The sequence below is a fragment of the Staphylococcus sp. EG-SA-10 genome, assembly GCF_017151945.1.
Lineage (GTDB): Bacteria > Bacillota > Bacilli > Staphylococcales > Staphylococcaceae > Staphylococcus > Staphylococcus aureus.
Genome location: NZ_JACVZJ010000005.1, coordinates 115,343 through 163,914, shown reverse-complemented (window position 1 = coordinate 163,914; position 48,572 = coordinate 115,343). Strand labels below are relative to the sequence as shown.

50 protein-coding genes, 1 other RNA gene, 1 pseudogene and 1 riboswitch are annotated in these 48,572 nt (G+C 32.6%); of the genes and pseudogenes, 12 read left to right on the top strand and 40 right to left on the bottom strand.

The window, feature by feature from the left end:
- Positions 1-259: 259 nt before the first annotated feature.
- From sufB to sufC, 5 genes are all read right to left on the bottom strand, one after another.
- A complete protein-coding gene (gene sufB, locus IDG45_RS06430; RefSeq protein WP_001074405.1) occupies positions 260-1,657 on the bottom strand; it encodes a Fe-S cluster assembly protein SufB in 1,398 nt (465 codons plus the stop codon).
- Positions 1,658-1,807: 150 nt separating this feature from the next.
- Entirely contained in the window at positions 1,808-2,272 is a 465-nt protein-coding gene (sufU, locus tag IDG45_RS06425; RefSeq protein ID WP_001010508.1) for a Fe-S cluster assembly sulfur transfer protein SufU, read from the bottom strand.
- Positions 2,262-3,512: a cysteine desulfurase gene (locus IDG45_RS06420; protein ID WP_001006454.1), complete on the bottom strand. Its 1,251-nt coding sequence runs from the start codon at positions 3,510-3,512 to the stop codon at positions 2,262-2,264. Before IDG45_RS06420 ends, sufU begins: the two co-directional genes overlap by 11 nt.
- 105 nt (positions 3,513-3,617) lie before the next feature.
- The gene (gene sufD / locus IDG45_RS06415; RefSeq protein WP_042908155.1) at positions 3,618-4,925 is read right to left on the bottom strand and encodes a Fe-S cluster assembly protein SufD; all 1,308 of its coding nucleotides are present in this window, start codon (positions 4,923-4,925) and stop codon (positions 3,618-3,620) included.
- Positions 4,926-5,022: 97 nt separating this feature from the next.
- On the bottom strand, positions 5,023-5,784 hold the full coding sequence (gene sufC, locus IDG45_RS06410) for a Fe-S cluster assembly ATPase SufC (protein ID WP_000168845.1): 762 nt from the start codon (positions 5,782-5,784) through the stop codon (positions 5,023-5,025).
- Between the two features lie 327 nt (positions 5,785-6,111).
- On the opposite strand from sufC, the gene popT reads away from it, so the two are divergent.
- Positions 6,112-6,963: a polyprenyl-phosphate transporter PopT gene (gene popT / locus IDG45_RS06405; protein ID WP_001183850.1), complete on the top strand. Its 852-nt coding sequence runs from the start codon at positions 6,112-6,114 to the stop codon at positions 6,961-6,963.
- Between the two features lie 233 nt (positions 6,964-7,196).
- Here the strand turns inward: popT and IDG45_RS06400 are convergent, their stop codons facing one another.
- From IDG45_RS06400 to IDG45_RS06360, 9 genes are all read right to left on the bottom strand, one after another.
- Complete coding sequence (locus IDG45_RS06400; RefSeq protein WP_000752917.1) at positions 7,197-7,391, bottom strand: CsbD family protein; 195 nt, start codon at positions 7,389-7,391, stop codon at positions 7,197-7,199.
- A 761-nt stretch (positions 7,392-8,152) separates the two neighbouring features.
- Entirely contained in the window at positions 8,153-8,974 is an 822-nt protein-coding gene (locus IDG45_RS06395) for a MetQ/NlpA family ABC transporter substrate-binding protein (RefSeq protein WP_000732334.1), read from the bottom strand.
- A 17-nt stretch (positions 8,975-8,991) separates the two neighbouring features.
- Entirely contained in the window at positions 8,992-9,687 is a 696-nt protein-coding gene (locus tag IDG45_RS06390; protein WP_000520233.1) for a methionine ABC transporter permease, read from the bottom strand.
- Positions 9,680-10,705 carry a methionine ABC transporter ATP-binding protein gene (locus IDG45_RS06385; RefSeq protein WP_000571211.1) on the bottom strand — a complete coding sequence of 342 codons (1,026 nt, stop codon included), beginning with the start codon at positions 10,703-10,705 and terminating at the stop codon, positions 9,680-9,682. The genes IDG45_RS06390 and IDG45_RS06385 overlap by 8 nt, the downstream gene beginning before the upstream one ends.
- An 88-nt stretch (positions 10,706-10,793) precedes the next feature.
- Positions 10,794-10,897, bottom strand: a riboswitch (SAM riboswitch).
- A 57-nt stretch (positions 10,898-10,954) separates the two neighbouring features.
- Positions 10,955-11,251 carry a thioredoxin family protein gene (locus IDG45_RS06380; RefSeq protein ID WP_001065801.1) on the bottom strand — a complete coding sequence of 99 codons (297 nt, stop codon included), beginning with the start codon at positions 11,249-11,251 and terminating at the stop codon, positions 10,955-10,957.
- Complete coding sequence (locus tag IDG45_RS06375) at positions 11,244-11,630, bottom strand: toprim domain-containing protein (RefSeq protein WP_001018959.1); 387 nt, start codon at positions 11,628-11,630, stop codon at positions 11,244-11,246. Before IDG45_RS06375 ends, IDG45_RS06380 begins: the two co-directional genes overlap by 8 nt.
- Before the next feature lie 589 nt (positions 11,631-12,219).
- Entirely contained in the window at positions 12,220-13,098 is an 879-nt protein-coding gene (locus IDG45_RS06370) for a YwqG family protein (RefSeq protein ID WP_000932224.1), read from the bottom strand.
- A 178-nt stretch (positions 13,099-13,276) separates the two neighbouring features.
- Positions 13,277-13,657, bottom strand: a complete 381-nt coding sequence (gene gcvH, locus IDG45_RS06365) for a glycine cleavage system protein GcvH (RefSeq protein ID WP_000290491.1) — start codon at positions 13,655-13,657, stop codon at positions 13,277-13,279.
- Positions 13,658-13,814: 157 nt separating this feature from the next.
- Positions 13,815-14,171, bottom strand: a complete 357-nt coding sequence (locus IDG45_RS06360; RefSeq protein WP_000589549.1) for an arsenate reductase family protein — start codon at positions 14,169-14,171, stop codon at positions 13,815-13,817.
- Between the two features lie 143 nt (positions 14,172-14,314).
- On the opposite strand from IDG45_RS06360, the gene IDG45_RS06355 reads away from it, so the two are divergent.
- Entirely contained in the window at positions 14,315-14,635 is a 321-nt protein-coding gene (locus IDG45_RS06355) for a thioredoxin family protein (protein WP_001147955.1), read from the top strand.
- Positions 14,636-14,784: 149 nt separating this feature from the next.
- Here IDG45_RS06355 and IDG45_RS06350 read toward each other — a convergent pair whose 3' ends face one another.
- Positions 14,785-15,324 (bottom strand): nitroreductase family protein, encoded by a 540-nt coding sequence (locus IDG45_RS06350; RefSeq protein WP_000422908.1) that lies wholly within the window; start codon positions 15,322-15,324, stop codon positions 14,785-14,787.
- Positions 15,325-15,406: 82 nt separating this feature from the next.
- Positions 15,407-16,123, bottom strand: coding sequence for a type I 3-dehydroquinate dehydratase (aroD, locus tag IDG45_RS06345; protein ID WP_031927536.1), 717 nt, complete (start codon positions 16,121-16,123; stop codon positions 15,407-15,409).
- A 147-nt stretch (positions 16,124-16,270) separates the two neighbouring features.
- Between aroD and IDG45_RS06340 the strand changes: the two genes are divergently transcribed.
- The 3 genes from IDG45_RS06340 (at position 16,271) to IDG45_RS06330 (ending at position 18,360) form a co-directional block, all read left to right on the top strand.
- Positions 16,271-16,693, top strand: coding sequence for an organic hydroperoxide resistance protein (locus IDG45_RS06340; RefSeq protein ID WP_031927537.1), 423 nt, complete (start codon positions 16,271-16,273; stop codon positions 16,691-16,693).
- A 398-nt stretch (positions 16,694-17,091) separates the two neighbouring features.
- Entirely contained in the window at positions 17,092-17,586 is a 495-nt protein-coding gene (locus IDG45_RS06335; RefSeq protein ID WP_000569881.1) for a GNAT family N-acetyltransferase, read from the top strand.
- A 156-nt stretch (positions 17,587-17,742) separates the two neighbouring features.
- Positions 17,743-18,360, top strand: coding sequence for a LysE/ArgO family amino acid transporter (locus IDG45_RS06330; RefSeq protein WP_000954354.1), 618 nt, complete (start codon positions 17,743-17,745; stop codon positions 18,358-18,360).
- Positions 18,361-18,432: 72 nt separating this feature from the next.
- On the opposite strand, the gene IDG45_RS06325 is transcribed toward IDG45_RS06330, so the two are convergent.
- Positions 18,433-19,014: a histidine phosphatase family protein gene (locus IDG45_RS06325; protein WP_001140692.1), complete on the bottom strand. Its 582-nt coding sequence runs from the start codon at positions 19,012-19,014 to the stop codon at positions 18,433-18,435.
- A 224-nt stretch (positions 19,015-19,238) separates the two neighbouring features.
- Between IDG45_RS06325 and IDG45_RS06320 the strand changes: the two genes are divergently transcribed.
- Positions 19,239-19,475 (top strand): hypothetical protein, encoded by a 237-nt coding sequence (locus IDG45_RS06320; protein WP_000368687.1) that lies wholly within the window; start codon positions 19,239-19,241, stop codon positions 19,473-19,475.
- Here the strand turns inward: IDG45_RS06320 and IDG45_RS06315 are convergent.
- On the bottom strand, positions 19,472-19,675 hold the full coding sequence (locus IDG45_RS06315) for a sterile alpha motif-like domain-containing protein (protein ID WP_000145163.1): 204 nt from the start codon (positions 19,673-19,675) through the stop codon (positions 19,472-19,474). The genes IDG45_RS06320 and IDG45_RS06315 overlap by 4 nt on opposite strands.
- A gap of 340 nt (positions 19,676-20,015) precedes the next feature.
- Here IDG45_RS06315 and tsaA point away from each other — a divergent pair, with 340 nt between their 5' ends.
- The 5 genes from tsaA to IDG45_RS06290 all read left to right on the top strand — a co-directional run bounded on the left by tsaA (position 20,016) and on the right by IDG45_RS06290 (position 21,902).
- Positions 20,016-20,276 carry a type II toxin-antitoxin system antitoxin TsaA gene (gene tsaA / locus IDG45_RS06310; RefSeq protein ID WP_001059690.1) on the top strand — a complete coding sequence of 87 codons (261 nt, stop codon included), beginning with the start codon at positions 20,016-20,018 and terminating at the stop codon, positions 20,274-20,276.
- A gap of 28 nt (positions 20,277-20,304) precedes the next feature.
- Entirely contained in the window at positions 20,305-20,493 is a 189-nt protein-coding gene (gene tsaT, locus IDG45_RS06305; RefSeq protein WP_000052076.1) for a type II toxin-antitoxin system toxin TsaT, read from the top strand.
- Positions 20,494-20,680: 187 nt separating this feature from the next.
- On the top strand, positions 20,681-21,250 hold the full coding sequence (gene lnsA, locus IDG45_RS06300; protein ID WP_001106659.1) for a lipoprotein N-acylation protein LnsA: 570 nt from the start codon (positions 20,681-20,683) through the stop codon (positions 21,248-21,250).
- An 87-nt stretch (positions 21,251-21,337) separates the two neighbouring features.
- Positions 21,338-21,622 carry a hypothetical protein gene (locus tag IDG45_RS06295; RefSeq protein WP_001004397.1) on the top strand — a complete coding sequence of 95 codons (285 nt, stop codon included), beginning with the start codon at positions 21,338-21,340 and terminating at the stop codon, positions 21,620-21,622.
- A gap of 61 nt (positions 21,623-21,683) precedes the next feature.
- A complete protein-coding gene (locus IDG45_RS06290) occupies positions 21,684-21,902 on the top strand; it encodes a hypothetical protein (RefSeq protein ID WP_000005883.1) in 219 nt (72 codons plus the stop codon).
- A 496-nt stretch (positions 21,903-22,398) separates the two neighbouring features.
- On the opposite strand, the gene IDG45_RS06285 is transcribed toward IDG45_RS06290, so the two are convergent.
- The 9 genes and pseudogenes from IDG45_RS06285 to IDG45_RS06245 all read right to left on the bottom strand — a co-directional run bounded on the left by IDG45_RS06285 (position 22,399) and on the right by IDG45_RS06245 (position 32,554).
- Complete coding sequence (locus IDG45_RS06285) at positions 22,399-22,599, bottom strand: cold-shock protein (protein ID WP_001059082.1); 201 nt, start codon at positions 22,597-22,599, stop codon at positions 22,399-22,401.
- A gap of 356 nt (positions 22,600-22,955) precedes the next feature.
- A complete protein-coding gene (locus IDG45_RS06280; RefSeq protein ID WP_000141556.1) occupies positions 22,956-23,642 on the bottom strand; it encodes a thermonuclease family protein in 687 nt (228 codons plus the stop codon).
- Between the two features lie 340 nt (positions 23,643-23,982).
- On the bottom strand, positions 23,983-24,465 hold the full coding sequence (locus IDG45_RS06275; protein ID WP_000824492.1) for a hypothetical protein: 483 nt from the start codon (positions 24,463-24,465) through the stop codon (positions 23,983-23,985).
- A 336-nt stretch (positions 24,466-24,801) separates the two neighbouring features.
- Positions 24,802-25,821 carry an extracellular matrix protein-binding adhesin Emp gene (gene emp / locus IDG45_RS06270; protein WP_000727723.1) on the bottom strand — a complete coding sequence of 340 codons (1,020 nt, stop codon included), beginning with the start codon at positions 25,819-25,821 and terminating at the stop codon, positions 24,802-24,804.
- Positions 25,822-26,173: 352 nt separating this feature from the next.
- Complete coding sequence (vwb, locus tag IDG45_RS06265) at positions 26,174-27,700, bottom strand: von Willebrand factor binding protein Vwb (protein WP_031927538.1); 1,527 nt, start codon at positions 27,698-27,700, stop codon at positions 26,174-26,176.
- Between the two features lie 220 nt (positions 27,701-27,920).
- Positions 27,921-30,938 carry an MSCRAMM family adhesin clumping factor ClfA gene (gene clfA / locus IDG45_RS06260; RefSeq protein WP_070015734.1) on the bottom strand — a complete coding sequence of 1,006 codons (3,018 nt, stop codon included), beginning with the start codon at positions 30,936-30,938 and terminating at the stop codon, positions 27,921-27,923.
- Positions 30,939-31,200: 262 nt separating this feature from the next.
- Positions 31,201-31,731, bottom strand: coding sequence for a GNAT family N-acetyltransferase (locus tag IDG45_RS06255; RefSeq protein WP_001167168.1), 531 nt, complete (start codon positions 31,729-31,731; stop codon positions 31,201-31,203).
- Between the two features lie 138 nt (positions 31,732-31,869).
- Entirely contained in the window at positions 31,870-32,391 is a 522-nt protein-coding gene (locus tag IDG45_RS06250) for a hypothetical protein (protein ID WP_000608194.1), read from the bottom strand.
- A 7-nt stretch (positions 32,392-32,398) separates the two neighbouring features.
- Positions 32,399-32,554, bottom strand: a pseudogene (locus IDG45_RS06245) (hypothetical protein).
- Between the two features lie 434 nt (positions 32,555-32,988).
- Here IDG45_RS06245 and IDG45_RS06240 point away from each other — a divergent pair.
- On the top strand, positions 32,989-33,714 hold the full coding sequence (locus IDG45_RS06240; protein WP_000757409.1) for a DUF5067 domain-containing protein: 726 nt from the start codon (positions 32,989-32,991) through the stop codon (positions 33,712-33,714).
- A 472-nt stretch (positions 33,715-34,186) separates the two neighbouring features.
- Here IDG45_RS06240 and ssrA read toward each other — a convergent pair.
- The 13 genes from ssrA to IDG45_RS06175 all read right to left on the bottom strand — a co-directional run bounded on the left by ssrA (position 34,187) and on the right by IDG45_RS06175 (position 48,011).
- Positions 34,187-34,548, bottom strand: a transfer-messenger RNA (tmRNA) gene (gene ssrA / locus IDG45_RS06235).
- 90 nt (positions 34,549-34,638) lie between these two features.
- A complete protein-coding gene (gene smpB / locus IDG45_RS06230) occupies positions 34,639-35,103 on the bottom strand; it encodes an SsrA-binding protein SmpB (RefSeq protein ID WP_001085185.1) in 465 nt (154 codons plus the stop codon).
- Positions 35,104-35,124: 21 nt separating this feature from the next.
- The gene (gene rnr, locus IDG45_RS06225) at positions 35,125-37,497 is read right to left on the bottom strand and encodes a ribonuclease R (RefSeq protein ID WP_001050035.1); all 2,373 of its coding nucleotides are present in this window, start codon (positions 37,495-37,497) and stop codon (positions 35,125-35,127) included.
- A 33-nt stretch (positions 37,498-37,530) separates the two neighbouring features.
- Positions 37,531-38,271 (bottom strand): fluorophosphonate-binding serine hydrolase FphH, encoded by a 741-nt coding sequence (gene fphH / locus IDG45_RS06220; RefSeq protein WP_001165970.1) that lies wholly within the window; start codon positions 38,269-38,271, stop codon positions 37,531-37,533.
- 128 nt (positions 38,272-38,399) lie between these two features.
- Positions 38,400-38,633 (bottom strand): preprotein translocase subunit SecG, encoded by a 234-nt coding sequence (gene secG, locus IDG45_RS06215; RefSeq protein WP_000556760.1) that lies wholly within the window; start codon positions 38,631-38,633, stop codon positions 38,400-38,402.
- A 66-nt stretch (positions 38,634-38,699) separates the two neighbouring features.
- Positions 38,700-39,158 carry a hypothetical protein gene (locus IDG45_RS06210; protein WP_000785251.1) on the bottom strand — a complete coding sequence of 153 codons (459 nt, stop codon included), beginning with the start codon at positions 39,156-39,158 and terminating at the stop codon, positions 38,700-38,702.
- A gap of 339 nt (positions 39,159-39,497) precedes the next feature.
- Positions 39,498-40,802 (bottom strand): surface-displayed alpha-enolase, encoded by a 1,305-nt coding sequence (eno, locus tag IDG45_RS06205; protein ID WP_001121764.1) that lies wholly within the window; start codon positions 40,800-40,802, stop codon positions 39,498-39,500.
- Positions 40,803-40,931: 129 nt separating this feature from the next.
- Positions 40,932-42,449: a 2,3-bisphosphoglycerate-independent phosphoglycerate mutase gene (gene gpmI, locus IDG45_RS06200; protein ID WP_001085505.1), complete on the bottom strand. Its 1,518-nt coding sequence runs from the start codon at positions 42,447-42,449 to the stop codon at positions 40,932-40,934.
- A gap of 2 nt (positions 42,450-42,451) precedes the next feature.
- The gene (gene tpiA, locus IDG45_RS06195) at positions 42,452-43,213 is read right to left on the bottom strand and encodes a triose-phosphate isomerase (protein WP_001260088.1); all 762 of its coding nucleotides are present in this window, start codon (positions 43,211-43,213) and stop codon (positions 42,452-42,454) included.
- Positions 43,214-43,334: 121 nt separating this feature from the next.
- Positions 43,335-44,525 (bottom strand): phosphoglycerate kinase, encoded by a 1,191-nt coding sequence (locus tag IDG45_RS06190; RefSeq protein ID WP_001074743.1) that lies wholly within the window; start codon positions 44,523-44,525, stop codon positions 43,335-43,337.
- A gap of 138 nt (positions 44,526-44,663) precedes the next feature.
- Complete coding sequence (gene gap / locus IDG45_RS06185; protein WP_000279414.1) at positions 44,664-45,674, bottom strand: type I glyceraldehyde-3-phosphate dehydrogenase; 1,011 nt, start codon at positions 45,672-45,674, stop codon at positions 44,664-44,666.
- A gap of 52 nt (positions 45,675-45,726) precedes the next feature.
- On the bottom strand, positions 45,727-46,740 hold the full coding sequence (locus IDG45_RS06180; RefSeq protein WP_000654030.1) for a sugar-binding transcriptional regulator: 1,014 nt from the start codon (positions 46,738-46,740) through the stop codon (positions 45,727-45,729).
- A gap of 641 nt (positions 46,741-47,381) precedes the next feature.
- Complete coding sequence (locus IDG45_RS06175) at positions 47,382-48,011, bottom strand: DUF4887 domain-containing protein (protein ID WP_000070823.1); 630 nt, start codon at positions 48,009-48,011, stop codon at positions 47,382-47,384.
- Positions 48,012-48,572 lie beyond the last annotated feature (561 nt).

Here is a 48,572-nt window from a genome sequence, read left to right as displayed (position 1 = left end):
CAATTCATGATTTTATTCTTTTCTTTAATCATGAAAGAATTACATTAAAAATGGCTGATTCTGTATAACAACAAAACCAACCATTAATTTTAATTATTTAATTGTCTACTAGACTGGGTGCAGTTCATTATCTATCAATCCGATTTAGTTATAAAACAAAAAAAGCCACAGTAATGTGGCTTTTTGTTATATTCAGTATCAAAATGGTATCAATAGCCATTTCCGGAAGTTAAGAATGGCTTAACAACGTGGTTTAAAGCTATCCAATACTACCTTCCATTTCGAACTTGATTAAACGGTTCATTTCGACCGCGTATTCCATTGGAAGTTCTTTTGTGAATGGTTCGATGAATCCCATAACAATCATTTCTGTCGCTTCTTCTTCAGAAATACCACGACTCATTAGATAGAATAATTGTTCTTCAGAAACTTTTGAAACCTTCGCTTCATGTTCTAATGATATTTGATCGTTGAATACTTCGTTATATGGAATTGTATCTGATGTTGATTCGTTATCTAAGATTAATGTATCACACTCAATATTTGAACGAGCGCCTTTTGCTTTACGTCCAAAATGTACAATACCACGATAAATAACTTTACCACCATTTTTAGAAATAGATTTAGAAACAATCGTTGAAGATGTATTTGGCGCTTTATGAATCATTTTAGCACCGGCATCTTGAACTTGTCCTTTACCAGCAAATGCAATAGATAATGTACTACCTTTTGCACCTTCACCTAAAAGAACACAGTTTGGATATTTCATCGTTAACTTAGAACCTAAGTTACCATCTACCCATTCCATATTTCCGTTTTCATAAACAAAAGTACGTTTTGTAACTAAATTGTATACATTGTTCGCCCAGTTTTGAATCGTAGTATAACGAACGTGCGCATCTTTATGCACAATGATTTCCACAACAGCAGAGTGTAAAGAACTAGTTGTATAAACTGGTGCAGTACAACCTTCTACGTAATGTACAGAAGCACCTTCATCAGCAATAATTAATGTACGTTCAAATTGACCCATGTTCTCAGAGTTAATACGGAAATAAGCTTGTAGTGGCGTATCTAGTTTGATATTTTTAGGTACATAAATGAACGAACCACCTGACCATACTGCTGAGTTTAACGCCGCAAATTTGTTATCTGCTGCAGGTACTACAGAAGCAAAGTATTTTTTGAATAATTCTTCATTTTCTTGTAAAGCACTATCTGTATCTTTAAAGATAATACCTTTTTCTTCAAGTTCTTTTTCCATATTATGGTAAACAACTTCAGATTCATATTGAGCAGAAACGCCAGCTAAATATTTTTGTTCAGCTTCAGGAATTCCTAATTTATCGAAAGTTCTTTTAATTTCTTCTGGCACTTCATCCCATGAACGTTCAGCTTGTTCTGAAGGCTTTACATAGTAAGTAATGTCATCGAAATTCAATTCTGATAAGTCGCCACCCCATTGAGGCATTGGCATTTTATAAAACAATTTTAATGATTTAAGACGGAAATCTAACATCCATTCCGGCTCATTTTTCATGTTAGAAATTTCTCTAACGATATTCTCAGTTAAACCACGTTCTGATCTGAAAATGGACACATCATCGTCGTGGAATCCATATTTATAATCCCCAACATCAGGTGCTTTTTTAGCCATTTCAATCACTCCTTAAAAATATATTTACAACGGCGTGCGTAAGTTTTTAATTCATGATGTAAACCATATTATAACAATGACATGACATCATATAAAAATTTTTTTACTTTTATATGTCTAATATCAAAATCATCTATGATTAACAGCATTCTATTCTTCTTCAGTCGTACCTTCTGCTTTACCTTCTTTAGCAACAGTACCTTTTTCCAATGCTTTCCAAGCTAATGTGGCACATTTAATACGAGCTGGGAATTGAGATACACCTTGCAATGCTTCAATATCTCCCATTTCTTCTGTAATCACATAGTCTTCACCAAGCATCATTTTCGTAAATTCTTGGCTCATTTGCATTGCTTCTCCAAGTGAATGACCTTTAACAGCTTGTGTCATCATCGATGCACTTGCCATTGAAATCGAACAACCTTCACCTTCAAACTTAGCATCTTTTATAATGCCGTCTTCTATATCAAATGTTAGTCGTATACGGTCACCGCATGTCGGGTTATTCATATCTACTGTCATAGACCCGTTATCTAATACACCTTTATTTCTAGGATTTTTATAATGATCCATAATGACAGATCTATATAATTGATCTAGATTATTAAAATTCATAAGAGAAAAACTCCTTCGTTTGTTTCAAGGCATTTATTAACTGATCAACGTCTTCTTTCGTGTTGTATATATAAAAACTCGCTCTAGCTGTTGAAGACACATTTAACCATTTCATTAACGGTTGCGCACAATGATGCCCAGCTCTAACCGCTACACCTTCTGTATCTACGGCTGTAGCAACATCGTGTGGATGTACATCTTGTAAATTAAACGTTATTACACCTGCACGACGATCCTTTGGCGGGCCATAAATTTCAATTCCTTCAATTGCAGACATTTGCTCATAAGCATATATCGTTAATTCTTGTTCATATTTATGAATTGCATCAAAACCTATGCGTTCTAAATAGCGAATAGCTTCTGCAAGCCCAATTGCTTGAGCAATTAATGGAGTACCCGCCTCAAATTTAGTAGGTAAATCAGCCCATGTTGCATCATACTTACTTACAAAATCAATCATGTCGCCACCGAACTCAATCGGTTCCATTTTTTGTAGTAACTCACGTTTACCAAATAATACGCCAATACCTGTTGGTCCAAGCATTTTATGTCCACTAAAACTATAAAAATCAGCATTCATTTCTTGCATATCAAGTTTCATATGTGGTGCTGCTTGCGCCCCATCAACACTGATAATTGCACCATGTTGATGAGCTATTTCTGCAATGGTTTTAACATCATTAATTGTACCGAGTACATTAGAAATATGTGCAATAGCAACGATCTTTGTTTTATCATTAATCGTTTGCTTAATATCTTCGATGTTTAATTCACCGTCAGCTGTCATTGGTATAAATTTCAATGTCGCATTTTTACGCTTTGCTAACTGTTGCCAAGGAACAATATTGGCATGATGTTCCATTTCAGTGACAACAATTTCATCGCCCTCTTCAACATTTGCATCACCATAGCTATGTGCTACAAGGTTAATCGACGCAGTTGTTCCGCGTGTGAAAATGATTTCTTCAAAATACTTCGCATTAATAAAACGACGAACGGTTTCACGGGCATTTTCATAACCATCAGTTGCCAATGATCCTAATGTATGAACACCACGATGAACGTTTGAATTATAACGCTTGTAGTAATCCTCTAAAACATTTAACACTTGCACAGGCGTTTGACTTGTCGCTGTTGAATCAAGATATGCTAAACGTTTGCCATTGACCTTTTGATCTAATATCGGAAAATCCTTGATTACTTCATTAACGTCAAATGAGTGTTCGGCCACTTCATTCACGACCTTTCTTAAATAAAAATCCTAATCAATTAAATACTGACGTTGTATTAGTCTTATACCAATATCGACAGTCTATATCTATTACAAACTTTTATTTTCAAAATATTATTTAGAAACTTTGCGTTCAATTACTTCTCTCAATTGACGTTTAACGTCTTCGATAGGTAATTCACGTACTACTGGATCTAAGAAACCATGTATAACAAGACGTTCCGCTTCTCTTTGAGAAATACCACGACTCATTAAATAGTAAAGTTGATCTGGATCAACACGACCTACTGATGCAGCATGACCAGCTTGTACATCATCTTCATCAATTAATAAAAGAGGATTCGCGTCACCACGAGCATGTTCGGATAACATTAATACACGTGATTCCTGATTAGCAATTGATTTAGTTCCGCCATGCTTAATGTAGCCGATACCATTAAATACAGATGATGCATGTTCTTTCATAACACCATGTTTAAGGATATAACCATCTGTTTCTTTACCATATTGTACGATTTTAGATGTTAGATTAATTTTTTGTTCGCCTGTACCTACAACTACTGATTTAAGTGAACTTGTTGAACGATCACCAAATAAATTTGTTGTATTATCAATAATTTGGCTACCCTCATTCATTAAACCTAGTGCCCAATTAATTGAGGCATCCGCTTCAGTAATACCACGTCGAATGATATGACCTGTAAAGCCTTTATCCATATAGTCTACTGAGCCATATGTGATATTTGAATTTGCACCAGCAATCACTTCAGAAATAATATTTAATTGATTTCCTTCACCAGATGCATTTGACAAGTAATTTTCAACATATGTGACTTCGGCGCTTTCTTCAGTAACGATGATGACATGGTTATAAAAGCTTGCATTTTCGTCATCGTGCAACACAACGTATTGTACTGGATGTTCTACAACTACATTTTTAGGAACATAAACAAATACGCCACCATTAACTAATGCCGTGTGTAGCGCTGTGATACGATGTTCATCTACTGTTACTGCATCTTTCATAAAGTACTTTTGCACTAAATCACTATGATTCATAAGAGCGTCTGCTAAACCTTCAACGATAACGCCATCTTTCGATGCATTATCATCAACTTGTGTGTACGCAATCGTATTATTATGTTGAATTACTAAGTTTTTAGAATGATCTACGTCAATAATTTCTCTTACTGACTCAGGTAATTGTGATAAAGATTGATAAACATCACCTTTTACATCGTGTTGTTTAAAAGAATCAAAATCCCATTTTCTTAATTTTGTTTTATCAGGTTTTGGCATTTCTAAAGTTTCTGTTAATTTCAAAGCTTTTTTACGTAATTCTGTCATCCAAGAAGGTTCATTGTGGGCTTTAGAATAATCAACAAGTTGTTCTTCAGAAATGTTCAAAATATCAGTTGTCATAACTTTTTCCTCCTACTTGATGAAATTTACTATTTCGTATAAATGTTCATTTTCATCATATATAGATGAACATCTCATGGATACTGTATTAATAAGATTATTCAGCTGAACCGAACTCTTCTTTAACCCATTCATATCCTTCTTCTTCAAGACGTTTTGCTAATTCTGGACCACCAGATTTAACGACCTTACCAGCATACATTACATGTACTTTATCAGGAGTAATGTAATTTAATAATCGTTGATAGTGTGTGATCATTAATGCACCAAAGTTTTCCCCACGCATTTGGTTAATACCTTTAGATACAACTTTTAATGCATCGATGTCTAATCCTGAATCGATTTCATCTAAGATTGCAAACTTAGGTTCTAACATCATTAATTGTAAGATTTCGTTACGTTTCTTCTCTCCACCTGAGAAACCTTCATTTAAATAACGTTGTGCCATGTCTTTATCTATGTCTAGAAAATCCATATTTTTATCTAATTTCTTAATAAATTGCATTAAGTTGATTTCTTGTCCTTCTTCACGTTTCGCATTGATAGCTGAACGCATGAAATCAGCATTTGTAACACCTGTAATTTCTGATGGATATTGCATTGCCAAGAATAATCCTGCTTTTGCTCTTTCATCAACTTCTAATTCTAAAATATTTACACCGTCTAAAAGTACTTCTCCTTTAGTTACTTCATAGCTTGGGTGTCCCATAATTGCAGATGATAAAGTTGATTTACCTGTCCCGTTTGGTCCCATAATCGCATGTATTTCATCAGTGTTAATTGTCAAGTTAACACCTTTTAAGATTTCTTTATCCTCAATAGACACATGTAGGTCTTTGATTTCTAATGTTGATGCCATTTTATATTCCCTCCGTAAAATATAAAGTTTTCTTAACTAGTTTATAATAATTTTAATTTGTAGTCAAAAAGACTTTGTAATAATGCGTTCAGTTAATTATAACTTACTTATACCTTAATATAAACAACTTAAACCCTTTTTATTATTTTTAATAACTCTAAAGTACAACTCTAATCCGCTCTCTTTAAAAATATAAATGATAATAAGTGCACATAATTTCTCAATGGATTTTATGAATTTAAAATATGTTATCATTTCACTAGGACATTTGTAATATGGTATGATGCTATTTATGATTTTATTCCAATCGTTTGAAAGGAGTTATTCATGCAACAATTTAAATGGATTAATATTCTAAAAGGTTTTGCTATGGGAACGAGTGACTTGGTACCTGGTGTTAGCGGTGGGACTATCGCATTATTGTTAGGTATATACAATCAATTTATCGCTTCAATTAGCGGCATATTCTCACGACGTTTTTGGCCAAGTTTTACATTTTTAATCCCCATTATAATTGGAATGTTACTGGCAATGGGATCACTAAGTAATCTTTTTAATTATTTATTAAGCCAACACCATATTCCAACTATGTTTTTCTTTGGTGGATTAATCATTGGTATCGTTCCATATTTATTGAAAATTTCTAACTATAAAACGTCATTTACAACTAAACATTACATGATGGTTATAGCTGGTATCGCTATCTTAATCGTTATTACATTAATGAATAATGGCGATAAACATGCTGGAGAAACACTTACTCTATCAACTGGTCTTATTATTAAATACTTTATTGCAGGTATGTGTGCATCTAGTGCTATGTTACTCCCAGGTATTTCAGGGTCATTTATGTTATTAGTATTTGGCGTCTATGGCACAGTCATGCTAGCAATATCTGAAGTTGTTAAACTTAACTTTGCCGGTCTTCCTATATTACTTGCAGTCGGATTTGGCGTGCTTGCTGGATTTATTATTTCAAGCAAAATTATCCAGTATTTCCTAACACATCATAAACTAATGACTTTTGCATTAATCATTGGTTTTGTTGTTGGCTCCCTCTTTGCAGTATTTCCAGGTTTACCAACTAATATCATGATGTGGTTCGTTTCATTAGTAGTATTTATCATCGGTTTTATTGTAAGTTTGACTTTAGGTCGAATTACCGCTGAAAATGAATAATCATTTTAGGGGTGATAAAATATATTCAGTATCTCGTTAATCATATGCAATATATGTCTCGTTTTGTATACATATTATTGGATATCATTAGCGAGTTTTTATTTAGTTTTTTTCTAACATTAAAATAATTATTAATAAATTTTGGTATCCACTTTTTTAATACAAAAAACCACCTAGCCGATGGTTATACCGACTAAGTGGCATGTGCAGTGTATTAGGAATAAAAAGTAAAATTACTCGCCTTTGTTACCTTTTACTTTATCAATAAAATCAGTTGCTTTTTCTTTTGCATTTTCAACGAATTCTTTCGCTTTACCAGAAGCTTTATCTTCTTTACCTTCGTTTTCTAAATTTTTATTATCAGTAACATTACCTACTGTTTCTTTAACATTACCTTTTGCTTGTTCAAATTTACTTTCGTCTGCCATAATAAATGCCTCCTCAGAATAATTAAATGTTATATATATATTACTTACCCACTGAAAAATTATCTAAACATTTTACTTAAATAATTTTTGATATTGATTTGACGTCATTTTATAACTAGCGAAATAGATTCATCATTAACTTGAGGGAGTGGGACTGAAATAATAAAGAATCACTAATGATTTATTATGTAATGGTTCTTGGGAGTGGGATAGAAATGATATTTTCGCAAAATTTATTTCGTCGTCCCACCGTCCCACCCCAACTTCCATTGTCTGTAGAAATTGGGAATCCAATTTCTCTATGTTGGGGCCCCGCCCCCCAACTTGCATTGTTTGTAGAATTTCTTTTCGAAATCCTCTATGTTGGGGCCCCGCAATTATTGTATGCTGGCTTTCCATCAGCTTCTGTATTGGGCCCAACCCCAACTCGCACTGCCTGTAGAATTTCTTTTTGAAATTCTCTGTGTTGGGGCCCCGCAATTATTGTAAAAAGGTTGTTACAATCGTATTTTCATTTAATCAACTACTGCTTATATAACATTGTAAATCTATGGACATTGATTGAAGTCACAGAATCATATAGGCTTTCTTTTAATACATAATGACTTGATAATCATTTATATATAGTTATTCATCTCTTATCATATTAAATCTTCCACATTTCATATTGATTCTAATTTAAAAAAACTCCCATCAAAGTTCGCATTTTTTCAATGTCTACTTTGATGGGAGCATATCAGTCAATGAGCTCTAATTAATAATTATTTAGCAGGAATAACTGCACCGTTGTATTTTTCATTAATGAAGTCTTGAATATCTTTAGATTGTAATACTTCAATTAATGCTTTGATTTTCTTATCATCTTGATGTCCTTCTTTAACAGCAATTAAGTTTGCATAAGGATTATCTTTCGCACTTTCTACAGCAATAGAATCTTTTTTAGGATTTAGTTTTTGTTCGATTGCAAAGTTTGAATTAATGATAACAGCATCAGCGTCTTCATTTTGATAAATTTTAGGTAAGAATTCTGCTGATTGTTTATTATTAAACTTAATATCTTTTTTATTCTCTGTAATATCACTAAACTTAGCATCTTCAATTTTTACGCCTTTTTTGATTTTAATCAAACCTGCATCAACGAAGAATTTTAAGAAACGTCCTTGTTCAGCTGGATTATTAGACACATAGACTGTTGCACCTTTTGGTAATTCTTTTAAACTTTTATACTTTTTAGAGTACACAGCCATAGGTTCTAAGTGAACATCACCGGCACTTACGATTTTGTAACCTTTATCCTTTTTCTCTGTGTTTAAATATGGTGTGTGTTGGAAATAGTTTGCGTCAATTTCACCTTTGTCTAGTAATTTATTAGGCGTAGTGTAATCGTTAATTGTTTTAATATCTAGTTCATAACCTTTTTTCTCTAATAATGGTTTTGCTTTTTCTAAAATTTCAGCATGTGGTGCTGGTGAAGCACCTACTGTTATTTTCTTGTCGTCACTGCCACTTTTGCTTCCATTACCGCAAGCTGCTAATACAACTGCAAATGTTAATACTAAAATAAGACCAAATAATTTTTTCATAAAATGAAACCCCCAATTTATCGTTTATCAAGTTTATTTGTAAGCCAATCCCCAATGAATTGGATTATAAATACAATAATTAAAATAAAAACTGTTGATACTAAAATGACATCATTTTGATTTCGAGTGAAACCTGTTAAGTATGCTAAATTTCCTAAACCACCGGCACCAATTACACCTGCAACTGCCGTTGAACCAACTAAAGCGATTGCTGTAACTGTAATGCCAGACACTAGCGCTGGCATGGCTTCAGGTAAGAGGACTTTACGAATTACTGTCCAAGTATTAGCACCCATTGACCAGGCCGCTTCGATGACACCTTTATCAATTTCTTTAAAAGCAATTTCTACGAGCCTTGCATAAAACGGCGCTGCACCAATGATCAAGGCTGGTAACGCACCTGTCGGACCACTTATCGTTCCAAGTATCAAACTTGTAAATGGTATTAATAATAAAATTAAAATAATAAATGGTATCGCTCTAAATAAGTTAACAATGAAAGAAACGATAGAATAAAATAACCTTGCACCGATAGACTTACCTTTAGCAGACAAGAATAATAACACACCTAAAATAAGACCGAGTATAAATGCAAATATAGTTGAGACGACTGTCATGTATAGTGTTTCGACTATTGCAGTCCAAACTTCTGGCCACTGAATATTAGGCATTGTAATCATTTCATTTATAATTTCACTAAATGATTTACCCATGTCTTAACACCTCCATTTTAACTTGTCGCTCAATTAACTCTTTTTCGAATTTTCCGAAATCTACACTTGAAATATATGGAATATGCAGAACTAAAAAGCCGACTGTTCCATTTTTGGTATTTTTAATATTTGCTTCTAAAATATTAATTTTAATATCATAGGCAGTTGATAGACTCGATACAATAGGCTCGGTTGTTGTTGAACCAGCGAAAACTAATTTAACGATATAAGCATCTTTTTCTAATGGCTCTAATTCTGTTAAAGATGTTTCGAAATCATCATTTAAATCTTCTTTCACAAATCGTTTTGTCACAGTGTGTTGCGGATTTTCAAAAACCTGTGTCACCGGTCCATGTTCTATCACTTTACCACTTTCCATAACTGCAACTTCATCACAAATACGACGAATGACATGCATTTCATGCGTAATTAGTACAATTGTTAAATTTTGTTGTTCTCTAATTTTTAGTAGTAGATCTAAAATTTCATCTGTTGTTTGCGGATCAAGTGCACTTGTTGCCTCATCACAAAGCAAGACCGTTGGATCATTAGCTAACGCTCGTGCAATCCCAACACGTTGCTTTTGTCCACCTGATAACTCTGATGGATAAGCCTTTTCTCTACCTTTTAAACCGACGAGTTCGACAAGTTCTAATGCTTTTTGCTTTGCTCTCCTTCTAGGGACACCTGCTATTTCAAGCGGAAACATAATATTTTTTAGCACAGTCCTTGACCATAACAAATTAAAATGTTGGAAGATCATACTTACTTTTTGTCTTTTTGCTCTTAATCCATTTTTGGACAATTGGCCTATATGGTCTCCATCTATAATAACCTCACCTGATGTAGGCGCTTCTAAATGATTAAACATTCGAATCAAAGTACTTTTTCCTGCTCCAGAAAAACCAATGACGCCATAAATCGATCCTGCTCGAATCGATAAATTAACGTGATCTACAGCAAGGACTTCTTTATTTTTAGTCCGATATTCTTTAACAACTTCTTTTAATTCAATCACGTTGATTCCTCCCTGTGTTGCTTAATAAAATAAAAAATGCTTTCTCAATATCGATAGAAAAATTGAGAAAGCAATAGTAGTATTGTTTCTCTCATCTTCAAAAGTTAAAACTTTATGTGAATTGGCACCATTTCTATATAAGACGGTTGCCGGGCTTCGTAGGGCACATCCCTCCACCACTCTCGATAAGAGTTTACGCATCATTTAATTTGTATTAATCCTAACACCTTAGTAAAATTTCGTCAATAACTATTTTAAATTTTCTAACAAATCAGTCACCGATTTAAATGCATAAATTCGCTTTACTTCTTTATCTTTATTCATCAACAATAAAATCGGCGTAGACATGATTTGCATATCTTTACAAAACTGAGGATAAAAGTTTAAATCTATTTTCAATAATGGCAACTGCAATATTTCATTAGCAATGTCTAACATTCTTTCTGAAACCTTACAAGTACCACATGTTGGTGTATAACCAAAGATTAAATGTTTGTCTTCCTCATAAAATGTAGTTACATCTTTGATGTCTAATGAATTATTCATTTACTAAAACTAACCTTTCATTATTTATATTCGGTAAGGAAGGTGTTTCTTTCTTACAAGTAAAGCCATGTTTTGAAAGTACATGCGCCAAATATTGTTTGGGACAATTCGCAACTTGACAGTAAGTTTTATCAATAAATATATGTTCACATTCACTCAAATAACGTTTAAACCAATTTCTAATTCGATCTCCTTCGTCATCAGAATCGGCTAATACAAAAACTTGTTTATCATATAGTGATTCTATCATATCATCAAGCTTATCTATACTCATTGTTCCATGAGTACAAATAATATTGACTGGTTCTGCAATAACCTGTTGCACCCTTTTTTTATCAGATTTTCCTTCAACAATTATCACTTTATTTACAATAGCCATCATCATCACCCTTTAAAATCAATAAACATCTGTCACTGTATCATTTCACAAAATTGGTATGAATAAAACATAAATCACAAAAAATTTAAACTAGCTTAATATAATAATTACAAACTCAATGTTTGACTAGCTAGGACATTTTACATAAACAAACAAAGGCTAAACCATAAATCAACATCTTAAAATCTACAATGTATATTACCAATAGTTAACCAAAAGAAAATACACCTATAACAAGCATTTTTCAATTATAGCGGGGCCCCAACACAGAGAATTTCGAAAAGAAATTCTACAAACAATGCAAGTTGGGGTGGGGCCCCAACATAGAAGCTGGCGGAAAGTCAGCTTACAATAATGTGCAAGTTGGGGTGGGCCCCAACATAAAGAAATACTTTTTCTTTAGAAATTAGTATTTCTTATGCATGAGTTTTACTCATGTATTCCTATTTTTAAGTACACATTAGCTGTGGCTTATGAAAAAGAACCACTACATTATAAGTCACTAGTGGTTCTTTTTCATTTCTGTCCCACTCCCTATGTTGATCTATAGATACTACACTTATTAAAGTAATATATTTTTTTGATTCTCTTAGCTGCAATCCCATGAATACATGTAATCATCAAACTTCATAGCCTCAAGGTCAGTAGATTTTACTAAGATATTGGCAATACCCAAATCACCCCATATAATCGAAGATTTACCATCTCTTGTAGAATCAATTTGCAGTAAGACTCTATCATACATTTTCAGTTCTTGATCGTTCGTTCTTGGATCTATTTGGTCAAAATATGGATAACCACCAAGTTGATTAAATGGCTCCTTAGCAGTAAATGTGTTACACACAGGTTCCATTAATTCATCATATCCACCAAACATCGATTTTAGCGCGAAGGATGGATTGACTTTATTCCACAATGCAAGCACGTCCTCATCGTACTTATAATCAGTACATGTAATAGTTTGTTTCGACAATCTAAATTCTATAGAAAATGCTCCACTGAACGGGATATCCTCATTATCAGCATCTAATGACTTCAAATGCACTTGAATATTTTCGAGTGATAAATCTGTAATTGGCTCTTTTATATAAACAAGCCTTGAGTTTATATTGTTTCCCTTTAAATTTTCAGACATACCATACATTTGATCTTCTGAACTAATCCAAAACTGCAATATCCCTTCATTTACAGGAAATAATTCTTGTTGTTCTGGAAGATCATTCAAATTAATCTGTGCTAACAATACCATTGGTACATTATTTTCATCTAATGGTATATCTTTAAAAGATTTTAAAAATGGCATTCCACCAATCTTACTCTGGCTTAAAGTTTCTTCTTGCATCTCTTTTAAATCCATTTCAATACATGGTAGTACTGGTAAATTACCGTTTTCTACAGATTCTACGAAACGGTTATATGCTTTTTGCTCCTTTTTAGAAAGATGACTAACGTCTTGAATGTTTAGCATATTAACTTCCCCCAATTTTTATTTTTAAAATAGCTAAATTCATTATTTTCATCATTCTTGAATAATAAAATGTAGCAATACTCCAAATAATAGTGCCTAATAAATTTTCTTTCATATTATTTACTTAATCAGACTAAAAATAAACTCCTCAATCTTAGATTAAGGAGTTACACGGTGATTATTCACCAATCATTTCTGAATATTTTTCAGCTGTTAATAAAGCTTCAAGCTGACTTTCATCACTAATTTCTACTTTTACCATCCATGCTTTTTCGTATGGAGATTCATTTACAAATTCGGGACTATCTTCTAGTTCTTCGTTGACTTCAACTACTTTACCAGAGATTGGTGCATATAATTCTGATACAGTTTTAACTGATTCTACGCTACCAAACGTATCCCCTTCATTAATTTCATCATCTGTTTCTGGTAATTCAACAAAAACAATATCACCTAACTCGCTTTGTGCGTATTCTGTGATTCCAATTGTTGCTACATTACCTTCAACCTTAACCCATTCATGCTCTTTTGAATATTTCAATTCATTTGGTACTGCCAAGAGAATCCCCTCCTAATTAATCTTTACATCATTAATGATGCCATAAGGCTAGATGCTATTCAACTATATTTATAAAAATTAACAATTGTATAGCTTATTTCATTTTACATGTAATGAATCTAAATATCGAGATATTTAGTAAGCGTTTACATTATACTTACGCTAACCAAGTCTCTTTATATTGATCTTCTTTAAATCCTAATGTTATCTTATCGCCCATTACTGCTAGAGGACGCTTTACTAACATACCATCAGATGATAACAACTCTAACTTTTCATCATCTGATAAAGTTTGTAATTTATTTTTCAAATCAAGCTCACGATATTTCGCGCCGTGTGTATTAAACAATTTATTAATTTCTACGCCTGTATTTGCAATTATTGTTTTAAATTCATTTATTGTAGGTGTATGTTGAACGATATCAATTGGTTCATAACTTACGCCATATTCATCTAAAAACTTTGCTGCCTTTTTACAAGTTGTACAATTCTTATATTGGTAAAATTTAATCATACGACTGCAACCTCCTTTATGTATTTAAAATAAATATATCATTTTCCATAGCAAAAGGCTTTCATTTTGAAGCTAAAATTTTTTATTATGATATAAATTTAGCTATAATAAAAATTATTAAACTATCTAGAGGAGTTGTTATAATGCAAGCAATCAAAAGTAATGAATCATTTAAATCTGTAATTAATAGCGATACACCTGTAATTGTTAAATTTGAGGCAGGATGGTGCCCAGACTGTCGTGCTATGGATTTATGGATTGACCCAATCGTAGAACAGTATAATGATTACCAATGGTATACTGTTAATCGTGATGAATTAGAAGATGTAGTTGTTGAAAATGAAGTTATGGGTATCCCTAGCTTGCTAGTATTTAAAAACGGCGACAAAATTGCACACCTTCATTCAGCAAATGCTAAGTCACCTGAACAAGTTGAATCATTTTTAGCAGAAACTTTTAAATAAATACTAAAATACAAATGTGTATATACTGCACAATAAAAAGCTGAGACTGTGATTGTACCGACTCTAGTAAATTAGATTAAATCTCTAACTCGATAGATGTCCATCAATTCATGTCTCAGCTTTTATTAATGTTTCTATAATTATACATATTAATATAATGTAATTAAGTTTCTATTTTTACGTGGTGCTTTAGGCATATCTTCTTCTAAATCCGTTAAATATAAGAATCCAGCAAGAACTTCATCTTTCTTTATACCAAGTGTTTTTCTTACTTTAGGATCATAGATATATAATGGCGATTTCCAACATGTACCTATCCCCGCTTCATAAAGTAACAACATAAGATTTTGTGCATATGCACCAAATGCAAAGTAGTTTTCATCATTTTGACGTTGTCTTGGATCTGTTTTTAAAATAAGCAATAACATGCCACCTAGTTTCGTTACTGCATCATAATGACATTGTTGCTTATCTAATTCGTTAGGAAATGCAAATTTAGAAATATCCTTACTCATATCTCCTAATCTGTCTTTCGGAACATGCACAACTCTCCATGGTTCCCTCATTCCGTGATTTGGAGCATCAGCAGCTTTCTCAATTGCTTGATATAGCAATGCGTCATCTATGTGCATATCTCTTTTAAATTTTTTCACACTTCTTCTATTAGCTATTGCTTGTTGTAATTCCATCTAAAATCGCTCCTCCACGAACAATGATAATACTTCTCAATTATAAGACAGCACTTACACAAAAGCAACCTAATTCATTTTATTAGTATAAAGTCACTTGCGCTTTTAAATCAGTAACATCAATCTGTCCTGGAGCTTGTGGTTCTCCGATACAACCATAAGTCAACGCACCACCAAAAACGCCTTGAGCCGTTCTACTTATTAGTCCAAGTTTAGACATTGAAATACCAACAACTTTACAGTCCATAGTATCTGAAAATGTAGACATTGCCTGCAATAAATTTAACACATCATTTTTATTATGTGGCATTACTGCTAATTTAACGTATTCTGGGTTGAACTTTTGCATTTTAAAAAATATAAATTGCAATTCATCTAATGGAGGCGTACTTTCGAAATTATGATGTGATATAACCACCTCTTTATTATATTGTTGCAAATGTGTAATGATTCGTTGATGTTTTTCAATGTCAATATCTGCTTGCCATTCTATATCAATCATATCTATGCCATTGATATTTGCTAAGTCTGATATTAAATTAAGATACAAGTCATTTGTAAATTGCCCATAGCCACCTTGTAACTTTGTACGATACGTAACCAATAATTTAAATGAATCTTGCATAACCTTCAGCTTTGTAATCATTTCTGCCACTTGATCAACTGTGACATTTTCAATTTGATCAATTCGTAATTCTAATACGTCTATTGCATCAATACGATGATTAATTTTTTGAATTAAAGTTTCTTCGATATATAATTGTGGCGCGATAGTCGCAACTACTTCCACATGTGTCATAGTAAATCCCTCATTTCAGATACTCATTATTTTTATTGTAAACAACAACTTTTTATCCTTCAATCAAACAATGCTATAAATGAATATGATTAAGGTATTTTCTAATGGGTAAAGCATAAATGTATTTTAAATTAGGAGGTTATAAGAATGGCAATACATTATGAAACTAAAGCGACGAATGTTGGCGGACGTAAAGGACATGTTTATACTGATGATCGAGCATTAGATATTGATATAGTTCCGCCTGCTCAAGCAGATGGTAAAGCTACTAACCCCGAACAATTATTTGCAGCAGGTTATGCATCTTGCTTCAACGGTGCCTTCGACCTAATTTTAAAGCAAAACAAAGTGCGTGATGCTCATCCAGAAGTAACACTAACAGTGAGACTAGAAGATGATCCAGACTCAGAAAGTCCTAAATTAAGTGTTTCAATTGATGCGACAATTAAAAATGTTATATCTCAAGAAGAAGCTGAAAAATATTTACAAATGTCTCATGAATTTTGTCCATATTCAAAAGCGACTCAAGGAAATATTAATGTCGATTTAAATGTAAATGTTGTAGATTAGCATTAACTTAAAGAGATTATTCAACGTTATTAATAAAATTCACATAAAATTCAAATTTGCCAACCAAAAATTTTTGGTTGGTTATTTTTTCTAATCGTGATTGAAATTTCTAGCAATATTTAACTGAAAATAATTGTCCCTTAGTCATCATAAATGTGACCGGTTCCAATACTGGCTTGACTTCTTCGCATTCCGTCTACAAATAAAAGTCCAGTGTCGACCAATAACCAATTCCATAATTCCCTGAACTTAAAAATAAATATAATTAAATTGATAATCCATTTACAAGAATGTGCATATAAATCAATGATTGCAAAATTTTAATAAACATTTTAATATGTAATTAAGAAATTTTTTTAGTACAAAATCTTTCTCAATAATGATTAAGGAGGTCAGTAATGATTGAAATTAAAACATTAACGAATAATGATTTTAATGAGTATAAGAGACTTGTTTCGACAGTCAATGAGGAATTCACTCAAGATTCACATTATAGTCAAACAATGACTGACACCTTAATACATGACATTTTAAATCAAGGTTCACCGAAATGTATTGTATTTGGCTGTTATGAAAACGAAGCACTTATCGCAACAGCTGCCTTAGAACAAATTCGATACGTTGGAAAAGAACATAAATCATTAATTAAATACAACTTTGTTACTAATAACGATAAATCGATTAATAGCGAGCTCATTAATTTCATTATTAATTATGCACGGCAGAACAATTACGAATCTTTACTTACATCAATTGTGTCAAACAACATAGGTGCTAAAGTTTTCTATAGTGCACTAGGATTCGACATTCTTGGTTTTGAGAAAAATGCAATTAAAATCGGAAATACCTATTTCGATGAACATTGGCTTTTTTATGATTTGATTAATAAGTAATACAGTTTTATATATTCTACATTTCTCATAAATTCAAATCATATATTAATCTATTTTTCATACAACTACTCTACTATTGAGTAGTTGTTTTTTATTTGGTATGATATCAATAAGTTTTTTTCAGAATATTCTATTTTTTAGGGGTGTCAAAACTTAATGTTAACCGCAATTATTCATGGATTTATCTTAGCGATAGGTCTAATTTTGCCTTTAGGTGCACAAAATGTATTTATTTTTAACCAAGGAGCTAATCAACCAAAATATAGATATGTATTGCCTGCAATAATTACAGCCGGGTTGTCAGACAGCTTACTTATTATTATTGCAGTGGTAGGAGTATCTATCATTATTATGTCTTTACCTGTACTTCAAGCAATTATTTATATAGTTGGTTTAATTTTCTTGATGTATATGGCTTGGACCATTTGGCATGATAAACCCTCAACAGATGGAGAAGCTCAAATTATGTCTCCAATGAAACAAGTAAGTTTTGCTTTATCGGTTTCATTACTCAATCCACATGCTATTTTAGATACAATTGGTGTAATTGGTAGTAGTGCTGCATTATATAGTGGCAGCAATAAAATTGCGTTTACAATCGCTTGTATTAGCGTTTCATGGTTATGGTTCTTTTTACTCGCAATTTTAGGAAAAATGGTTGGATCAATTGATAAAACCGGAAAATTATTAACAATAATCAATAAAATATCAAGTATAATAATTATTATTGTCGCTCTGATGATATTACAAAAACTTATTCAATTAATATTCTAAAGCGTTATATAGTTGTATTTTAAAAGCGTTATACAAAAGACATACTTGTGTCTATGTATAACGCTTTATTTATTATAAATTTGGATCAATTAACTCAACAAATTTAAATGTTCCATTGTCATATTCAAATTTCAAGATATTACAATTACCGATATTATGCTTTAATGCTTCATCTAGTTTAAGGCAATATCTTAAAAATACTCTCATTATTGTTCCATGACTCACGACTAATGCATTATTCTTTGTTTGAGACATAATGTCATGTAAAGTTTTCACAATGCGATCTTCAACTTGTTGCCTTGCCTCTCCTTTGAAAGGAACAATTCGATCTCCGAATAAGTCCTCAGGCTTGTATAGATTATCAAATAGATAGACTGACTCACCTTCAAATAATCCAAAATGCCATTCCTTTAGTCCCTTAAAACGTTGATACGAATGGTTAGGTGCAACATTTTCAAGTGTGTCACTTGCGCGTTCTTGCGTTGATGATGCATATAAATCGAAGTTTATCCCCTTAGTTTCATAATAACTACGTGCCTTTTGAGCTTGAGCAATTCCAAGTTCTGTTAGCGGCGAATCTCCAAATCCCTGAATTAGTCCCTTAAAATTAAACAAAGTTTGTCCGTGGCGCATTAAATATAACGTTTTAGCCAACAATAACACCTCTTCAATAAAAAGTATTGATAGCTCAAAATGTATTCTCTTTTTATTAAAATGAGTACCAAATATATTAAACCATTATTTAAACTTTTTCGGTAGCGAAAACCTTTGCTTTTGATGTACATTTTTTTCATAAGTAATGATGATTTTAGTTTAAAAGATAATGTGACGGGGTAAAACGCAATGAAGAGTACAGAATTTTAAAGGAGTGAGTGTTTATGGATAATCATAATCAATGTAATTATGTGAATCCACAAAATGTTTCACTTGACTGGGAATGTTTTATAATTAGTAAAAGTGAAATGTTGTTAGATGGTGTACCAAATGAACTTATAAACACTTGGTTAGATAAAGACATTATTACACCATTTTCGATAAGAAATGATGAAATAAACTTTAAAACAAAAGATATTTGGGATGCACTAATACATCATAATTGGTACTACTCAAATTAATTTGCCATATATAAGCTAATAGCTCTATTTGTAGTTTCAATTAATTGATGATCTGTGTAATTAGACATCACATATGCTCTAATTACTTGGTGTCTTTCTTCTAATCGAGGGAATGCTTTATCTTCACTAACGTGTTCGGCCAATATACCAAATGGTGTGTTATCATTTTGAAAACCCATGATGAAATTGTAAAACGTCATAAGACTTGCCCCCTTCATTTATTAAGCGCTATTTAAAGTGTTATTATTAATCTTATCAGAAAACTAGTATTTGTAAATGTGCAAAAGTGATTTTGCACATTTTTTTGTTATCTGATTCTAAAAATATTAACGAATTGTACAACTTTAAGGGTTTTTAGTATGTAAATATTCTTTTCATATTAATACTATACACCCCTATATATGCTCACTTGTTTGAATTAATAAACTTTAGCATTCTACAAATAATATTTTAAAAATAACTATACTTTTTATTTACCTATTGGAAAATAGTGTTATCATATTTATTAAGAAGCTATTTTTATACTAGTAGGTGTCAATCATGAATAACATTTTGTTAAATGCTATCAATATAGTTATTACTACCACTTTTGTTATCTTTAATATTTTAATCACATATAATAAAGATTTAGATGATTTATGTTGGCTCCTGCCTGGTATTATCATTTGTGGTGTGATACTCATTGTATCCTTTACCATTGCAATGATAACTAAAAACTGGTTAAGTGAAATATTATTTTTTATAAATATCGTACTCGTTCTCTATTACATTTATCCTATTTTTTATAGTTTTATAGGTTAATAATTACGGTATATAAGGAGGGTTTGACATGTCTTTACATTTTGCAATTCTGTTTTGGCTAGCATTAATTTTCTTAGTTGCCGCTACGTTTATACTCGTATTAATGAAAAAAACTGGCAAAGAATCTAAAAAAGAATCCTATTTAAGTTTCACTGTCATTCTCTATATTTTCGGATTCGCTATTTTAATATACACATTTATATTTGGTGTACTATAAATGAAATTCAATTTATATCCAGTCTGAAACGTCTCAAAGATGTTTTAGACTGTTTTTTATTCTTAATAGACATTTCACACTCTCATACTTTAATATTTAAGATATGTTTTAGTCTTACAAACTTATTAAAGATTACAATTCTAATTTAAGACTATTTACATATATTTCTTCAACAAGGAGCTTTTAAGTGAACTATATTAAACGAACGATAATTTTACTTATATTATTCGTTGTCGTATCCCCTCTAAACTCACCAAAAACAATTGCAGATAATAAGTATTCAGAAATTCAAGATGACAAATTCCAATTACAACCTGGTGATATTATTATTACAAAAGGCCCTGTCATGTGGGGATTTTTTGGTCATTGTAGTATCGCGATTGATGATAAAACGATTTTACAAATTGAGGGGCCTGGCGACAAACCAACTACACAATCCTTCGAATCTTTTAAATATAATTATGCAAGTGGCAAAAATGATTGGATGAAAGTTTATCGTTGCAGCTATCCTGGTGCAGGTAAAAAAGCGGCTGACTGGGTTAAGAAAAACTATGAAAATACAAATCATCGTTATCTAGTTACATTAAATTTGAACAGCAAAAAATTTACGTATTGTACTAAAATTATCTATCAAGCTTATAAATTTGGTGTAAGTGAAAAATCAGTTAAAAGTTATGGACTACATATTATTTCACCCTATGCAATTAAAGATAATTTTATAGATCCATACAAACTAAGGCTTGTTAAAGCTTATTAATACAGTTTCATCAAATAGTTAAATTAGTTTGTGTTTTGCAATAAATTGGGTATAGATTACAAATGGTATTTCAGGAGGCCCAATATTTTGAATGAACTAACTAAAGAACAAAAGTATACAATAGCTAAATTTTACAAATTATATATTGAACGTTCGAATAATGGAGAAACAGAAATAGTCGCTAACTTTTTTGGCGATGCTAAAGATGCACGTGAAAACTATTTTTGCGATCGTGATTATCAAGACTTCTTAACTAACTGCCAAATTTTAATTCAAAACAAATACTTAACTGGTGAAGTTTTGGACGATAACATTTACAATATTTCCATTTTAAACAAGACATTTATTGAATTTGAACAAAATTTTGGTTGAACATGAATGTCTCAACTATAAACTTTCTAAGCCTATTTTAAAACAGGAGTGAAAAACATACATGAGTGAATGGCATATTAATAATCAATCTACAAAACCTTTTTTGATACAACAAGCGGAAAAGCAATTGTCTATTGTTAAACCGTTGCCTAATGGTAGCTTCCAAATACTCACAGAAATAGATTTGGAGAATGGCAATGTTAGTAACATCGATCATTCTCTACTTGTTTCAGTAGACCTCAAAGCATTAGAAATAAGTATATTTGATGCTGTAAATTAAACGCAATATTTTTATTTAATTATTTTAATGTTTCGACTTTTAAATGAAAACAAGATTACTGAATTATTATGAGATTTTAAAAACAATAAATATTCTCAATAATTAATCAGTCTTAATAAAAAATTAACAAAAAGTTGATTAGTTAAATTATTAATTAAGTAGTAAGATATTATGCGATGTGGTATCCTATTATTGTTAAACATTTTGAGTGTTTAACATTACTTCTTGTTATCGCCATATACAGACTTTAATTCTCGTCATTATTAAAGTTCTGTATTGGCGCTTTTTTTATATTCAAAATCAAAAGTCGGACAGATGAAAAGTAAAAAACTTTTCCATCAGTTCGATTTATTTTAGAACCATTATATATTGTTAGATCTCCACCTAAATTTATTGGACAAAAAAATAACAGCTAGTGCTTTTACCACACCAACTGCTATCGATTTAAAGCATAAAAAAACAGCCCTATAATAAGGACTGTTTGAATAAGTTAAAATTACATTTTAACTACGTTTGCAGCTTGCTCGCCACGGTCGCCTTCAACGATGTCGAATTCAACTTTTTGGCCTTCTTCTAATGATTTGTATCCATCTTCAGCGATTGCTGAGAAGTGTACGAATACGTCGCTACCATCTTCTCTTTCGATGAAACCAAAACCTTTTTCTGCATTAAACCATTTAACTGTACCGTTATTCATATTGAATACCTCCGTCGTGCTTTTGCACTAAATATTTTGTAACAAATTCATAAATGAAAAGGAGAATATTCTATATAAATAACTCACATTTTTCTTCACGCTCTTTATTACTTAACTTTCATTATACACTTTTAAATATAGAAGTAAAGCATTATTTTATTTTCTGTGATAATACACATTGAAATATATAGTAATATTCCATTTAAATACTAAATTTAAAATTTTTATTTTCTAATATTAAATACACTTGCTTTTGATACCATTTACTTTTTTAATTCTGATTTGATAATAAATCAGAACGTGATCTAAAAATTGTAAAAGTGCCACTAGCAGCAGTGACACTTTTACAATGAGCATTATTGACCTGAATCAGCGTTGTCTTCGCTCCAAATATTTAATTTCTCTTTTTTCGCTTGTGCTTCACTTTTTCTTAAAAGTTGTTCATGTGTATTGTTAGGTTTATAAACATAAGCAACTTTAGCCAAGCCTTGACGAACTAAAGCTTCGTTTACCATTTTTCCATCAGCATAAATATACGCTAAGCCACGTCCATATTTATCAGTTCTTTGACCTTTGTCAAACTCGACTTCAATTTTCTTTGCATTTTCTACCATTTTTTTCGTAAATGCACTTGCTTCAGGACCATATTTCTCTACACCTTTTTTAGGATGCTTTGTTTCAGGTGTATCAACCAATAATAGTCTAAATGTCATTGGTTGACCTTTGTACATTAATTTAACCGTATCACCATCAATCGCTTTAATTAATGTCGCAGGTTCTTTATGTAATTTTTTAGTTGAAGTTGCACTATATACTGTTGGATCTTCAGAACCACTTCTATTTACGCCGTTATCTGTTTGTGATGCATCTGCTGAGCTACTTAGACTTGAAACTACAACTAAAGTTAACACTAAGCAACTAGTAGCGAAAAAGAAAAACCTCTTTGCGTATTGCCCTTTCGAAACATTACTGATAGCCATCCCTATAAGTAATATTGAAACAATTGCCATACATATGCCAGCACTTAATAAGTATTCTGTCATAACTAACACCTCTTTCTTTTTAGTTAATTTTAATATTAAACGTTAATTAATTATAATTCTACATTTTTACAATTAATTAATAAAAATTTAATAATTATAATAAAATAACTATACTTACTTTTATGTATTTTCTATATTTTAGGTGTCAGAACTTATATATTTAGCCTTATTTGTAAAATTAAAAAGCCTACAACATGAATCGTTGCAGACTTTCATATCGAGACAAAGAGGTTTATTAGCGTCTCTATATCTATGCGGAATTTGAAAAGATTATTTATTATATTTACGGGGATAAATTGTCATTTAAAAACGAGATGTATAACTTATAATTTACTTTGGATTAGCGTTTTTCAGTTTTCTCTATTTTATTATTCACTTTATCAATTTGTTTATTTAAATAATTTTGGTGAGACTGACTAAGTGTACTTACTTTTGCAGTTGCCTTAGCGAGATCTTCATAGCTTTGTGTATCTTTATAATCGTTAATTAAGCTTTGTGCTTCTTTAACATGATCACGTCTAATAACGCGTTTGTCACGGTCTGTGAAATGTGATGAGTCAATTTCACTATAACCAACCATAGCTCCTGATTTACCGCCCATTGTCAATATGTTGAACTCCATCAGGTTTGAATTGCTATTAGATTTAAAAATATTAATTTGAGCATGTTCAACTGTTATAACTTTCTCTTCCGATACAATTTCGGTAAATTGCTTAGTATCATTTGCGCCACTCTCTGTCACTAATGCGTTTGCGTGATTAGAATGCCATAATTGAGTTGCACAAATAACACTCATTGTTAGTACTAGTACTTTCCTTTTCATTTGTTTATGCTCCCTTATTTGCTTTGATTTAAAAAACCGACTTTTTTACCCTGTTTTCTTCGCCATTGAAAATTATATACCAATATTTTAGAAACAATAATTAACTTGCGATAAACAAACTATTAACTATTATTTTGAGTCTTATATTTATATTAATTAATAAAATGATTATTTAAGATTATGTTACTATTCAACTTTCAAAGTAGAAATGCGAAATAATTTGTTGATAGATGTATATCACTTAGCGTAAAAAAATACAGCCTACAACCACATAGATTGTAGACTATATTTAAAATAATAGGTATTTATCATATCTCGTAAACTTAGTGCCAATTTTTATACTCGTGGTGCTGGTATGCTACCCTTAAATTCAGGAACGTAGTGTGTAGGGCTATAACTTGGAACAGCATATTGATAATTTACATTTTTGATATTTAATGATGGTTTACCAATTTTATAACCATTTGATTGTGAAAATGAGAAATATTTCTTCACACCTTTAACTACTTTATAAGAATAGAAGTATTTATAGTCATATGCTTTATTTACTTTAGCATTTTGATGTGTTGCTGTTGTATTATTTTGAAAACTTGGTACATGCATACGATGTGAATTGTGACCATATGGTGGAATTACCTTGAAACTATTTATTTGTGGCACAACACAAAAGTGATTAATTTTAATGCTAGCATGCCCTGGTGTTATAAATTTATGCGCGTGATATCCAGGCACTGCAAAATAATGATTTATCATTAGAGATTGAGATGGGTGTGTATATCTAGGTGCTTCTGATGGTTTAACAATAAAGTGTTTATTAATAGAATCCGTTGCATGATTTACATGTTTATGTACATGTGTTGATTTGTATGAAGTAATAACTTTCTTGTAGTGGGTTTGCGTAGTAATGAAGTGGTGGTTTACTTTGTTTTGCGTAATAAATCTATTTACTTCTGGGCCTTTAGCAACAAAATGCTTATCAACTTGTTGTGAAGCTGGATTGTTTGTTGCTACATTCACGCGATTATTGATTTCTTTGTACTCTGGTACAATGTTTCCTAACTTTGATTCTGGTACGGCAAAGTTTTTATCTACAATTTTACTAGCTGCCGATGGATCTGCAATCTTATTCAATTTATCTTCAGAAGCTACAAAGTTTTTGTTGTCAGCTAAACTTCCAACATTTACTTTTGGTGCACTCTTAAATTCATCGTAAGCTGGAATAATTTTATTAATACCTGATTCTGGAACTACAAAGTTTTTATCAACACTTTCTGTTGATGCATTAGCGTGATTTGAATTGATAAGTTGTGTAGCAAATAGCGTGCTCATAGTTAAAACGAATAATTTCTTTTTCATCTGTTATTTCTCCTTTATATAGACTCAATATTATAACCAATGTAATTTTCCTGTTATATTCACTAACAGCATTATATACCAGAATTTTCAGTATAATAATTAACTTGAAGTAAACGTTGTCTTAACATTTTTATTGTTTTTCAGCTTAAAATTAATTATTGATATTGATAGTTAAGCATAATAATTTTTTTGTAATATAAAGTGAAAAAAGTAATAGTCCACACCTGTTTAGAATGTGGACTATACTAGATTGCATCATTGAAATGACGACTTTGATATTATTTATTGCTAGTTTAAAATGTTGTTATTTTTACGGCAAACTCATTATTTGCTTTGCAGCCATACATTAATATTATTTGCCATTATATACTTTATTGATTTGTTTATTAAAACGTTTTTGATGACCTGAACTTAAAGTATTTACTTTTTGTTGGGCATTCAAACGGTCTTTATAACTATGTGTATCTTTATAGTTTTCAACTAATTTCTGAGCTTCCCTAACATGTTCACGCTTAATCACACGTTTTTCACGTTCAGTTAAATGAGATGAATCGATTTGACTCAAACCAACCAATGAACCCGTCTTTCTACCAGGTAAAGCAGATGTTTCTTCAAATTCAATAAGATGATTATGCGTGTGATTTGAAGTAGTTGGTGATTGATGCGTTGTTGTGAAATCATGACTTTCACCATTTAATCCAGCCAATTGTTTTGGTGCTTTGTAAACGATTTGTTGCTGAGTTTGACGCTCAACTGTAGGCATTGGTACCTGTGTCGTTGTTTCAGTATACGTAGTCGGTGATGTTGGTTTCTTTGTTGGTGCAGAAACAACAAGTTGTTTTTCATTTGCGTTATTAAAACGTTGCTTGTGTTCAAAATCATATTCTAATGATACAACCGGTTCTTTTTTACTTTTTTGTCTATCTAGAAATCTTGCTTTTCTTTCTTCAGCTCTTTTTTCATATTCAGCTTTTTGCTCTGCAGTTACTTCTTGTGAAGCAGATTTATAATTTTGAGAATCTAAACTTCTTTTACTTCTCTTGCTTCTTTTTGATTCATCACTTTTTGCTGCTTCAGTGTCAGATTTTAATTGAGCCATATTTTTATGATTTTTATCTTCTTGTTTTTCATCTTCTAAAACAGGAATATTATTAGGTCTTGTTTTATCTATATCACTAAAAAATTCATCAATTATGGTTTCTAAGTCTTCTTTTTTATTTTCTAACATCCTTTTGTTAACTGCTTTTTTATTTGCTCTTTCTTCATCTTTATATCCCATAATTAAATCTAACTTACTATATAAACTTTCAACATCATCTCTATAGTTTTGATAAAATGTTTTACCTAACATTAATATCTGATTTTCTAATTTGTTTAATTCTAAGTCGCACTTTAATTGCTCCTCTTCATTAAAGTCTTTCAATTCAGGGTTATCTTTTTTTATATCTTCAATTTCTTTTAAGAACTCCTCACTTTGTTTTTTCAAAGTATTAAATACACTTTCATATCTTTCATGAGTTAATCCTAGATAATCTAAATTATCAGTATTTCCATTTTTTATTTTTTTCTCTTCACTAAAAAATTTCTTCAAAGCCTCATCTTCAGCCATAAATCTCTGTTGATATTTTTTCATAGCTTCTTTATATTCAGGATTATCAAATCTTTCATTATCTAAGTTTGGAAAGGACCATATTAAATCATCCAAGCTTTTCTTATACTCTTCTACTGTTCTAGATTTATTTTTATTATTAGTCAGCTTCAAAGACTCAGATACATATGGATTCTTCTCCCCAGAAACCACTGCACTCGCACGATTGCTTTCCCAAATTTGTGATACACATAATGCTCCCAATGATAAAACTAGCAATTTATTTTTCAACTGTATTTTCTCCTTAATTTTCCCTAATTAACAACCTACCTTACACCCTATTTTTTCGCCAAGCCAAATTATATAACATCTACCTTTTTAAAATAATTAACTGTTGATGAATTAATTATTAATTATATTCAAACAATATATTTGGAAAACCCAAGTAAAAAAGCCACCTTTTTAGGTGGCTTCTTCATGAATCATATGATTAATTTAATATCATTATTACTTATTTCTTATCTTTATTTTCTTTTTTTCTTCTGAAAAGTAGTAATGAACCTAATGATGCTAATAATCCCCAAATTAGTGACGTATTCGCTTCACCTTCAGAACCTGTATCTGGTAATGGCTCTTTACTATCTTTAGCTTCATTTTTATTAGAAGCATTAGTACCATTTTTAGGTGAATTAGGCGGAACTACATTATTGTTAGAACCTGAGTCTGAATCGCTATTTGAATCACTTTCTGAGTCGGAGTCATTGTCTGATCCTGTGTCACTCGTTGAATCAGAATCGGAATCACTCGCTGAATCCGAATCGCTGTCTGAATCTGAGTCACTATCTGAGTCGGAATCGCTATCCGAATCTGAGTCGCTGTTTGAGTCGGAATCACTCGCTGAATCTGAGTCACTGTCAGAATCTGAGTCGCTATCTGAGTCGGAATCACTTGCTGAATCTGAGTCACTACCTGAGTCGGAATCACTCGCTGAATCTGAGTCGCTGTCGGAATCTGAATCATTCGCTGAATCCGAGTCACTATCTGAATCAGAGGCACTGTTTGAGTCTGAATCACTTGATGAATCTGAGTCACTACCTGAGTCGGAATCACTCGCTGAATCTGAGTCGCTGTCGGAAGCTGAATCACTATCTGAATCTGAATCACTATCTGAATCTGAATCGCTCGCTGAATCGGAATCGCTATCTGAGTCTGAGTCGCTATCGGAATCACTATCTGAGTCTAAGTCACTGTCGGAATCACTCGCTGAATCTGAGTCGCTGTCTGAATCTGAGTCGCTGTCTGAGTCTGAATCACTGTCGGAATCTGAATCGCTGTCTGAGTCTGAGTCGCTGTCTGAGTCAGAATCGCTATCTGAATCCGAGTCACTGTCTGAATCGGAATCGCTGTCTGAGTCGGAATCGCTCGCTGAGTCTGAGTCACTATCGGAATCTGAATCGCTATCTGAGTCGGAATCGCTGTCTGAGTCAGAATCGCTATCTGAATCGGAATCGCTATCTGAATCCGAGTCACTGTCTGAGTCAGAATCGCTATCTGAATCCGAGTCACTGTCTGAGTCTGAGTCGCTATCTGAGTCGGAATCGCTATCGGAATCTGAGTCGCTATCTGAGTCGGAATCACTATCTGAGTCTGAGTCGCTGTCTGAGTCTGAGTCGCTTGCTGAATCTGAATCACTCGCTGAATCTGAATCACTGTCTGAGTCGGAATCGCTCGCTGAATCTGAATCGCTCGCTGAATCTGAACCACTATCTGATGTAGAATCACTACCCGAATCTGAACCGCTATCTGAATTAGAATCGCTACCAGAATCTGAACCTGGGTCAGAATCTGAATCCTCTGGAATTGGTTCAATTTCACCAGGCTCATCAGGTTGTTCAGGAACAACTGGTTTATCGATACCGTCACCAGAACCTGATCCGTTATTAAATGCTACTTCGTTGTCCCATGACATAGATCTCCATACAAACCTTGAGTCATACCCATATAAAGTTGAACGTAAAGCTAAATCACCTTTGCTATTCGGATCAATATGACCATTAACAACTACAATATACGGTGTTGTAATTTGATCATCAGGCGTATTAAACTCTACTTTATATTGATTTGGATTTGGGAATGTAATATTCACACTATTAGTGACATCCTCAAAGTTTTCTGGATTCACAAAGTAACTTTCAGATAAATCAGCTGCATTATCTACTTTATATACTTTAATACTTGTATTTTGCTGATCTATTAATGCATTACTATCCGTATTTGGTTTTAAATTACCTGTTAAAACCGGCGCAATAACGTTATCTCCACTTGGATTGACATAAATTGTCTGACGATACGTATTATTTGTTTTATCGATTTGGTCAATTGTACCTTTAATAGATAAGTTATAAAACTTACCATATTTTTCATAATCTACTAATACTGTTTTGTTTGCTGTTGTACTACCTATGCCAGTAGCCAATGTCACATTACCTGTCTTTGTAACATTTTCAGGGTCAATATAAGCGGGCATGGTCAAAGTTGCTTTAACATCATCTTTAGTATTTACATAGTCTGTAAATGTATAAATAACATTACCATCACTATCGATTACACCATTTGCCAATACTTGATCTCCGGCCATAATTGGTGGCACTTTAGCAGTTGAAGTTACACCATTTAAGTTTAATTCTTTAGGTACAGTTATTTTGAATGTGTCACCTTTAACAGCAGAATTAGGCACTGAAAAACCATAATTCAGTTTGACATAACCTGCTTGGTGCGGATACACAGTCGTACCAGAGTCAATAGTAACTTTCACATCTGTCAACTGATTCGTAATATCTGTGCCAGCAGCCGGTGCATCTGCAGCTACAGCCGCTAAACTAAATGCTCTCATTCTAGGCGCACTTGTATTAACCGCTTGATTAACTACATCTTTATTACTTGCATCTGTACTCTGTGGAGCTGATTCATTGTTTGAAGGTGTTGCTTCAGTTGAAGTATCTTGCGTTGTTGAAACATTTTCCGCATTTGTAGAATTTTGAGGTGAATTTACAGATGATACTGTATTAGTATCATTAGAAGTCGTTTCATTACTTGTTTGATTCACTAATTCCTCCGCATTTGTATTGCTTGATTGAGTTGTTGCCGGTGTATTAGCTTGCTTCGTTGCCGTAGTAGTAGCTTCACCAGTTACCGGTGTTTCTTCCGTAGTTGCATTTGTTGATGCTGATTGTATCGTTTCCTGTTGTGCTGGATTTTGCGCCACACTCGTTTCGCCATTATTAGTGTTTGACGTTGTTTTAGTATCACTCACGTTTGTGTTGTCTGTTTTAGGTGCAGCATTAACGCTACTTGAATCATTACTTTTGCTTTCGTTACTTGCGCTATCAGATTGCGTAACACTATTTTCACTTGCATCTGCTTCTTTACTGCTAAGTAATCCGAAACCGATTAACGTACCTACAAGCACTGAAGCCACGCCAATCGATTTTTTCCGAATTGCGTGTTTTTCTTTTTTCTTCATATTCATTTTATTCCCTCTTTTTAAAAAGTCATTTTATATTAACTATATACCCTTTAAAGATATATTTAATCTCCATTAATGCAATTATACACTAAAATTGCATTATAGCAATTAATTTGTATCGACATTTTATTATCCACAATAATACTTTACTAACAAACATTTTATTTATTGCTATTTTAAAAATTGCAAACGACAACACACGATTTCATTGCAAGCAATTTGTATTATTAATATGAACTCTGCCTAATGTAATCCTAGCTTGAAATCATATTTTTTCAAAAGCAGATGTGTAATTTATGGTACCTGTTTTTCCCGCTAAACTGTTCACTTTTAATTCTTTAATTAAAAACGCTTCATCTGGTATACCATCATATGGTGGATAAATATCGTACATACTTGCGCGTTGATATCCTAGATTGCCATAATACGTCGGCCATCCTAATACACTGATAAAATTATATCCTTTTAATATTGCTTCTCGTTCTAATGCTTGAATTAATCGCTTCCCAATACCTTTATTTTGATGATGAATATCAACTGATACAGGTGCTAACACTAATCCAATTTCCCGTTGTGCCTCGTTATCAAGATAAACTTCACTTAGTAAACCGTGCCCTACAACTTCATTTTGAAGAACAGCTACTAATTCTAAGTTATTGTCATACGTATCACTTAGACGAATTTGGTCTACTAGTTCTGATTCATTACCATAACCATGTTCACTATTTTCAAATGCCGTTCTAATTAACTGGTCAACTTGAGCAAAGTCATGTTGATGTATTTGTCTAATTTGCATCTTTGCCCCTCCTTTTAGTTCTATCTTATAGAAAAATGCATTACAACATAAAGTAATATTTTATAGTAATGACGCCATTATTTCATTAAAATTGAATGATATTTTTCGCAATAAACAACTACCCTCTTAAATCAATTTTTAGATAAACTGCAAATCATAAATTTCTTTATTATTATAAGTATTAAAACGGTCGATTTGACCTTTTAATATAACTTCCTGTTGTTTGCGACTTACATTATGATAATAAGTCATACGTACATTCAAATCAGCTTCATAACCATTATTCTCAATCGTTCTTTCTAATTCTTCGTACACATTTTTATTAATTGGTAACATGTATCCTTCTTTACTAGGTAAAATATTCACGTATTTTTTCTGAATGACTTTATCATTACCCAATAAAACCTCTATTGCAATTTTTTTAGCAGCACCGCCACCTAAATTATATAGTTTAATATAATCTTTATGATGATGCTCATCTGTTGCCGAATTCATTATATTAAGTTGATCCCCCTCCCTTTCTAATAAAATTTGGTTAAAACCTAAAGCTGGCAGAAAGCTAATTTTCATTTGATAAAGTTGAACTGAAACTGATACAAAATAAAATAAAGCCATAATAAATGTTCCAATAGACCCTAAAGCTGAAATAATATTAATCATTAAGATATCAACCTTCCCTTAAGATATTTATATGATTAATTTCAAACTGAAAAATCATTTTACTTAATCGTTTATATCCAAAAAGAATCATTTTAAACGTTATATTCGACTGCTCATATAAAAAGTTTTGCTATATAGCCTTAAGTAATTTTTTAACCATCAAGTACGTTTATTATTATGGAAATCTATTTGCATTGACTAAAAAATACAATAACGCTTTTGAGAGTTCCCATCTTTGACCTGTATTTTCCAATTTAATAACACATCTTCTTCAATACATATTCATCTCATACAAATAAGTTGATTTTTTTATTTTTATAAACGCAATTTCTTAACAAATCAAAATTTTACATTTAAATCTTTCGATATATTACAAGTTTTTTAAAAAAGTAATATATTTCTATCAATAAAAGTAATATAATATTAGTAATTATAGTTCCATTAATTTATTGCAACAATACATAGAATCATTATTACAAGAATTATTTAATATCATCTTAGAATCTCACAAAATATCAACTTTGTTTAATTACTCAAAACGATAAGTCGTTTAGAGTTTTTAAAATAAATTTTTGCGAAATAAAGGAGACATGTTAAATGAAAAAAGTAATGGGGATATTATTAGCAAGTACACTTATCTTAGGTGCTTGTGGACATCATCAAGATAGTGCAAAAAAAGAGAGCACTAGTCACAAAAAGAAAGAAAATGACAATGAAGAATTAAATGAAGAACTTAAAGAATTTAAAAGCAAAAAAAATATGGATATAAAAATTAAAGGCGATACTATTGTTAGTGACAAATTTGAAGCTAAAATAAAAGAACCGTTTATCATCAATGAAAAAGATGAGAAAAAGAAATATATCGCTTTTAAAATGGAAATTACTGCTAAAAAAGACGATAAAGATTTAAATCCATCTTCTATTTCTCATGACTATATTAATATCACTCAAGATGATAAAAATACAGTAAATAAATTAAGAGATGGTTATCTATTAAGTGATAAAAAATATAAAGATTGGACAGAACATAACCAAGATCAAATTAAAAAAGGCAAAACTGCACAAGCCATGTTTATCTATGAGTTAAGAGGTGATGGAAATATTAATTTAAATGTCCATAAATACTCAGAAGATAAAACAGTTGATTCTAAATCATTCAAATATAGTAAACTTAAAACCGAAGATTTTTCTCATAGAGCGGAAACAAGAGAAGAAGTAGAAAAGAAAGAAAAAGAATTTGAAGAAGAGTACAAAAAAGAACAAGAACGAGAGAAAGAAAAAGAAAAGCAAAAAGATGACGATAGTGCTTTAAATGAAGTATAAATTTATGAATGCTCGCATTCAACGTTATAATCTTTGTTGTTATTGTCATTATAGATTAGCTTACTTACACTCATAATGACATACTAATTTAATTGTTAAATATAATAAAAAAGAGTAGCTCGCCTACTCTTTTTTGTTGTTTTGCATGAAGAATTATCTTATATAAAGAATCTTTTTATGAACAATATTAAAACTCAAAGCTCAACTTTTTTGACACTTATTTGACACACATTCTTTCAACCCTTAACGCAAAATCTTATATGTACACAAGTATTAATTATTCATTCATGAAAATTTGAACCTAAGCAGATACTATCATATCAACGTACACAGCTAATTTAACCTTCCTCACAAGAAAAGATAAAAAACATAAAAAAGAGCAAGGTCAACGTGTCAGAAAATTATTTTCTTGACACATATTTGACACTTGCTAGATTAAAACCCCATTAAATCAAGGTTTCCAAGCATATTTTTATGGAGACGGCGGGATTTGAACCCGCGTCCAGAGGTCCTGATACACATCTTTCTACGTGTGTAGTTTATCGAAAGGTTTCGCATCATGAAAAGTGATAAACAACCAACATGATGCTAGCTTGATTAAGTTTCTTCTAAACAGACTTCAAACGGCAGTGTTTAGCATATCCTATTAAGGTTGAATCGCGTTAACAGCACATAGGAAATGCTGTTAGGCGATGCAGAGTGCGATTAGGCAGCTACTGCGAAATTATTGTTTGTTTTGCCAGTTATTATAAACTGTGTGTGTTGATGACGAAGACAACCCTCCGACACGCTTAATGAGCTCGGGGGACCCCTGTCGAATCCAGAAACGCCCCCGAAATAATAAATCAAACAAATCATACTTTTGTAATTTACAAAAGCACATATAACTATATCAAATATAGCCCGATTAAGCAACTAAATCGCTTAATAACGGGCTTTCATATCTCGCGCAACATCTCGTTTGACTGCTTTTTCTTTCAAAGCTTGACGTTTATCATATTTTTTCTTACCTCGTGCAACACCAAGTAATACTTTACAATGTCCATGCTTCAAATAAAGTTTTAACGGCACAATCGAATAACCAATCTCACGTGTTTGGTCACCCAATTTAATGATTTCACGCTTATGCAATAATAATTTTCGAGAACGAAGAGGATCGTGATTAAAACGATTCCCTTCTTCGTATGGTGCTATATGCATATTATTCAAATACATTTCACCGTTTTTAACTTGCGCATAACTATCTTTAAGGTTAGCACTACCTCGGCGAATTGATTTTATTTCTGTGCCTTGCAATACAATTCCCGCTTCAATCGTGTCTTCAATATTATAATCATGTCTAGCTTTACGATTTTCCGCTAATGTACCTGGTGATTTCTTCTTAGCCATTCATACTCACCTCATTGCTGCTTATTTTTTCTTACGACGTGCTTTCTTTTTCACACTTTTATCTTTATAAAATGGCTTATATTTACTGTTTCCTGATTTGTCATTTTTACGTTCATTTTTACCTTTACGTTGCTTACCTTTTTTCTTATGACCTTTATCATCAGATTTCGATTTATCTAATGATTTACCACGCGTTTTAGCTTGAATTGTCTTACCTCGCGCTGGGCGCTGTGATCGATCATTTTTCGGTAAAGGCATACCTACAATTTGAAAATCAATTAATCGTTCATCTACATCAACATGCGTCACTTTAACCTTAACTGTGTCACCAATTCTAAATACTTTAGCTTGACGCTCACCAATTAATGCCATTTGACGCTCTTCAAAACGGTAATAATCATCAGTCATATTCGCAATATGAACCATACCCTCTATCGTATTTGGCAATTCAATGAACATACCGAAGTTAGCTACTGAGCTGACAATACCTTCAAATTCATCACCAATATGTTGAATCATATATTCTGCTTTTTTCAATTCATCAGTATCACGTTCTGCCTCAATAGCACGACGTTCACGTTTAGAAGTATGTTCAGCTAACTCAGGCAATTTGTCTTCCCAACGCTTCACTTCTTTGTTATCCATTGATTTCTCAATTAAATACTTACGGATTAAACGATGAACTGTTAAATCAGGATAACGTCTAATTGGTGATGTAAAATGCGTATAATATTCAGCTGATAAGCCAAAATGTCCCAAGTTCACATCATCATAATGCGCTTGTTGCATTGAACGTAACATCATTGTTGAAATGACCATTTGTTCAGGTCGACCTTCTACTTCTTCTTGAACCTTTTGAAGTGTTGTTGGATGAATATCTTCGCCAGTACCCTTAATCATGATGCCAAAGTTTGTAATAAAATCAAAGAATTGTCTTAAACGATCTGATTTAGGTTGCTCATGCACTCGGTAAATAAATGGTACATCTAACTTACTAAAATGTTCAGCAACTGTTTCATTTGCAATTAACATAAATGACTCAATAAGACGTTCGCCTTCACCACGTTGTCTCAATTGAACATCTGTAGGTATACCATCTTCGTTAACTAGTACTTTCGCTTCGCTAATATCAAAATCAATTTCACCACGGCGTTTTCTCATTTGAATTAAACGATTTGATAAATCTTGTGCTAAATCTAGCATAGGCGTAATTTCATTATACTGCTCTCGAATCGTAGGATCCTTTTCAGTAATAATCTGATTTACCTCATCATACGTCATTCGATAATCAGAATGAATCACACTATCAAAGATTTCATGTTTTACAACGCGACCACTATCATCGATTTCCATGCGACAGCTTAAAGTTAAACGATCAACATTAGGATTCAATGAACAAATACCATTACTTAATCGATGTGGAATCATTGGAATTACACGGTCAACAAGATATACACTAGTAGCTCTATCATATGCCTCTTTATCCAATGCAGAACCTTCTGTTACATAATAGCTGACATCAGCAATACTTACAGTTAATTGCGTATTACCGTTCGCTAACTTTTTAACACTAATTGCGTCATCTAAGTCTTTAGCATCCGCGCCATCAATAGTGATGGTCAATTCATTACGTAAATCATGACGTCCTTTAATTTCACTATCTTCTATATTGTCTGGTGTTGCTTCAGCTTCTTGTAACACTTCATCAGGAAATTCAATTTCTATGCCATGTTGATAGATAATAGATAAAATATCTACGCCAGAATCATTTTTATGTCCTAAAATAGCAGAAATATGTCCTTCTGGATTATCTGAACCGTCAGCATACTTAGTAATTTGAACTAATACTTTGTGACCATCTACTGCACCTAAGCTTTGACCTTTAGGAATGAAAATATCTTGCATAATTCGTTTATCATCTGGAATGACAAAACCAAAATGTCTAGCCTGACTATACGTACCAACCACTTGAGTTACTGAATGCTTCTCAATTGACTTAACTTCCCCTTCAATTTTACCTTTATGCTCACCTTTTGATTGATGGATTTCTACAATAACAGTATCTCCATCCAAGGCACGATTAATTTTCGTTGGGGGAATAAATATATCTTCCATATCTTTGTCTTCAGGTCTTAGGAAAGCAAAACCTTTTTTGTTTTGACTTAATGTTCCTTTAATTAATTTCGATTGACCTTTGGAACTATGCTTTTTTTGGTATCTATCTGTTTTCGAACGTTCGATTAATCCTGATTGTTCTAACTCCACAAGCACCTTAATTAAATCTCTAAACGAGTCGGCACTGCTTAAACCTAATGCATCTTGAAAATCTGACACTGACATAGGTTCATATTCAGGTTGATTAATAATCTCTTCTATTGATTGCTTTAAATTCATTATGCCCCTCCTTTCTAATGTTAAAATCTCTTTTTATTCTGACCAGTCTAATGACTCTAAAAATTGATAAATATCATCGAAAACTTGTTCTTTTTCTTTATCAATTGTAATAACATGTCCTGACTGACTATACCATTTGATATCTTTTTCGTCAGAGTCTACATGTTCATATATATAATTTGCGGATTGTGGATCAATCATATTGTCGTTTTCTGCTTGAATCACTAAAATTGGGTCAAACACCTCATCAACTTGATCTTTAATCGTATCTAATGCTTCACTTAATTCTTTTAAAGTTTCAGTTGGTTTAAAATGATGCATTTCGTTGTCAATCGTTTCTTGATCTTTACCCTCATACTTTTTAAAATTGCGTGCATATTCTAAAAAGCCTTCATAAATGGCACCTTCAGTTTTGCCACCCATAGGAGCACACATCGTTACAATACCCTTTACATCTCGATTTAAGCTTAATTTTAATGCAAAATCGCCACCTAATGACAAGCCAGCAACAACAATTTCATCATAACCTTGTTCAACAAGGTAGTCATAGCCATCTAAGGCATCTTTAAACCAAACAAAAGGACTTGATTGAAGTATCTCTTCTGGTGGTGCTGCATGGCCTTCATATTGCGGTGCATACGATGTATAACCTTTCTTTTGTAAAAATCGACCTAATTGACGAACATCAGACGAATTGCCTGTAAAACCATGTAGTAATAACACGGCACGTTTACCTTCCTCAAAAAAGAAAGGCTTTGGTAACTTTATTTGCATAAATCTAACGCTCCTTTTTCACAATTAACAAACGTACTTAATTAAACAATATGTTTCTAATAATTGAACATGAGTCCTTTATTATTCTAATTATAAATAAAAAAGCCCGACATTTACATCGCCGGACCTTACATACCAAGATAACTTATGCAAATCATAAGTACAAAAAATAATATTGATAAAATAATTGTTAATCTATTTAAGAATAAATCGACGCCACGTTGTTTTTGTTTACCGAATAACTGCTCAGCACCACCACTGATGGCACCTGAAAGCCCACTGCTTTTACCTTCTTGGAGTAGTACAACAGTTATTAATGCAATACAATCAATGATTAATAATACGATTAAAAATGTATGCATAAATTGTCCTCCGTTCCTTATATACGACAAGTAGTATATCATATTTTTATTGTTAAAATCAATTTTCTAGCGATTAAATGTACTTTTACGTTTGATAGAAACAACAAGCATATAAATCGCTAATGCAATCGAACCTATAATAACAATTAAAATTGGCAATGTTAAGTACGCACCGTGTGCAGCTTTTATTGCTTGAATTGTGATTGATAAATTAATCAACGTAAACAAACTATTTGATACATAAACTGCAAACATAAACCACCACACATAAGTATGTCGATTCCAAAAAGTGATGAAGCCTGCTAGATAAGCCAAAATATACATAATACCAGTGAATCTAAAGCTGTTTAAAATGTAATCTATCGCTTTATCTGAAGTGTTTTGATTCGTTAAATTGAGTAATGCTTTGGCAGTCGCATTATCCAACGAAACAAAGTAATGAATAATCAACAATATTGAGAATACGATTGATGCAGTTGCAATAAAGCGTCCTGTTTTAATTTCTTTATTCGTTCTATCAGCCATTTGTTTACTCCTCATATATTTAAATACGTTCTATAAAACCTTTATTTAATTTTTACCTTTTAATAAAAGTGAATACCCTGTCATACAATATTCATTTCAACATAAATTTATTATACCAGTTTAAGAATACAAGTTAAATATGTGTTATTAGTTACCTCATGATTATTAGTCTGTTATGAATAATACTTCAAAATAAAAAACCTACCACAGTCTCAACTCTGTGGCAGGTTATAAATACAAGCGTGAACTTTTTAAGCGTGAACTCAAAAACTTTATTCAATTTATACCGACATAATAATCCTCAACTAAAATTATGGCAGTAATTAATGTTTAAAATGATTATTTATCTAAGTTATAGAATGATTTGATACCGTCATATTTAGCAGTTTCAAATAATTCATCTTCGATACGTAATAATTGATTGTATTTAGCAATACGGTCAGTACGTGATAATGAACCAGTTTTAATTTGACCAGCGTTTGTAGCAACAGCGATATCAGCAATTGTTGTATCTTCTGTTTCACCTGAACGGTGAGAAACTACTGCTGTGTAACCAGCTTTTTGAGCCATTTCGATTGCATCAAATGTTTCAGTTAATGTACCGATTTGGTTAACTTTAATTAAGATTGAGTTACCAATTCCGTTTTCAATACCTTTTGCTAAAATTTCAGTGTTTGTTACGAATAAATCGTCACCTACTAATTGTACACGGTCACCGATACGTTCTGTAAGTTGTTTCCAACCATCCCAGTCGTTTTCGTCCATACCGTCTTCAATTGTAATGATAGGATATTTGTCTACTAATTGTTCTAAGTAGTCAACTTGTTCTGCAGCTGTACGTTTTGCACCGTGTTCGCCTTCGAACTTACTGTAGTCATATACACCATTTTCATAGAATTCTGATGATGCACAGTCAAATCCTAAGAATACTTCTTCACCTGGTTTGTAACCAGCTGCTTCGATTGCTTGGATAATTGTTTCAACAGCATCTTCAGTACCTTCAAATTTAGGAGCGAAACCACCTTCGTCACCTACTGCAGTTTCTAAACCACGTTTGCTTAAAATTGATTTTAAGTTGTGGAAAATTTCAGTACCCCAACGTAATGATTCTTTGAACGTTGTAGCACCTACAGGTAAAATCATGAATTCTTGGAATGCAATTGGAGCATCTGAGTGAGAACCACCATTAACGATGTTCATCATTGGTACTGGTAACTGCTTACCATTAAATCCACCTAAATATTTGTAAAGTGGTTGACCTAATAAGTCAGCTGCTGCACGTGCTACTGCGATAGATACACCTAAAATAGCATTTGCACCTAATTTACCTTTGTTTGGAGTACCGTCTAATGAGATCATCATTTTATCAATAGATACTTGATCTAATACTGAAAATTCACCTTCAATAATTTCTGGTGCGATGATTTCATTAACGTTTTCAACTGCTTTAGTAACACCTTTACCTAAATAACGTGATTTGTCTCCATCACGTAATTCAACAGCTTCGTGTTCACCAGTTGAAGCACCTGATGGTACTAATGCACGACCAAATGCGCCACTTTCAGTTAATACTTCTACTTCAACAGTTGGGTTACCACGAGAGTCTAAGACTTCGCGAGCGTAAACATCTGTAATAATTGGCATGTTTATAATCTCCTTTAAATAGTTATTCTATAATTATTATAGCTTTATTCTTTCATTTAACAAAATGATATTACTATTATTTTCAAAAAATAAGTGTCATTAAGCGTTTACTTAACATCTTTTACAATATTAGTGTTTAATTAAAGATTCACCTGTCATGTCTTCAGGTTGTTCTACATTTAATAAATCTAATAATGTAGGTGCTAAGTCACCTAAGCGACCAGTTTCTCTAAGTGTAACGCCTTCTTTTGTTACAATCACTGGTACTGGGTTCGTTGTATGCGTAGTCATTGGTTGATCATCATCCGTCAATACTTGATCAGAGTTACCATGGTCAGCAGTAATAATTGCATAACCGTCCATGTCTAAAATCTTATCAACCACTTCGCCTAAACATTCATCAACCGCTTCGATTGCTTTGATGGTCGGCTCAAGCATACCACTATGTCCAACCATATCAGGGTTAGCAAAGTTTAAAATAATTAAGTCCAAGTCACCTTTATTTAACTCTTCTAATAATGCATCTTTAACTTCATAAGCACTCATTTCTGGTTTCAAGTCATACGTTGCAACTTTAGGTGAATCAATCAAACGACGACGTTCACCTTTAAATTCCTCATTACGTCCACCACTCATAAAGTAAGTAACGTGAGGATATTTTTCAGTTTCTGCAATACGTAATTGAGTTAAATTGTTATTTTGTGCAATTTCACCAATTGTGTTATTTAAATCGACTTTTTCGAAAACGATAGCCGCATCGATATTGTCATTATACTTAGTGAATGTTGCATAGAATAAATCTTTAACTTGTTCAACTTTAAAGCCTTCGAATGCTCTGTTCGCAAAAATTTCCGATAATTGTGCTGCTCTATCAGGTCGGAAATTATAGAAGATCACTGCATCTCCATCATTAACACCGTCATTTTGATTCTCAACGATGAATGGTACTACGAATTCGTCAGTTAAGCCTTCATTATAACTTGCTTCCACACCTTCTTTGGCAGTTGCATAAGTTGGGGCATCAAAGTTACGAATAGCGTTGTAAGCTTTTTCTTCACGTTCCCAACGTTTGTCACGGTCCATTGCATAATAACGACCAGACACAGATGCAAATTGACCAATACCTAATTCATTGAATTTAGCTTCAGTCTCTTCGATGTATTTCAAAGCGGATTTTTGATCTACGTCACGACCATCTAAAAATGCGTGTACGTAAACTTTTTCAACACCTTGTTTTTTAGCAAGTTCTAACAAAGCAAATAAATGTTTGTAATGACTGTGTACACCACCGTCAGACAATAAACCAAAGATGTGTAACGCTGAATCATGTGAATTCACGTGTGCAATTGCATTATTTAAAACATCATTTTCAAAGAAATCACCGTCTTCAATTGATTTATTGATTCGAGTTAAACTTTGATAAACGATACGTCCTGCACCGATATTCATATGACCAACTTCTGAGTTACCCATTTGTCCTTCAGGTAGTCCAACATCTAAGCCACTCGCTTCGATTTGAGTCGTTGGATATTTGTTGTAATAACGATCAAAATTAGGCTTGTTTGCTAATTTTACCGCATTACCATGTTCGCTTTCGCGGTTCGCAAAACCATCTAAAATAATTAACGCAGTTGGTTTCTTAGCCATGATTATTTTGCACCTTCTAACAATTGTACGAAATCTTCAACTTTAAGTGATGCGCCACCTACTAATGCCCCATCAATATCAGTTTGTGCCATGTATTCTTTAATGTTGTTAGGTTTAACACTACCACCATATTGAATACGAGTTGCTTCTGATACTTCTTTGCTTGATAAGTCAGCAATAGTTTGACGTACAAATGCACACATTTCATTCGCATCTTCAGATGTTGATGATTTACCAGTTCCGATTGCCCAAATTGGTTCATAAGCAATTATAACTGATTTAAGTTGATCTTCAGATAAACCTGCAACAGCTTTCTTAACTTGCTCACCTACAACATCGTTAGCTTTACCACTTTCACGCTCTTCGTCTGTTTCACCAACACAAATAATTGGAGTCATTCCATGTTTGAAAATAGCATGCGCTTTTTTGTTAATTTCTTCATCTGTTTCGTGGAATAATTCACGACGTTCAGAATGACCGATAACAACGTATTTAACGCCTAAATCTGCTAATGCAACTGGAGACGTTTCACCTGTGAACGCACCGTTATCTTCGAAATACGTATTTTGAGCACCGATTTCTAAACCTTGTGCTTTTCCTTCTTTAACTGCAGTAGTTAATGCATCTAATTGAATTGCTGGTGCACAAATTACTGATTCTACTTCTTTTGAATCTGGTAATGTTGGTAATGCATTGACGAAGTCTTTTGCTTCTTGTACTGTTTTGTTCATTTTCCAGTTACCAGCTATAATTGGTGTTCTCATTAAAGACACTCCTTGTTTTGTAAATATTTTTGAAAAGTGATGAAACACGATGTCATCTTGTGACTGTTTTCCCGTAACAATGTTAAACAAACATGCCACATCACTTTAAACTATCACTTTATTATTTATTATTGATTGCTTTGATACCAGGCAATTCTTTACCTTCTAAGTACTCTAATGACGCTCCGCCACCAGTTGAAATATGAGTGAAGTCATTTTCAAAACCTAAAGAAATTGCTGCTGCAGCTGAATCACCGCCACCGATAATCGTAATTGCATCTTTAAGGTTTGCAATTGCTTTACATACACCAATTGTACCTTGTGCAAAGTTACTGAACTCGAATACACCCATAGGTCCATTCCATACAACAGTGTGCGCACCTTCTAATTCATCTGCAAATAATTTTACAGTGTTTGGTCCAATATCCATACCTTCTTGGTCTGCTGGAATTGAATCTGATGGTACTACAGTAATTTTGGCATCATTAGAAAATTCTTTAGCAACTTTAGTGTCTACTGGTAATACAATTTTATCACCATGTTTTTCTAATAAATCTTTTGCGAAGTCGATTTTATCTTCTTCTAATAATGAAATACCAATTTCTTTACCTTGCGCTTTTAAGAAAGTATAAGCCATACCTCCGCCGATGATAATTTTATCAGCTATGTTAACTAAGTTTTTGATGACATTAATTTTGTCAGATACTTTTGCTCCACCTAAAATAGCAACAACTGGTTTATGTGGATCGTTAACTACGCCACCGATAAACTTAATTTCTTTATCCATTAAGAATCCAGCTGCAGTTTCTAAATGTGTAGAAATACCAACATTAGATGCATGCTCACGATGCGCAGTACCAAAAGCATCATTTACAAACACATCACCTAAAGATGCCCAGTATTTACCTAATTCTGGATCATTTTTAGATTCTTTTTTACCGTCTAAATCTTCATAACGTGTATTTTCAACTAATAATATGTCGCCTTCTTTAAGATCTTTAATAGCTGCTTCAAGTTTTTCGCCGCGTGTTTCCGGTACGAAAACAACTTCTTTATCTAATTTCTTAGATAAGTCTTCAGCAACTGGACGTAAAGTTAATTTTGCTTTATCACTTTCTTCTTTTACTTTACCTAAATGTGAAAATAGTACGATTTTACCACCTTGTTCGATGATGTATTGAATTGTAGGTAAAGCTTGAACGATACGGTTGTCATTAGTAATTTCACCGTCTTTTAAAGGTACGTTAAAATCAGCACGTACTAGTACTGTTTTACCTTTAAGATCTAAATCAGAAACAATTTTTTTAGCCATGGTGTTTCCTCCTTGTAATTAGGAAATTTTATATAAAAATAAGCGGAGAAGCGTTTGTGCTCCCCGCTTACTCATAAGCTTTAATTAATGCTAAATAGTTCTGAGCACTAGCGTATTTGAATAAAAACTATACTAAAATTATTTAGAAAGTTCAGCTAAGTATGCTAATGTACGAACTAATTGTGCAGTATATGACATTTCGTTATCATACCAAGCTGCAACTTTAACTAATTGACGGTCGCCAACTGACATTACACGAGTTTGTGTAGCGTCGAATAATGAACCGTAAGTCATACCTACAACGTCTGAAGAAACGATTTCGTCTTCAGTGTAACCGAATGATTCGTTTGAAGCATTTTTCATAGCTTCGTTAACTTGTTCAACTGTTACGTCTTGTTTTTCTAATACTACTGTTAATTCAGTTAATGAACCTGTAGCTACAGGAACACGTTGTGCACCACCATCTAATTTACCATCGATTTCAGGAATAACTTTACCGATAGCTTTAGCAGCACCTGTTGAGTTAGGGATGATGTTTTCTGCTGCTGCACGAGCACGACGTTTGTCACCTTTTCTGTGAGGTGCATCTTGTGTATTTTGATCACCTGTGTAAGCGTGAATTGTAGTCATTAGACCTTCAACTAAACCAAAGTCATCGTTTAAAACTTTAGCAACTGGTGCTAATGAGTTTGTAGTACATGAAGCACCTGAAACAACTGTTTCAGAACCGTCTAACTCTTGGTGGTTAGTGTTGAATACGATTGTTTTTAAGTCACCAGTAGCTGGTGCTGAGATTAATACTTTTTTAGCGCCTGCTTCAATATGAGCTTGTGCTTTATCTTTATCAGTGTAGAAACCAGTACATTCTAATACTACATCGATATTTAAGTCTTTCCAAGGTAATTTGCTTGCATCTGGTTCACTGAATGATTTAACTTCTTTACCATTTACGCGGAAACCACCATCAACTACCTCTACTTCACCTGTGAAACGACCTTGCATAGTGTCATATTTTAATAAATGCGCTAACATGTCGTCATCTGTTAAGTCGTTTACTGCTACAACTTCAAGACCTTCTACTTCTTGAATTCTTCTGAATGCTAAACGACCAATTCTACCAAAACCATTAATTGCTACTTTTACTGCCATTATAATGGCCTCCTTTAAAATGATATTTAAAAAGTATTAAACTTTTTATCTCTTATTCAAGTATTATCTTTGCTGCGGCTTCATCAGTGATTAACACTGTATTCTTGGGTGCAATCGTCAAGTATGCTTTAATTGCTTCACCTTTCGATTTGCCTCCTGCAACTGCAAAAATAAAGTCTTTTGATTCAAGGTCTTCTAATTGAAGTCCAATTGTTTTAACCTTATGAACAATTTGACCTTGTGTATCAAAATAATAACCAAATGCCTCTCCGACAGCTTGATGATGTTGAAGTTGTTCAATGACCTTTTCAGGTGATTGACGTCGATGCGCCATCTTCAGCGCATCACCAATGCCGTGTAATATAACGTTTGCTTGTTTAATTTTGTCTAAAGTGTTTATGACTGATGGCTCTAACAACAATGTGTTATATGTTGTTTCGCTGACATTATCAGGTACATACATCGTCGTATAATAACCGCCAGCTTGTTGTGCCATACTGGCTGCAATTGTGTTTGCCTGAAAGACAACATTTTCGCCTAGTCCACCTCTGGCTGGTACGAAGAATACATTATATGGTAATAAATGAATTGCTTCACTAACACATGCCATCGTGGATCCGCCAGTTACAGCAACTATCGCATCTTCTTGTAATATGCCTTCAAGTAATTGACCTGCTTGTCTACCTAATTCTGTTTTAACAGATTGACTATTATCAGCATCACCAGGAACAACATGAACTTCCTTAATTTGAAATTTATTCTTAATACCTTCTGACAGACGATTGTCATCTGCATAGATATCAAAGTAACCTTTCAATTGCGAAATCAGTTGCTCACCTTCAGCTGTAATTTCCATTCCGGTAGGCTTAACTTTTATCAAATCTTGTTTCTTAAGCATATCTGTTTCAGAACGCAGTACACGTTCAGTCATATCCATATGTTCGCTTAAACTTCGACGTCCGACAGGCTGATTTTTTGAGATAGTAGTAAGAATAGAAAAACGTTTATACATTTTATCTATGAGATCCGGTATAAGCTTTTGCTGTGCTTGCAATAAGTCTTTCACTACTACCTCCTCCTTATATTTATAAATGTAAATAAGGATATATCACAACCAGTGGTTGCCTTTTTAAGTCCCACGTGGGACAAAAATTAACCTCTTTACACTTGCAATAGTACTATTCTATTTCAAAAATTGCAAGCATAAAACTTAAATTTTCTAAATAATTTGATAAAGCGCTTGCAATATATTTTCGATTTGTTATACAACAAAACGTTTTATTTTATTCGCTGTAGTCAAATGTATACCCTTATACTGACTCGCTAATCATTTGCTTATTATTTGAGATTAGGACATAAATCAATGCTCTAAAATCCGAAAAGTTACATTGGCAGTAGTTGACTGAACAAAATTGCGCTTGTAACAAGCTTTTTCCAATTAAAGTCAGGGGCCCCAACATAGAGAATTTCGAAATGAAATTCTACAGGCAATGCAAGTTGGGGTTGGACGACGAAATAAATTTTGCGAAAATATCATTTCTGTCCCACCTCACTCAAAATAAATTTCACTATCCGCAAAACAAACAACTAACTATTTAAGTATCATCTCTCCCCTAATTAACAATTATAAAAATAAGAACCAATATTCGAGACAACCTAATTAATTGTGTTGTCTGTCATACTGGTTCATTTTTGTTTGACTAAATACTACTTATCATTAGCATTATTTTGTTTATTTGTTGTTGATTGGCTATTTTGTTGTGGTGCTTGTGGTTTTGCTTGTTGATTTGATTGATTGTTTTGTTGATTATTATTTGGCTTTGGTGTTGGTTGTTGCGGCTGTGGTTTAGGCTGAGCTGGTTGTTTATTATCATCAGTTTTCTTCTGATTATCATCTGATTTATCTTGAGATGCTTTGTCATCCTTATCTTTCGACTCATCCTTTGATGCTTTATCATCATTCTCTTCTTTAGCAGGAAGTTGCTTTGTAGGTGCTTGTTGCTGAGGTGGCACATATTGATATTGATTCTGCTGTGGCAACTGCTGATATTGGTTTGCTTGTGAATCTAGCTCATTCTGCTCTTTTTCCTCTTGTTGCTTTTTCTTTCTCTCTTTTTCTGCATTTTCTTTTTGACGCTTTTCTTTTTGTTCCTGCTTTTGTTCGTTCAACATACGTTCTTTAGCTTTATTCGAATGATCTACATATGCAAAAATTGCAAATACTAATCCTCCGAGTAATAGCAATACCGTCGCAATGCTAACTACTTTCGCTGTTGTACTCATTTTCTTCTTACTTCCATCTTCATTTTTATTGTAGTCGTAATTTTGATTCGACATACTCTCCCTCACTTCAAACTAATTTAAATATAGAAATTATCGCGCAACCATTAACATTTTCACAACTAATTTGCTTACCTAGTTTCTACAAATATTAATAAACATTTACTCTTTTTGCCTTCTTCAACTTTAAACTGTATTCACTATTACTCACTCGTAAATCGGATTCATTTTTACAAAGAAATAGTAGTCTTATATATCTTAACATTTAATAACTAAATCAAACATATTTTGAACCTTTTTTTGAAAATTAACATATTAAACTTTTTGATTTTACAACAAATTATAGCTACGTATTGAAAATTAAAGCATTAGTTTAAGTGTTGTGTTAAAAGTTTTTATGTTTAGATTGTTATATTACTATGTATTCTTAAATTTGTTTAAAAAATTAATGCTTTGAATTGATGTATAATGGGAATAAGAAATAAATAAAAACGACCCGCACGATAAACGTACGGGTCCACTACTAAAGGGAGTCAAATTTTTACCTTCGTTTGTATCATGCAGCGTTTTACACATACTTTTAAGAGATGTTTATTCGTTATCGAAGGTACACCTTTA

Excerpts from the sequence above, each read along its gene's own strand:
- IDG45_RS06240 (WP_000757409.1), top strand. The coding sequence starts at position 32,989 with ATGAAAAAAGTAATGGGGATATTATTAGCAAGTACACTTATCTTAGGT.
- IDG45_RS06340 (WP_031927537.1), top strand. The coding sequence starts at position 16,271 with ATGGCAATACATTATGAAACTAAAGCGACGAATGTTGGCGGACGTAAA.
- IDG45_RS06285 (WP_001059082.1), bottom strand. The coding sequence starts at position 22,599 with ATGAATAACGGTACAGTTAAATGGTTTAATGCAGAAAAAGGTTTTGGT.
- IDG45_RS06375 (WP_001018959.1), bottom strand. The coding sequence starts at position 11,630 with ATGGCTATTGTAAATAAAGTGATAATTGTTGAAGGAAAATCTGATAAA.
- rnr (WP_001050035.1), bottom strand. The coding sequence starts at position 37,497 with ATGAATTTAAAGCAATCAATAGAAGAGATTATTAATCAACCTGAATAT.
- sufU (WP_001010508.1), bottom strand. The coding sequence starts at position 2,272 with ATGAATTTTAATAATCTAGATCAATTATATAGATCTGTCATTATGGAT.
- IDG45_RS06390 (WP_000520233.1), bottom strand. The coding sequence starts at position 9,687 with ATGGGTAAATCATTTAGTGAAATTATAAATGAAATGATTACAATGCCT.
- gap (WP_000279414.1), bottom strand. The coding sequence starts at position 45,674 with ATGGCAGTAAAAGTAGCAATTAATGGTTTTGGTAGAATTGGTCGTTTA.
- popT (WP_001183850.1), top strand. The coding sequence starts at position 6,112 with ATGCAACAATTTAAATGGATTAATATTCTAAAAGGTTTTGCTATGGGA.
- aroD (WP_031927536.1), bottom strand. The coding sequence starts at position 16,123 with ATGACACATGTGGAAGTAGTTGCGACTATCGCGCCACAATTATATATC.
- IDG45_RS06320 (WP_000368687.1), top strand. The coding sequence starts at position 19,239 with ATGGATAATCATAATCAATGTAATTATGTGAATCCACAAAATGTTTCA.
- secG (WP_000556760.1), bottom strand. The coding sequence starts at position 38,633 with ATGCATACATTTTTAATCGTATTATTAATCATTGATTGTATTGCATTA.
- emp (WP_000727723.1), bottom strand. The coding sequence starts at position 25,821 with ATGAAAAAGAAATTATTCGTTTTAACTATGAGCACGCTATTTGCTACA.
- IDG45_RS06355 (WP_001147955.1), top strand. The coding sequence starts at position 14,315 with ATGCAAGCAATCAAAAGTAATGAATCATTTAAATCTGTAATTAATAGC.
- IDG45_RS06280 (WP_000141556.1), bottom strand. The coding sequence starts at position 23,642 with ATGACAGAATACTTATTAAGTGCTGGCATATGTATGGCAATTGTTTCA.
- eno (WP_001121764.1), bottom strand. The coding sequence starts at position 40,802 with ATGCCAATTATTACAGATGTTTACGCTCGCGAAGTCTTAGACTCTCGT.
- IDG45_RS06380 (WP_001065801.1), bottom strand. The coding sequence starts at position 11,251 with ATGAATAATTCATTAGACATCAAAGATGTAACTACATTTTATGAGGAA.
- sufB (WP_001074405.1), bottom strand. The coding sequence starts at position 1,657 with ATGGCTAAAAAAGCACCTGATGTTGGGGATTATAAATATGGATTCCAC.
- tsaA (WP_001059690.1), top strand. The coding sequence starts at position 20,016 with ATGAATAACATTTTGTTAAATGCTATCAATATAGTTATTACTACCACT.
- IDG45_RS06255 (WP_001167168.1), bottom strand. The coding sequence starts at position 31,731 with ATGCAAATTAGACAAATACATCAACATGACTTTGCTCAAGTTGACCAG.
- IDG45_RS06335 (WP_000569881.1), top strand. The coding sequence starts at position 17,092 with ATGATTGAAATTAAAACATTAACGAATAATGATTTTAATGAGTATAAG.
- IDG45_RS06275 (WP_000824492.1), bottom strand. The coding sequence starts at position 24,465 with ATGAAAAGGAAAGTACTAGTACTAACAATGAGTGTTATTTGTGCAACT.
- IDG45_RS06315 (WP_000145163.1), bottom strand. The coding sequence starts at position 19,675 with ATGACGTTTTACAATTTCATCATGGGTTTTCAAAATGATAACACACCA.
- IDG45_RS06175 (WP_000070823.1), bottom strand. The coding sequence starts at position 48,011 with ATGTCGAATCAAAATTACGACTACAATAAAAATGAAGATGGAAGTAAG.
- sufC (WP_000168845.1), bottom strand. The coding sequence starts at position 5,784 with ATGGCATCAACATTAGAAATCAAAGACCTACATGTGTCTATTGAGGAT.
- IDG45_RS06290 (WP_000005883.1), top strand. The coding sequence starts at position 21,684 with ATGAGTGAATGGCATATTAATAATCAATCTACAAAACCTTTTTTGATA.
- gpmI (WP_001085505.1), bottom strand. The coding sequence starts at position 42,449 with ATGGCTAAGAAACCAACTGCGTTAATTATTTTAGATGGTTTTGCGAAC.
- IDG45_RS06210 (WP_000785251.1), bottom strand. The coding sequence starts at position 39,158 with ATGGCTGATAGAACGAATAAAGAAATTAAAACAGGACGCTTTATTGCA.
- IDG45_RS06400 (WP_000752917.1), bottom strand. The coding sequence starts at position 7,391 with ATGGCAGACGAAAGTAAATTTGAACAAGCAAAAGGTAATGTTAAAGAA.
- IDG45_RS06330 (WP_000954354.1), top strand. The coding sequence starts at position 17,743 with ATGTTAACCGCAATTATTCATGGATTTATCTTAGCGATAGGTCTAATT.
- IDG45_RS06395 (WP_000732334.1), bottom strand. The coding sequence starts at position 8,974 with ATGAAAAAATTATTTGGTCTTATTTTAGTATTAACATTTGCAGTTGTA.
- IDG45_RS06370 (WP_000932224.1), bottom strand. The coding sequence starts at position 13,098 with ATGCTAAACATTCAAGACGTTAGTCATCTTTCTAAAAAGGAGCAAAAA.
- IDG45_RS06190 (WP_001074743.1), bottom strand. The coding sequence starts at position 44,525 with ATGGCTAAAAAAATTGTTTCTGATTTAGATCTTAAAGGTAAAACAGTA.
- fphH (WP_001165970.1), bottom strand. The coding sequence starts at position 38,271 with ATGCAAATAAAGTTACCAAAGCCTTTCTTTTTTGAGGAAGGTAAACGT.
- IDG45_RS06250 (WP_000608194.1), bottom strand. The coding sequence starts at position 32,391 with ATGATTAATATTATTTCAGCTTTAGGGTCTATTGGAACATTTATTATG.
- tsaT (WP_000052076.1), top strand. The coding sequence starts at position 20,305 with ATGTCTTTACATTTTGCAATTCTGTTTTGGCTAGCATTAATTTTCTTA.
- IDG45_RS06350 (WP_000422908.1), bottom strand. The coding sequence starts at position 15,324 with ATGGAATTACAACAAGCAATAGCTAATAGAAGAAGTGTGAAAAAATTT.
- clfA (WP_070015734.1), bottom strand. The coding sequence starts at position 30,938 with ATGAATATGAAGAAAAAAGAAAAACACGCAATTCGGAAAAAATCGATT.
- smpB (WP_001085185.1), bottom strand. The coding sequence starts at position 35,103 with ATGGCTAAGAAGAAATCACCAGGTACATTAGCGGAAAATCGTAAAGCT.
- sufD (WP_042908155.1), bottom strand. The coding sequence starts at position 4,925 with ATGACAACTGATATTTTGAACATTTCTGAAGAACAACTTGTTGATTAT.
- IDG45_RS06360 (WP_000589549.1), bottom strand. The coding sequence starts at position 14,171 with ATGATTAAATTTTACCAATATAAGAATTGTACAACTTGTAAAAAGGCA.
- tpiA (WP_001260088.1), bottom strand. The coding sequence starts at position 43,213 with ATGAGAACACCAATTATAGCTGGTAACTGGAAAATGAACAAAACAGTA.